47 protein-coding genes, 2 pseudogenes and 1 riboswitch (1 of these 50 running past the window's edge) are annotated in these 56,846 nt (G+C 71.3%); of the genes and pseudogenes, 15 read left to right on the forward strand and 34 right to left on the reverse strand.

From position 1 onward, the window contains the following. The 7 genes from ACGF8B_RS35735 to ACGF8B_RS35765 form a co-directional block, all read right to left on the reverse strand. On the reverse strand, positions 1-164 hold a 164-nt coding region (locus ACGF8B_RS35735; RefSeq protein WP_350985938.1), incomplete at its 3' end, for a flavodoxin-dependent (E)-4-hydroxy-3-methylbut-2-enyl-diphosphate synthase. Positions 165-344: 180 nt separating this feature from the next. Further along, complete coding sequence (locus ACGF8B_RS35740; protein WP_392746468.1) at positions 345-1,655, reverse strand: M50 family metallopeptidase; 1,311 nt, start codon at positions 1,653-1,655, stop codon at positions 345-347. Then, positions 1,652-2,905: a 1-deoxy-D-xylulose-5-phosphate reductoisomerase gene (gene dxr / locus ACGF8B_RS35745; protein WP_392746470.1), complete on the reverse strand. Its 1,254-nt coding sequence runs from the start codon at positions 2,903-2,905 to the stop codon at positions 1,652-1,654. Before dxr ends, ACGF8B_RS35740 begins: the two co-directional genes overlap by 4 nt. A 115-nt stretch (positions 2,906-3,020) precedes the next feature. Continuing rightward, positions 3,021-4,967, reverse strand: a complete 1,947-nt coding sequence (locus ACGF8B_RS35750) for an acyl-CoA dehydrogenase family protein (RefSeq protein ID WP_392746471.1) — start codon at positions 4,965-4,967, stop codon at positions 3,021-3,023. 309 nt (positions 4,968-5,276) lie between these two features. Beyond that, positions 5,277-6,722 carry an aldehyde dehydrogenase family protein gene (locus ACGF8B_RS35755; protein WP_124716090.1) on the reverse strand — a complete coding sequence of 482 codons (1,446 nt, stop codon included), beginning with the start codon at positions 6,720-6,722 and terminating at the stop codon, positions 5,277-5,279. Positions 6,723-7,072: 350 nt separating this feature from the next. Next, positions 7,073-8,650 (reverse strand): PucR family transcriptional regulator, encoded by a 1,578-nt coding sequence (locus ACGF8B_RS35760; protein WP_392746474.1) that lies wholly within the window; start codon positions 8,648-8,650, stop codon positions 7,073-7,075. A gap of 130 nt (positions 8,651-8,780) precedes the next feature. Further along, the gene (locus ACGF8B_RS35765; RefSeq protein WP_392746476.1) at positions 8,781-11,231 is read right to left on the reverse strand and encodes an ATP/GTP-binding protein; all 2,451 of its coding nucleotides are present in this window, start codon (positions 11,229-11,231) and stop codon (positions 8,781-8,783) included. 243 nt (positions 11,232-11,474) lie between these two features. Here ACGF8B_RS35765 and gabT point away from each other — a divergent pair, with 243 nt between their 5' ends. Together gabT and ACGF8B_RS35775 are read left to right on the forward strand one after the other, a co-directional pair. Beyond that, positions 11,475-12,815: a 4-aminobutyrate--2-oxoglutarate transaminase gene (gene gabT, locus ACGF8B_RS35770; RefSeq protein WP_392746477.1), complete on the forward strand. Its 1,341-nt coding sequence runs from the start codon at positions 11,475-11,477 to the stop codon at positions 12,813-12,815. A gap of 394 nt (positions 12,816-13,209) precedes the next feature. Further along, a complete protein-coding gene (locus ACGF8B_RS35775) occupies positions 13,210-13,776 on the forward strand; it encodes a phosphatase PAP2 family protein (protein WP_392746479.1) in 567 nt (188 codons plus the stop codon). Here the strand turns inward: ACGF8B_RS35775 and ACGF8B_RS35780 are convergent. The 8 genes from ACGF8B_RS35780 to ACGF8B_RS35815 form a co-directional block, all read right to left on the reverse strand. Beyond that, the gene (locus ACGF8B_RS35780) at positions 13,761-15,587 is read right to left on the reverse strand and encodes a chitinase (protein WP_392746480.1); all 1,827 of its coding nucleotides are present in this window, start codon (positions 15,585-15,587) and stop codon (positions 13,761-13,763) included. The two genes, ACGF8B_RS35775 and ACGF8B_RS35780, sit on opposite strands and share 16 nt — an antisense overlap. Positions 15,588-15,705: 118 nt before the next feature. Next, positions 15,706-16,164 (reverse strand): hypothetical protein, encoded by a 459-nt coding sequence (locus tag ACGF8B_RS35785; RefSeq protein WP_392746482.1) that lies wholly within the window; start codon positions 16,162-16,164, stop codon positions 15,706-15,708. Positions 16,165-16,339: 175 nt separating this feature from the next. Then, complete coding sequence (locus tag ACGF8B_RS35790; protein WP_392746484.1) at positions 16,340-17,755, reverse strand: NAD(P)/FAD-dependent oxidoreductase; 1,416 nt, start codon at positions 17,753-17,755, stop codon at positions 16,340-16,342. 24 nt (positions 17,756-17,779) lie between these two features. After that, positions 17,780-18,580 carry an ABC transporter permease gene (locus tag ACGF8B_RS35795; RefSeq protein ID WP_392746486.1) on the reverse strand — a complete coding sequence of 267 codons (801 nt, stop codon included), beginning with the start codon at positions 18,578-18,580 and terminating at the stop codon, positions 17,780-17,782. Continuing rightward, complete coding sequence (locus ACGF8B_RS35800) at positions 18,580-19,509, reverse strand: ABC transporter permease (protein ID WP_392746488.1); 930 nt, start codon at positions 19,507-19,509, stop codon at positions 18,580-18,582. Before ACGF8B_RS35800 ends, ACGF8B_RS35795 begins: the two co-directional genes overlap by 1 nt. After that, complete coding sequence (locus ACGF8B_RS35805) at positions 19,506-20,678, reverse strand: ABC transporter ATP-binding protein (protein WP_392746490.1); 1,173 nt, start codon at positions 20,676-20,678, stop codon at positions 19,506-19,508. The genes ACGF8B_RS35800 and ACGF8B_RS35805 overlap by 4 nt, the downstream gene beginning before the upstream one ends. 54 nt (positions 20,679-20,732) lie before the next feature. After that, on the reverse strand, positions 20,733-21,983 hold the full coding sequence (locus ACGF8B_RS35810; protein WP_392746491.1) for a PotD/PotF family extracellular solute-binding protein: 1,251 nt from the start codon (positions 21,981-21,983) through the stop codon (positions 20,733-20,735). A 42-nt stretch (positions 21,984-22,025) separates the two neighbouring features. Beyond that, positions 22,026-23,540, reverse strand: coding sequence for a gamma-aminobutyraldehyde dehydrogenase (locus ACGF8B_RS35815; RefSeq protein ID WP_392746493.1), 1,515 nt, complete (start codon positions 23,538-23,540; stop codon positions 22,026-22,028). A 214-nt stretch (positions 23,541-23,754) separates the two neighbouring features. Between ACGF8B_RS35815 and ACGF8B_RS35820 the strand changes: the two genes are divergently transcribed. Further along, a complete protein-coding gene (locus ACGF8B_RS35820; protein WP_392746495.1) occupies positions 23,755-24,294 on the forward strand; it encodes an NADAR family protein in 540 nt (179 codons plus the stop codon). A 114-nt stretch (positions 24,295-24,408) separates the two neighbouring features. Here the strand turns inward: ACGF8B_RS35820 and ACGF8B_RS35825 are convergent, their stop codons facing one another. Further along, complete coding sequence (locus ACGF8B_RS35825) at positions 24,409-25,140, reverse strand: DUF4190 domain-containing protein (RefSeq protein WP_392746496.1); 732 nt, start codon at positions 25,138-25,140, stop codon at positions 24,409-24,411. A gap of 133 nt (positions 25,141-25,273) precedes the next feature. Here ACGF8B_RS35825 and ACGF8B_RS35830 point away from each other — a divergent pair, with 133 nt between their 5' ends. The 6 genes from ACGF8B_RS35830 to ACGF8B_RS35855 all read left to right on the forward strand — a co-directional run bounded on the left by ACGF8B_RS35830 (position 25,274) and on the right by ACGF8B_RS35855 (position 31,249). Further along, the gene (locus ACGF8B_RS35830; RefSeq protein ID WP_392746498.1) at positions 25,274-26,308 is read left to right on the forward strand and encodes an adenosine deaminase; all 1,035 of its coding nucleotides are present in this window, start codon (positions 25,274-25,276) and stop codon (positions 26,306-26,308) included. A gap of 22 nt (positions 26,309-26,330) precedes the next feature. Then, positions 26,331-27,035, forward strand: coding sequence for a glycerophosphodiester phosphodiesterase (locus ACGF8B_RS35835; protein ID WP_392746500.1), 705 nt, complete (start codon positions 26,331-26,333; stop codon positions 27,033-27,035). A 65-nt stretch (positions 27,036-27,100) separates the two neighbouring features. Then, positions 27,101-27,901 (forward strand): SAM-dependent methyltransferase, encoded by an 801-nt coding sequence (locus tag ACGF8B_RS35840; RefSeq protein ID WP_392746501.1) that lies wholly within the window; start codon positions 27,101-27,103, stop codon positions 27,899-27,901. Positions 27,902-27,914: 13 nt separating this feature from the next. Continuing rightward, on the forward strand, positions 27,915-29,138 hold the full coding sequence (locus tag ACGF8B_RS35845; RefSeq protein WP_392746503.1) for a sensor histidine kinase: 1,224 nt from the start codon (positions 27,915-27,917) through the stop codon (positions 29,136-29,138). Then, positions 29,135-29,875: a response regulator gene (locus ACGF8B_RS35850; protein WP_392746504.1), complete on the forward strand. Its 741-nt coding sequence runs from the start codon at positions 29,135-29,137 to the stop codon at positions 29,873-29,875. The genes ACGF8B_RS35845 and ACGF8B_RS35850 overlap by 4 nt, the downstream gene beginning before the upstream one ends. 186 nt (positions 29,876-30,061) lie before the next feature. Then, positions 30,062-31,249 carry a serine hydrolase domain-containing protein gene (locus ACGF8B_RS35855; RefSeq protein ID WP_392746505.1) on the forward strand — a complete coding sequence of 396 codons (1,188 nt, stop codon included), beginning with the start codon at positions 30,062-30,064 and terminating at the stop codon, positions 31,247-31,249. A gap of 1 nt (position 31,250) precedes the next feature. On the opposite strand, the gene ACGF8B_RS35860 is transcribed toward ACGF8B_RS35855, so the two are convergent. The 3 genes from ACGF8B_RS35860 to ACGF8B_RS35870 all read right to left on the reverse strand — a co-directional run bounded on the left by ACGF8B_RS35860 (position 31,251) and on the right by ACGF8B_RS35870 (position 34,742). Beyond that, positions 31,251-31,796, reverse strand: coding sequence for a hypothetical protein (locus tag ACGF8B_RS35860; protein ID WP_392746507.1), 546 nt, complete (start codon positions 31,794-31,796; stop codon positions 31,251-31,253). A 75-nt stretch (positions 31,797-31,871) separates the two neighbouring features. Further along, positions 31,872-33,035, reverse strand: a complete 1,164-nt coding sequence (locus ACGF8B_RS35865; protein ID WP_392746691.1) for a PotD/PotF family extracellular solute-binding protein — start codon at positions 33,033-33,035, stop codon at positions 31,872-31,874. Positions 33,036-33,302: 267 nt separating this feature from the next. Next, complete coding sequence (locus ACGF8B_RS35870; RefSeq protein ID WP_392746509.1) at positions 33,303-34,742, reverse strand: gamma-aminobutyraldehyde dehydrogenase; 1,440 nt, start codon at positions 34,740-34,742, stop codon at positions 33,303-33,305. 178 nt (positions 34,743-34,920) lie between these two features. Here ACGF8B_RS35870 and ACGF8B_RS35875 point away from each other — a divergent pair, with 178 nt between their 5' ends. From ACGF8B_RS35875 to ACGF8B_RS35895, 5 genes and pseudogenes are all read left to right on the forward strand, one after another. Beyond that, a complete protein-coding gene (locus ACGF8B_RS35875) occupies positions 34,921-35,412 on the forward strand; it encodes an Lrp/AsnC family transcriptional regulator (protein ID WP_176729251.1) in 492 nt (163 codons plus the stop codon). After that, positions 35,397-36,776 (forward strand): aspartate aminotransferase family protein, encoded by a 1,380-nt coding sequence (locus tag ACGF8B_RS35880; RefSeq protein WP_342284750.1) that lies wholly within the window; start codon positions 35,397-35,399, stop codon positions 36,774-36,776. The genes ACGF8B_RS35875 and ACGF8B_RS35880 overlap by 16 nt, the downstream gene beginning before the upstream one ends. Positions 36,777-37,055: 279 nt before the next feature. Next, entirely contained in the window at positions 37,056-37,793 is a 738-nt protein-coding gene (locus ACGF8B_RS35885) for an ATP-binding cassette domain-containing protein (protein WP_342284751.1), read from the forward strand. Continuing rightward, positions 37,775-38,953: a hypothetical protein gene (locus tag ACGF8B_RS35890; RefSeq protein WP_392746511.1), complete on the forward strand. Its 1,179-nt coding sequence runs from the start codon at positions 37,775-37,777 to the stop codon at positions 38,951-38,953. Before ACGF8B_RS35885 ends, ACGF8B_RS35890 begins: the two co-directional genes overlap by 19 nt. 51 nt (positions 38,954-39,004) lie before the next feature. Beyond that, positions 39,005-40,130: pseudogene (locus ACGF8B_RS35895) on the forward strand (LOG family protein). 33 nt (positions 40,131-40,163) lie between these two features. Here the strand turns inward: ACGF8B_RS35895 and ACGF8B_RS35900 are convergent. From ACGF8B_RS35900 to rpsB, 10 genes are all read right to left on the reverse strand, one after another. Then, positions 40,164-40,616 carry an SRPBCC domain-containing protein gene (locus ACGF8B_RS35900; protein ID WP_392746513.1) on the reverse strand — a complete coding sequence of 151 codons (453 nt, stop codon included), beginning with the start codon at positions 40,614-40,616 and terminating at the stop codon, positions 40,164-40,166. 212 nt (positions 40,617-40,828) lie between these two features. Continuing rightward, a complete protein-coding gene (locus ACGF8B_RS35905) occupies positions 40,829-41,854 on the reverse strand; it encodes an ABC transporter ATP-binding protein (RefSeq protein WP_392746515.1) in 1,026 nt (341 codons plus the stop codon). Positions 41,855-41,856: 2 nt separating this feature from the next. Then, complete coding sequence (locus ACGF8B_RS35910; RefSeq protein WP_392746693.1) at positions 41,857-43,470, reverse strand: ABC transporter permease; 1,614 nt, start codon at positions 43,468-43,470, stop codon at positions 41,857-41,859. Between the two features lie 137 nt (positions 43,471-43,607). Next, entirely contained in the window at positions 43,608-44,717 is a 1,110-nt protein-coding gene (locus ACGF8B_RS35915) for a thiamine ABC transporter substrate binding subunit (protein ID WP_392746516.1), read from the reverse strand. A 73-nt stretch (positions 44,718-44,790) separates the two neighbouring features. Further along, positions 44,791-44,907, reverse strand: a riboswitch (TPP riboswitch). Positions 44,908-44,948: 41 nt separating this feature from the next. Next, on the reverse strand, positions 44,949-46,055 hold the full coding sequence (gene rlmN / locus ACGF8B_RS35920; RefSeq protein ID WP_392746517.1) for a 23S rRNA (adenine(2503)-C(2))-methyltransferase RlmN: 1,107 nt from the start codon (positions 46,053-46,055) through the stop codon (positions 44,949-44,951). A 93-nt stretch (positions 46,056-46,148) separates the two neighbouring features. Further along, on the reverse strand, positions 46,149-47,249 hold the full coding sequence (locus ACGF8B_RS35925; RefSeq protein WP_392746519.1) for a phosphatidate cytidylyltransferase: 1,101 nt from the start codon (positions 47,247-47,249) through the stop codon (positions 46,149-46,151). Continuing rightward, positions 47,249-47,806, reverse strand: coding sequence for a ribosome recycling factor (gene frr, locus ACGF8B_RS35930; protein ID WP_093545310.1), 558 nt, complete (start codon positions 47,804-47,806; stop codon positions 47,249-47,251). The genes ACGF8B_RS35925 and frr overlap by 1 nt, the downstream gene beginning before the upstream one ends. A gap of 177 nt (positions 47,807-47,983) precedes the next feature. Then, positions 47,984-48,760 carry a UMP kinase gene (gene pyrH, locus ACGF8B_RS35935; RefSeq protein ID WP_342286669.1) on the reverse strand — a complete coding sequence of 259 codons (777 nt, stop codon included), beginning with the start codon at positions 48,758-48,760 and terminating at the stop codon, positions 47,984-47,986. Between the two features lie 159 nt (positions 48,761-48,919). Next, the gene (gene tsf, locus ACGF8B_RS35940) at positions 48,920-49,756 is read right to left on the reverse strand and encodes a translation elongation factor Ts (RefSeq protein WP_266911582.1); all 837 of its coding nucleotides are present in this window, start codon (positions 49,754-49,756) and stop codon (positions 48,920-48,922) included. Positions 49,757-49,855: 99 nt separating this feature from the next. Further along, positions 49,856-50,773: a 30S ribosomal protein S2 gene (gene rpsB, locus ACGF8B_RS35945; protein ID WP_093545017.1), complete on the reverse strand. Its 918-nt coding sequence runs from the start codon at positions 50,771-50,773 to the stop codon at positions 49,856-49,858. Positions 50,774-51,284: 511 nt separating this feature from the next. On the opposite strand from rpsB, the pseudogene ACGF8B_RS35950 reads away from it, so the two are divergent. Then, positions 51,285-51,863, forward strand: a pseudogene (locus tag ACGF8B_RS35950) (murein hydrolase activator EnvC family protein); the annotation flags it as partial. 68 nt (positions 51,864-51,931) lie between these two features. On the opposite strand, the gene ACGF8B_RS35955 reads toward ACGF8B_RS35950, so the two are convergent. The 5 genes from ACGF8B_RS35955 to ACGF8B_RS35975 all read right to left on the reverse strand — a co-directional run. Beyond that, positions 51,932-52,498 carry a TetR/AcrR family transcriptional regulator gene (locus ACGF8B_RS35955; RefSeq protein ID WP_266499825.1) on the reverse strand — a complete coding sequence of 189 codons (567 nt, stop codon included), beginning with the start codon at positions 52,496-52,498 and terminating at the stop codon, positions 51,932-51,934. A 118-nt stretch (positions 52,499-52,616) separates the two neighbouring features. After that, the gene (gene whiG / locus ACGF8B_RS35960; RefSeq protein WP_093899085.1) at positions 52,617-53,453 is read right to left on the reverse strand and encodes an RNA polymerase sigma factor WhiG; all 837 of its coding nucleotides are present in this window, start codon (positions 53,451-53,453) and stop codon (positions 52,617-52,619) included. A gap of 240 nt (positions 53,454-53,693) precedes the next feature. Further along, positions 53,694-54,977, reverse strand: a complete 1,284-nt coding sequence (gene dprA, locus ACGF8B_RS35965; protein WP_392746521.1) for a DNA-processing protein DprA — start codon at positions 54,975-54,977, stop codon at positions 53,694-53,696. Beyond that, complete coding sequence (locus tag ACGF8B_RS35970; protein ID WP_392746523.1) at positions 54,974-56,599, reverse strand: YifB family Mg chelatase-like AAA ATPase; 1,626 nt, start codon at positions 56,597-56,599, stop codon at positions 54,974-54,976. The genes dprA and ACGF8B_RS35970 overlap by 4 nt, the downstream gene beginning before the upstream one ends. Beyond that, on the reverse strand, positions 56,599-56,846 hold the 3' portion of the coding sequence (locus ACGF8B_RS35975) for a YraN family protein (protein ID WP_392746525.1). Its footprint extends 112 nt past the window's final position; 248 of the gene's 360 nt are visible here — the last part of the coding sequence; its start codon lies off the right edge, out of view; its stop codon occupies positions 56,599-56,601. The genes ACGF8B_RS35970 and ACGF8B_RS35975 overlap by 1 nt, the downstream gene beginning before the upstream one ends.

The following is a 56,846-nucleotide window of genomic DNA, read 5'->3' on the forward strand; positions in this document are numbered from 1 at the left end:
TGCAACGTCGCACCGATGTCCGACGTACGCGTCGTGGTCATCGACTGCACCGACACCGGCGCGTCCCCGCCCACCGCAACCGACCCGACCTGGATCTTGCGGCTGACCCTACGGTCGGCGAGCTTGGTCGGAACGGACGGAATTCCGAGAGAAATCGCAGTCATGCGCTGAGCATCCCCAAGGTGTGGATCAAGGTCCCGAGATCGGCGGGCTCCGGCCTTCGAGGTTACGGCACCGGAGGCGGCGCGGAGCACACCGCGTACGGGAGTGGCACACAAATGCGACGGCCCGGACACATACTGTGTGCCGGGCCGTCACTCGTGGTGCACATGGTGCTCGGTGGGTCAGGAGATCTTGACCGGATTCACGATGTCGGCGACGAGCACCAGCAGTGTGAAGCAGATGAAGACTCCGGCGACGACATAGGCGACCGGCATCAGCTTGGCCACGTCGAAGGGGCCCGGGTCCGGGCGCCGGAAGACCCGGGCCAGATTGCGGCGCAGGGCCTCCCAGAGCGCTCCGGCGATGTGCCCGCCGTCGAGCGGCAGCAGCGGGAGCATGTTGAAGAGGAACAGCGACAGGTTGAAGCCGGCCAGCAGGAACAGCATCATCGCGATCTGGTTCTGCGCCGGTACGTCCAGCGTCATCACCTCGCCGCCGATCCTGGCCGCGCCGACCACACCGACCGGGGAGTCCGCCGCCCGTTCGCCGTCGCCGAAGGCCGCGTCCCACAGGCCCGGGATCTTGGACGGGAGGGCGATGATCGAGTCGACACCGTTCTCGATCATGTCTCCCATGCGGAGCACCGAGTCACCGAAGGAGAGCGGGACGATCTCGGTCTGGGCGGCGAAGCCGAGGTAGCCAGCCTGCACGAAGTCGCCGGGGACCACTTCGCCCTTGGAGTCCTTCTTCGCCACCAGGTTCTTCTTGAGAACGGCGTGGAGGGTCTTCTCCTGACCGTCGCGCCGGACCGTGATGGTGGCGGGGCCGATGGTGTCGCGGATCCTGTCGGAGAGCGTGGCCCAGTCGTCGACCTTCTGTCCGTCGAAGGCGACGATCGTGTCGCCCTTCTTGAGCCCCGCCGCCAGTGCGGGCGAGACCGGGTCGGACTTCTCGCACTTGTCGCGGTTCTCGCTCTGCTCGATCACGCACTTCTGGACACCGGCCACCTCGGTGGTCTGGGTCTGGAAGCCGAAGGTCATCGCCACGCCCAGGAAGATCGCGACGGCGAGGACCAGGTTCATGAACGGTCCGGCGAACATCACGATGACGCGCTTCCACGGCTTGCGCGTGTAGAACAGGCGCTTCTCGTCGCCCGGTTCGAGCTCCTCGAAGGCGGCGGACCTGGCGTCCTCGATCATGCCGCGCCACGGCGAGGTGGACCGCGCCTCCAGGCGCCCGTCCGGCCCGGGCGGGAACATGCCGATCATGCGGATGTAGCCGCCGGCCGGGATGGCCTTGATCCCGTACTCGGTGTCGCCCTTCTTCCGGGACCAGACCGTCGGCCCGAAGCCGACCATGTACTGGGGGACGCGGATGCCGAAGAGCTTCGCGGTCGACAGGTGCCCCAGCTCGTGCCAGGCGATCGAGAACAGCAGACCGATGGCGAAGACGACGATGCCCAGAATCGTCAGCAGGACCGTCGTAATACTCATGCGCGCGCCTCCGCTGTCGCTTTCGCCGAGAGTTCACGGGCCCGGGCTCGTGCCCAGGTCTCCGCTTCCAGGACGTCTGCGACCGTGAGCGAAGTTCCCGTGGCGGGGGTGCCGTGTTCGGCCACCACCGCCGTGACCGTATCCATGATTCCGTTGAACGGCAGCCGTCCCGCGAGGAATGCGTCGACACATTCCTCGTTGGCGGCGTTGAAGACGGCCGGTGCGGTGGCGCCGAGGGCGCCGACGTGCCTGGCCAGACCCACGGACGGGAAGGCCTCGTCGTCGAGCGGGAAGAACTCCCAGCTGGACGCCTTCGACCAGTCGAAGGCGGGCGCGGCGTCCGGGACGCGCCGGGGCCAGCCGATGCCGATGGCGATCGGGCCGCACATGTCCGGGGGCGTGGCCTGGGCGAGGGTGGAGCCGTCGGTGAACTCCACCATGGAGTGGACGTAGGACTGGGGGTGGACCACGACCTCGATCCGGTCGAACGGGATGTCGTAGAGCAGATGCGCCTCGATGACCTCAAGGCCCTTGTTGACCAGGGTGGCGGAGTTGACCGTGATGACCGGTCCCATGGCCCAGGTCGGGTGGGCGAGGGCCTGCTCGCGGGTGACGTCCGCCAGTTCGCTCCTGGTGCGTCCCCGGAACGGGCCGCCGGAGGCGGTGACGACGAGCTTGCGTACGTCGGCGCGGGTGCCGGCGCCGAGCGCCTGGAAGAGTGCGGCGTGCTCGGAGTCGACCGGGATGATCTGGCCGGGCTTCGCCAGCGCCTTGACCAGCGGGCCGCCGACGATCAGCGACTCCTTGTTGGCCAGGGCGAGCGTGCGGCCCGCTTCGAGCGCGGCGAGGGTGGGGGCGAGTCCGATCGAGCCGGTGATTCCGTTGAGCACGGTGTGGCAGTCGCCCGCCGCCAGCTGCGCGGCCGCGTCGGGCCCTGCCAGGATCTCGGGGAGCGGCTCGCCCGTCCCGTACTGCTCCCGCAGCGCCTCGCGCAGGGCCGGTACGGCGTCCGGCGCGGCGACGGCGACGGTACGCACCCGCAGTCGGCGCGCCTGCTCGGCGAGGAGGGCGACCCGTCCGCCCGCGGCGGAGAGCGCGGTGACCCGGAAGAGGTCGGGGTTGCGCAGCACCAGGTCGATGGCCTGGGTGCCGATGGATCCGGTCGAGCCGAGGATGACGAGATCCCGGCGGCCTTCCGCGGCGTCGAAGACGAGGTGCGGGTCGGCGAGGGGGGCAGGGCTGTCGCTCATGCCCCCCATTGTTGCCGCTTCGTCTGTGCGTGTGGACAGTGCGTCCCGCGCACCGGCCGTCCGGGCGGACGGGGCACGTCGGGCGGGGGACGTGCCCCGCCCGACGTGCCGTGGTTCAGCGGACGGTCCGGTGGACGTTTTCCCTGGTGGACGGGCCCGGGGTGGCATCGGCGATCCAGGGGCCGTCGCCGCTCGGGTCGATAACGCCTTCTTCCAGCCAGGTGTACGCGCCGGACAGGACGCCGTCGACCAGGCGCCGGTCCAGGTCGTCGGTGTTGGACCACAGCCGGGTGAAGAGCTCCTCGACGCGGAGCCGGGACTGGTGGCAGAACACGGCGGCGAGCCGGTAGGCCTCGCGTCCGTGGTCGTCCGTGGAGCGCAGCAGTTCGGCGCGGACGCAGGTGGCGCTCATCGCGAAGAGTTCGGCGCCGATGTCGACGATCCGGCCGAGGAAGCCCTGTTTGGTCTCCATCCGGCCCTGCCAGCGTGACATGGCGTAGAAGGTGGAGCGGGCCAGTCTGCGCGAGGCGCGTTCCACGTAGCGCAGGTGGGCGGACAGGTCGGGGTGGCCGGGGTGGTTGAACTCCCGGTACGTACCCGGCAGTTGTCCCGGTCCGGTGACGAGACGGGGCAGCCAGCGGGCGTAGAAGCCGGCTGCGTTCGCGCCTGCCTTCGCCTTGGCGGAGAGGGGTTTGCCGGGGTCGATGATGTCCCCGGCGACCTTCAGATGGGCGTCTACGGCCTCCCGGGCGATCAGCAGATGCATGATCTCGGTGGAGCCCTCGAAGATCCGGTTGATCCGAAGGTCGCGCAGGAGTTGTTCGGCGGGCACGGCCCGCTCGCCGCGGGCGGCGAGGGAGTCCGCGGTCTCGAAGCCGCGTCCGCCGCGGATCTGGACGAGTTCGTCGGCCATCAGGCAGCCCATCTCGGAGCCGTACAGCTTGGCGAGGGCGGCCTCGATGCGGATGTCGTTACGGTTCTCGTCGGCCATCTGGGAGGCGAGGTCGACCACCGCTTCGAGGGCGAAGGTGGTCGCGGCGATGAAGGAGATCTTGGCGCCGACGGCCTCGTGCCGGGCGACCGGCCTGCCCCACTGTTCACGTACCTCGGACCATTCGCGGGCGATCTTCAGGCACCACTTCCCGGCGCCGACGCACATGGCGGGCAGCGAGAGCCGTCCGGTGTTGAGCGTGGTGAGGGCGATCTTGAGCCCGGCGCCCTCGGGGCCGATGCGGTTCGCGGCGGGTACCCGGACCCGGTGGAAGCGGGTGACGCCATTCTCCAGGCCGCGCAGGCCCATGAAGGCGTTGCGGTTCTCGACGGTGATGCCCGGGGAGTCCGCCTCGACGACGAAGGCGGTGATGCCGCCCTTGTGGCCTTCCGACTCGGGCACCCGGGCCATCACGACGAGCAGGTCGGCGACGACGCCGTTGGTCGTCCAGAGCTTCACCCCGTCCAGGACGTAGTCGGGCCCGTCCGGGACGGCCGAGGTGGCGAGCCGGGCCGGGTCGGAGCCGACGTCCGGTTCGGTGAGGAGGAACGCCGAGATGTCGGTACGGGCCAGCCGGGGCAGGAAGGTGTCCTTCTGCTCCTGGCTGCCGAAGATCTTCAACGGCTGCGGCACACCGATGGACTGGTGGGCGGAGAGCAGCGCGCCGAGGGCCGGGCTCACGGAGCCGACCAGGGCGAGGGCCTTGTTGTAGTAGACCTGGGTGAGGCCGAGGCCGCCGTACTTGGGGTCGATCTTCATCCCGAGCGCGCCGAGTTCCTTGAGGCCGCTGATCACCTCGTCGGGGATTCTCGCCTCGCGCTCGATCAGGGCGCCGTCGATCCTCGTCCCGCAGAACTCGCGCAGCCGGGAGAGGAAGGCCTCGCCCCGCCGGACGTCGTCCGGGGGCGGCAGCGGATGCGGGTGGATCAGGTCAAGCCGGAAGCGCCCGAGGAAGAGTTCCTTGGCGAAGCTGGGCTTGTGCCAGTCCTGTTCGCGTGCGGCCTCGGCCACTTGGCGTGCTTCGCGCTCGGTGACCCGGGGCGTGTTCTTCGGTGCGGATGGTGCGGACATGAGGAGCTCACCTCGCCGCGGTGTGAGTGGGTGGACGCGGCCGGTCCGCGCGGGGGAAGCACCCACGGGTACCGACCGGCTCTACTCGTCCGTATGTACCCGATTCCCGACATGCCCGCCATCCCCGCGGCGCCGATCGGGTCGGGGGCCACTCCACCGACCCGCCCGGGGTGGCGGAGGCGGCGGAGAGACGGAGATGGCCTGAACCCCCGCACAGTGGGTTCAGGCCATCTCGCTGTCGCCTGCTGTCGTGCTGTCCAGGCGGAACACAGGCGACGTCGGTGGATCGGTCTCGATCCTGTTCGCGGACTACAGGGCGAGGCCGGTGAGGACCAGCACGCGCTCGTAGGTGTAGTCGTCCATGGCGTAGCGGACGCCCTCGCGGCCGACGCCGGACTGCTTGGCGCCGCCGTACGGCATCTGGTCCGCGCGGTAGGAGGGGACGTCGCCGATGATCACGCCGCCGACCTCAAGGGCGCGGTGGGCGCGGAAGGCGGTCTGCAGGTCGTGCGTGAACACGCCTGCCTGCAGGCCGTACTTGGAGGAGTTGACGGCCTCGAACGCCTCGGCCTCGCCGTCCACCTTCTGCACGGACAGCACCGGTCCGAAGACCTCCTCGCAGGAGAGGGTGACGTTGTCCGGGAGCTCGGCGAGCACGGTCGGCGCGTAGGTGGCGCCGTCGCGCTTGCCGCCGGTGAGCAGCTGGGCGCCGGCCCGGACGGCCTCGTCGACCCAGGACTCGACGCGCTTGGCGGCGTCCTCGCTGACCAGCGGGCCGACGTCGGTGGCGGCGTCCGACGGGTCGCCGGTGACCTGGGCCTCGACGGCGGCGACGATCTTCGGGAGCAGCCGGTCGTAGACCGAGGCGTCGGCGATGACGCGCTGCACCGAGATGCAGGACTGGCCGCCCTGGTAGTTGGAGAAGGTCGCGATCCGGGTCGCGGCCCAGTCCAGGTCCTGGTCCGAGGCGTAGTCGCCGAGGACGACCGCCGCGCCGTTGCCGCCGAGCTCCAGGGTGCAGTGCTTGCGGGGCACCGACTCCAGGATCGAGTAGCCGACCGGGCCGGAGCCGGTGAAGGAGATGACCGGGAGGCGCTCGTCCTGGACCAGGGCGGGCATGCGGTCGTTGGGGACCGTCAGCACGGACCACGAACCGGCCGGCAGGTCGGTCTCGGCCAGCAGCTCGCCGAGGATCAGCGAGGAGATCGGCGTGGCCGGGGCGGGCTTCAGGATGATCGGCGCACCGACGGCGATGGCCGGGGCCACCTTGTGGGCGCTCAGGTTCAGCGGGAAGTTGAAGGGTGCGATGCCCAGGACCGTGCCGCGCGGGAAGCGGCGGGTCAGGCCGAGCCGGCCGGTGCCGCCGGCGTCGGTGTCCAGGCGCTGGGCGTCGCCACCGTTGAAGCGGCGGGCCTCCTCCGAGGCGAACCGGAACACGGAGACGGCGCGGCCGACCTCGCCGCGGGCCCACTTGATGGGCTTGCCGTTCTCGGCGGAGATCAGCTGGGCGATCTCCTCGGTGCGCTCCACCAGACGCCGTACGACGTGGTCGAGGGCGGCGGCCCGGACGTGGGCCGGCGTCGCGGCGAACTCCTCGCGCACGGCGTGCGCGGCCGCGACGGCCTCCTCGATCTGGGCGTCGGTCGGCACGCTGACGGTGCCGACGAGACGGCCGTCCCAGGGGTTGGTGACGTCGAAGCTGTCCTCGCCGGTGGCCTGGCGGCCGGCGAGCCAGAAGGCGTGGGTGGAAGTCATGGAGGTTCCGGCCCTTCGGAGCGGTGGGGGTTTCTTGCCCCCACCGTAGGGCCGCACGGCCGTCCTGGCGTTTGTCCGGGGTGGAGCAGTGCGGGCCGAGGACGCTCCGGTTTGTCGGATGCGGCCGGAACGGACGGCTCCGGTGGACGGTTGCGCCTCCGACGCCGACGGCCCTGGTGGGGGGGCACGTCCCCGGAGCCGACGGCTCCGGCGGGTGGCTACACCTCCGGCTCCGGTGACTCCGGTGACTCCGACGGCTCCGACGGCTCCGACGGCTCCGACGGGTGGCTACACCTCCGGCTCCGGTGGCTCCGGTGACTCCGGTGACTCCGGTGACTCCGGTGGAAGGGTTACGCCTCCGGCGCCGACGGGGCGCCCGTCGCCTTGAGCGCCAGCCACAGCTCCATCCGGACGTCCGGATCGTCCAGCGAGCGGCCCAGGATCTCCTCGACCCGGCGCATCCGGTAGCGCAGGGTGTGGCGGTGCACCCCCAGGTCCGCGGCGGCGGCGTCCCACTGGCCGTGGTGGGCGAGCCAGGCCCGCAGCGAGGCGACGAGGTCGCCGCGGCCCTTGGCGTCGTGCTCGTGCAGCGCGCGGAGCATTCCGTCGGCGAAGGCCCGCACCGCGTCGTCGGCGAGCAGCGGGAGCACCGAGCCGGCCGCGAGCTCCTCGTGCTCGACCAGTGCCCTGCCCCGGCGGCGCGCCACCGACAGGGCCTGCTCGGCCTGCTTGTACGCGGCGGAGACGGCGATCGGTCCGGCCGGTGCGGAGAGGCCCACGACCACCTGGTCCTCCTCCGGCTTGGTCCCGTCGGCGGGCGCCCGCGCCTCCTGGGCCTCCGCGTGGGCCGTGCAGGCGGCGACCGCGGCGCCGCCGTCCGCGGCCAGGACGACGAGCCGGTCGCCCTCGGGGACGGTCAGCAGGGTCTCGCCGGTCCGCAGCGCCGCCGCCTCCATCGCCTCGCCGAGCGCCGCGGGGGCGGCCGGGTCGGACCCCTCCGCGATGAGCAGCCGGAACGGGGCGTCGAGCAGTCCCCCGTACAGGTCTCCGGCGACGGCCCGGGCGTGGTCCGGCTGGCCGGCGAGCAGCATCCGCAGCACCGCCGCGCCGAGCCGCTGTTCGGCGCCCTGGAGGGACCGGGAGCGGGCGGTTATCAGGGTCAGCAGGGCGACGGCCGAGTGCACGGCGTACCGGTCGGCGGTGCCGAGCGCCGCTCCGGTGCCCACGGCCAGCGCTCCCCTGCCCCGGCGGCCGGTGCCCAGGGACTGGAGTTCGACCCGGTCGTCGGTGTCGCCGACGACGATGCTGGCGGGGGCGGTACGGTCCCGCAGCCGTTCCACGTCGGGGGTGAGCCGGGCGGCGCGGCGGGCCGCCCATTCGGGGGCCGCGGCGACGACCTGGCCGGCCGCGTCGTACAGGGCGGCCCAGCCGTCGAGGTGGGCGGCGAGCCGGGTGAGCAGTTCACCGGGGCCGTCGCCCGCGAGGGCGGCCCTGGTCAGCTCCCGCTGCACCTCGAAACCTGCGGTCACGGCCCGGTACTGCTCCTCGGCGATCGCCGAGGAGACGGCCTTGGCGATGGCGATGAACGGGGTGCGGCGGGGCACTTCGAGGAGCGGCAGCTTCGCCTCCTCGGCCGCGTCGATCAGCGCCTGCGGCAGTTCGTCGTAGTTGACGCCGACGGCGAAGCCCAGGCCGACGACCCCGGCCCCGGCCAGCCGCCGCACGTACCGCCGCATCGCCTCGGGGTTCTCGGCGTCGAGGTTGGTGGCGGTGACGAGCAGGAACTCGCCGCCCTCCATGTACGGCACGGGGTCGGTCAGCTCGCTGGCGTGTGCCCAGCGCACGGGCGCGTCGAGCCGGTCCGCCCCCGCGCGCACGGTGAGTTTGAGCGCCGAGTGCTGGACGAGCGAGGCGAGAGTGAGGGGCATGGGACCGCTGGACCTCGGGGAGTCGATTTTCGCCGTCCCGTATGAACGACTCCTGCCAATTCTGCCAGAGCGGCAGGGTTCGTCATGACCACGACCAGAGGCGCGGGGTGAGCGGCGCACCCCGCGCCGCTCAGCGGTTCAGGTCCACCAGCAGCGGCGGCACGTGCGCGCCGTCGACCGTCGTCACGGAGAGCACCGCGTGACCCGCGGGCAGCTCGTAGGCCAGCGCGGAGGCGGACCAGCGTTCGCGTTCCACCTGCCGCACGGTGACCGCGTCGACGGTGACCGCCTTGCCGGTGGCGAGCTTGCGCAGCGCGTGCATGGCCCGGGTGAACGGCTGGTCGGCGAAGACGCCGTGCTGGGCCACCTCGCGCACGGAGACCCACTCCTTGCCCCAGGCCTCCGAGAACCGCTTCCCGTCCCAGGTGGTGGCGCCCGACAGGATCATGCCGCAGCCCACCGCGCCCAGCAGGGCCGAGTGCAGCCCCTCGGGAACGTCGTCGAGGGTGCGCAGCGCGAGTACGGCGCCGGCGTTCACCGACCTGAGCCGCCGGAGCCCCTGGACGGTCTCGGCGGTGACGGTGTGCGTCGCGTCGTCCAGCACCAGGCAGGTGAAGACCGACCGGTCGGGGCGGGCCGCGGCGATCGCGTTGAACTGGGTGAGGACGAGCCTGGTCAGCACCCGGCAGGCCCCGGCGTGGGCGCGTTCCGGGAGGTCGATCCGGACCCTGAGCGGGTGCTGCCCGAGGGAGCGGAGCGAGAAGGGCCGGGCCTCCTCGCCGGTGGCGAAGAACCCGGCGAACGCGGGCCGGTCGAGAAGGGCGACGCGGTCGGCCAGCACCGCCGCGGGGTCTCCCGCACCGCCGGTCTGCCGGGTCCGGGCATCCAGCTCGCGGAGCATGGCCGAGTGGCCGCCGTCCTCCAGGGCGCGTCGCAGCCCGCCGACGGCTGACTCGTCCCCGGAGAGCAGTTCCCGCAGCTCCGGCACCGCCGGGAAGCAGCCGTGGACGGCCCGGTAGGGGCCGAGCAGCTGCCCGAGGGCCAGGGCCGCGCGCCGCCCGTCCAGGCCGGGCACGTCCCCGGCGAGTCCTTCCGCGAGGGTGGCCGCGGCCTCGTCCGGGTCGGTCGATCCCCCGTACAGGTCGAAGTCGTGGACGGACGAGGGGTCGCCGATCTTCACCACGACGTCGTACGCGTCGTCGGGGCCGAGGGCCGCGCCCGCGGCGCCCACCGCGAGCACCGCCGTCTTGCCGGTCAGGGCCTGGAGGGCCAGCGTCTCGACGACCGGGCGCACCAGCCGGGCCGTCTTGCCCGCACCGGGCGGCCCGACCGCCAGCAGGGAGGTGCCGAGGAGGGCGGGGTCCAGGGCCATGCCCGAACCCCTGCGGGCGTACGGGTTGCGTTCGTCGTCGGCGCAGTCCCCGATCCGGACCTGGCCGGCCAGCAGATCGTGGCGCGCGGTCCGCAGCGGAAGGTCCCGGCTGCCCGAGGGGTGCAGGAAGGCGTCGGCCCCCTGGCGCAGGACCGCCTCGTCGAAGGAGGCCGGTCCGTCGTGGCGGGTCCGCGCCCGCTCCCAGGCGTGGGTGAGGCGGACGCAGTCCACGTCGTTCAGGCGCCCGGCCCGGACGGCTGCGGCGAGCACGTCCGCCGCCTCCGCGCGTCCCGCGGCGCGCAGCTGCGGCCAGTGCGCCGCCTCCGTCCCGGTCCCGGGGGCTGCGGCGGGCGACGGGGCGGTGTCCTCCCCCGGGGACGTGGCGGCCCGGCCGGCCGCGCGCTCCCGCAGGGCGGTGCGCCAGCGCCCGGTCCGGGCGAACGGCCACACGACCCCGGCGACGACCAGCGCGTACGCCCCGTAGGCGACCACGGCCGCCAGGTACTCGTTGCCGCCGCCCTGCAGCCAGCTCTGCGGGATCAGGTACAGCACCACGTCCAGCAGCGGCACCTTGCCGCTCCAGACCAGCCACAGCGCGAGCAGCGCCCCGATGCCCGAGAGCGTCAGCCGGGCGCGCTCCGGGCGGGGCCCCGCCCAGTAGTGGAAGAGCCCGGCCCAGTGTCCGACGCGGGCCGCCCACAGCCCCGCGATCAGCACCAGCAGCTGGTTGTACAGCGTCTCGATGCTGTATGCGGCGGCCGGGACCGACCCGGCCCGCAGAGTGTCGAAGAACCACCAGCTCCCCGGCGTGACCGCCTCCAGGGGCACCTTCACGTACGGGATACGGAAGTCCGCCAGCAGCGCCCAGATCACCAGCCAGAGCACCAGGGCGAGCAGCGGCCCGAGCAGGGAGGGGCGTGGTGGCCGTTCGGCGGCGCGCGGCACATGTCCGTACCGCCAGACGCCGGGCTCGGCTGCGGGGCGCGGGGCGTTCAGCCACTGCGCGGTCGACGGGCCGGCCCCGGGGAGCCCGGCCGGCCTCGGCGGGGCGGCCGGCTGCCCGCTCCGGGGGGCGCCGACGGGCATCGGCGGGGCGGCGGGCGGCGGCCCGGCCGGGCGTGGCACCGGAGGGCGGGGCACATCGGGCCGGCCGCGGTCCCTCTCGGTACCGCTGGTGCCCCGCGCACCGCGCGCGTCGTCGCTCTTCATGAACCGTTGCCCCCTGACCGGCCGGGTCCGTCCGTCTGCCCCGGTCAATCTAGTGGGCGCGCAGGGCGAGTTCAGCAAGGCACCGGCACCGGACCGCGCCGTTTCGCCGCCCGCCGCCCCCGTCGCTATGTCCGTGGCGGACAACGGCGCGCGACCACCACTCCCGAACGGAACATGCCGCACCCCCCGCCTCGCCCATAGCCTGGGCCGGAAGCGTCCGAAACATCCCCCCAGGAGCCCCTCATGACCGAAATCCCGCAGGAGCGCCGCGTCGTCACTGCCATTCCCGGCCCGAAGTCGGTGGAGCTGCAGGCCCGCCGTCTGGAGACGGTCGCCGCAGGTGTGGGCTCCACCCTGCCGGTGTTCACCGCCCGCGCCGGTGGCGGGATCATCGAGGACGTGGACGGCAACCGGCTGATCGACCTCGGCTCCGGTATCGCCGTGACGTCGGTCGGCGCCTCCGCCGAGGCCGTCGTGCGCCGCGCGTCCGCGCAGCTGGCCGACTTCACCCACACCTGTTTCATGGTCACGCCGTACGAGGGGTACGTCGAGGTCTGCGAGCAGCTCGCCGAGCTGACGCCGGGCGACCACGCCAAGAAGTCCGCGCTGTTCAACTCGGGCGCCGAGGCCGTCGAGAACGCGGTGAAGATCGCCCGCATCCACACCAAGCGCACCGCGGTCGTCGTCTTCGACCACGGCTACCACGGCCGCACCAACCTCACGATGGCGCTGACCGCCAAGAATATGCCGTACAAGCAGGGCTTCGGCCCGTTCGCGCCCGAGGTCTACCGGGTGCCGGTGGCGTACGGCTACCGCTGGCCGACCGGTGCCGAGAACGCCGGTGCCGAGGCGTCCGCCCAGGCCATCGACCAGATCAACAAGCAGATCGGCGCGGAGAACGTCGCCGCGATCATCATCGAGCCGGTGCTCGGCGAGGGCGGCTTCATCGAGCCGGCCAAGGGCTTCCTCCCGGCGATCGCCCAGTTCGCCAAGGACAACGGCATCGTCTTCGTCGCCGACGAGATCCAGTCCGGCTTCTGCCGTACCGGCCAGTGGTTCGCCTGCGAGGACGAGGGCATCGTCCCGGACCTGATCACCACCGCCAAGGGCATCGCGGGCGGTCTGCCGCTCTCCGCCGTGACCGGCCGCGCCGAGATCATGGACTCCGCCCACTCCGGTGGCCTCGGCGGCACCTACGGCGGCAACCCGGTCGCCTGCGCGGGTGCGCTCGGTGCCATCGAGACGATGCGTGAGCTGGACCTGAACGGGAAGGCCAGGCGCATCGAGGAGGTCATGAAGGGCCGCCTCGCCGAGATGCAGTCGAAGCTCGGCAACGGCGACATCATCGGTGACATCCGCGGCCGCGGCGCGATGATCGCGATCGAGCTGGTGAAGTCCGGCACGAAGGACCCGAACCCGCAGGCCGCCGCGGACCTCGCCAAGGCCTGCCACGCGGAGGGTGTGCTGGTCCTCACCTGCGGCACGTACGGCAACGTCCTGCGCTTCCTCCCGCCGCTGGTGATCGGCGAGGACCTGCTGAACGAGGCGCTCGACGTCATCGAGCAGGCGTTCGGCCGGATCTGACCTGTGCGAACCCCGGCGGCCGCGAACCGCGTTCTCGCAGGGGTTACGAGGGGCCCGCGTGAGGGCCTGTGAAGAACGTGTGCGGGGCCGATGGCGGGATCTGTTTCCCGCTGTCGGTCCCCCATCGGCTGCCGTACGGTTCCTGCAGATGAGAGAAACACCCCGTCCGCAGGGGACTGCGGGCGATGCCGGGCCGGAGCTTCCCCAGCGCCGTCCTGGCCGTGCCTTCGCGCACGCCGCTGGAGCCTCCGGCTCCGGAACTCCTCACCGATCGGATGGCCGCCCGCCCCAGACCCCCCGGGGCGTGCGGCAGACCGGTCCGACCGGCCGCCCCGGAACCACCCCCCCTGTTCCCGGGCGGCCGGCTCATTTCCTCTTCCCGGCCCTGTCGGCCGTGTTTCTCCTGGTGCTCTTCGCGCTCACGGCCCGGCAGGTCGCCGTCGGCGGTCCGCTGCGCGGACTGGACGAACGGACCGGACGGGCCGTCGTCGGCCACGGACCCGCCCGGCTGACCGAATTCCTCGCCGATCTCGGCAATATGCAGATCGCGCTCCCGGTGCTGGGCTGCGCGATCGTGTGGGCCCTGGTGCGCGGTGCTCGCCGCGCACCGCTGTACGCGGTGCTCGCGATGGGCGCGGTGCCCGCGCTCGTCGTCCCGCTGAAGGCGTGGATCGCCCGTCCGGGACCGCTGACGGAGGCCACCGGCTACTTCCCGTCCGGTCACGCGGCGACGGCCGTGGTGGCGTACGGGGCGGCGGCCCTGCTGGTCACGCCGTACGTGGGGCGGGCGTGGTCGTGGATGATGCCCGTCGCCGCTGTCCTGCTGACCACGGCGACGGGCATCGGTCTGGTGCTGCGCGGCTATCACTGGCCGCTGGACGTGCTGGGCAGCTGGTTCCTCTGCGGCGGAGCGGTGCTGCTGCCGCTATGGACCGTCCGTCACCCTCAGCCGCCGAAGTAGGCGTCGAAGTTCTTCGAGAACTCCCCGTTGTTGAACCGGTCCCAGTTGATCGACCACGTCATCAGTCCGCGCAGCGCGGGCCAGGTCCCGTGGGTGGTGTAGGAGCCGCAGTCGGTCTTCTTCGTCAGGCAGTTCAGCGCCTTGGTGACCTCGGCGGGCGAGGTGTGGCCGTTGCCCGCCTGGGTGGAGGCCGGCAGTCCGATGGCGACCTGGTCGGGGCGGAGCGCCGGGAAGACCTTGGTCTGGTCGCCCGCCACCGGGAAGCCGGTGAGCAGCATGTCCGTCATGGCGATGTGGAAGTCCGCGCCGCCCATCGAGTGGTACTGGTTGTCCAGGCCCATGATCGAGCCCGAGTTGTAGTCCTGGACGTGCAGCAGGGTCAGGTCGTCGCGCAGCGCGTGGATGACCGGGAGGTAGGCGCCGGCCCGGGGGTCCTGGCCGCCCCAGGGGCCGGAGCCGTAGTACTGGTAGCCGAGCTGGACGAAGAAGGTCTCGGGGGCCATCGTCAGGACGAACCTGTCGCCGTACTTGGCCTTGAGGGACTTCACCGCGGAGATCAGGTTGACCACGACCGGGGTGGTGGGGTTGCGGAAGTCGGTGTCCCCGGTGTTCAGCGAGAGCGAGTGGCCCTCGAAGTCGATGTCGAGGCCGTCCAGACCGTACTCGTCGATGATCCTGCCGACCGAGGAGACGAACATGTCGCGGGCGGCGGCGGTGGCGAGCTGGACCTGGCCGTTCTGGCCGCCGATGGAGATCAGTACCTTCTTGCCCTTGGCCTGCTTGGCCTTGATGGCCGCTTTGAACTCGGCCTCGGACTCGACGTTCGGGCACTCGGTGACCGGGCAGAGCGAGAATCGGATGTCGCCGGAGGTGACCGAGGTCGGTTCGCCGAAGGCCAGGTCGATGACGTCCCAGGAGTCGGGCACGTCCGCCATCCGGGTGTAGCCGGAGCCGTTGGCGAAGCTGGAGTGCAGATAGCCGACGAGCGCGTGGGCCGGCAGGCCGCCTCCCTCGCTTCCCCCGCCGCCCGCCGTGGTGGTGGCCTGGACGGCCGCGGACCTGGCGGACTCCCCCGCGGAGTTGGTCGCGGCGACCTGGAAGCCGTACGAGGTCGACGCGGTGAGGCCGGACACGGTGGCGGAGGTGCCGGTGACCGAGAGGACCTTGGTGCCGCCCCGGTAGACGTTGTAGCCGGTGGCCCCGGAGGAACCGGTCCACGAGAGGTCGACGGAGGACGCGGTGACCGTACCCGCCCTGAGCCCGGTGGGGGCGGCCGGGAGCTCCGCGGGGGCTCCGCCCGGACCGACGAGGGTGAGGTCGTCGGCGTAGTAGGCGGGGGTGCCGAACCAGCCATGGGTGTAGACGGTGACCCTGGTGGTGGACGGGCCGGTCCTGAAGGTCGTGGTGAGCTGCTTCCAGTCGGCCGACGACTGGGTCCAGGTGGACACGTCGGTGGTGCCGGTGCCCTCCGCGCCGAGGTAGACGTAGGAGCCCTGTACCCAGGCGCTCAGCGTGTAGGCGGAGTCCGGCTGGACCGCCACCTGCTGGGAGCACTTGGCGTTGTCGGCGCCGGCCGGGGTGGCCTTCAGCGCCGAAGTGCCGTTGTGCGCCGGGGCGCTGACCACTGCTCCGCTGCTGCCGGTGCAGTTCCAGCCGTCCAGGCCGGACTCGAAGCCGCCGTTGCGCGCCAGATCGGTGTCGGCGGCGACGGCGGACGGTGCGAGGGCGGTCAGACCGCCGGCGGCGAGCAGGGCCGCCGCGAAGGCGGCCACGACTCCGGTAAATCGGGCGGGGGGTCCCGTGCGTTCCACAACGGCCTCCGTGCATGGGGGAATTGAGTGCGGCCGCCACAACATGGTCCAGACCAATCGGGTTGTCAAGACCTCTGACGGTCCCGGCCCGCCCGCTGCCGTACCCGCGCTCGGCCCGTCAGTCCCCGCGCTCGGCCCGCTCGGCAGCCGCCTCGTGCATCGCCAGTTCCAGGAGTGTCGCGTCGGTGAGGGTTCCCGACCCGTCGGGCGGGACCAGCCAGCGCACCCCGCTGCCGGCCGCCCGGCCCGGATGGGGCACCACGATCCAGGTCCCCTGCCCCGCGCCGCGTACGCCGGTGCCGACCCAGCGGGCGGCGGTGCCCGGGGCCACGAAGAAGCCCGTGCGGGCATCGCCGAAGTCGCCGAGTACGGGCCCGGGCCGGTCGATGAGCCGGGTCAGTACGTCGAGGGTGGGACGCCCCAGCTCCCCCGGAAGAATCAGCACGTCCCAGCGCCGGCCGGCGGGAAGGAGCGTCACCCCCCGGGGATTGCGCTCCCATTCCCACCGGCACGCGTCCGGATCCGGCGCCACCGATGCCAGCCATTCGACTGCTGCCTTGACCCCCGCGCCAGCCATGACCTGTCTCCATTCCGTGTGCACCGGCCATGCGGTGCCGGTGCGTGCACACGGGAGAGAGAGATGGCGCCGATCGATTACGCGGGTTCGGCCGACGAATTCACGACGAACGGGCCGGTCACCCCCAGGGGTGACCGGCCCGTTCGGATTCAGCTGTCGAGGACGGGGCCCGGCCTCAGCTGTCGAAGCCGAGGCCCAGCCGGTCCATTGTCCGCAGCCAGAGATTGCGCCGGCCGCCGTTGTCGTCCGCCCTGGCCAGGGACCGCTTGGTCAGCTCGATCCCGGCCCAGGCGAAGGGCTCCGGCGGGAACGGCATCGGCTTGCTGCGGACCATTTCCAGCGCGGTGATTTCGTTCTGCTCGCCCGCCAGCAGATCGAGCATCACATCGGCCCCGAAACGGGTGGCGCCGACGCCGAGTCCGGTGAATCCGGCGGCATAGGCGACCCGTCCCCGATGGGCCGTGCCGAAGAACGCGGAAAAGCGCGAACAGGTGTCGATCGCCCCGCCCCAGGCATGGCTGAAACGCACCCCGGCCAATTGCGGGAAACAGTCGAAGAACTGGCCCGCGAGTTTGAGGAAGGTCTCCGGACGCTGGTCGAGATCGGCGTTCAGCCGGCCGCCGTACGGATAGATCGCGTCATAGCCGCCCCACAGGATCCGGTTGTCCGCCGACAGCCGGAAATAGTGGAACTGGTTTGCGCTGTCGCCCAGCCCCTGCCGGTTCTTCCAGCCGATGGAGGCGAGCTGCTCCGCGGTGAGCGGCTCGGTCATCAGCGCGTAGTCGTAGACCGGCACGGTGTACGGGCGCACCCGCTTGACCAGAGACGGGAAGATGTTCGTGCCGAGGGCCACCCGGCGCGCGAAGACCCTTCCGTACGGGGTGCGGACCGCCATTCCCGTGCTGGTCCCGGCCAGTTCGAGGCCCCGGGTGTGCTCGTACACCCGCACGCCCAGGTCGACGCAGGCCCGCTTCAGGCCCCAGGCCAGCTTGGCCGGGTGCAGCATGGCGACCCCGCGCCGGTCCCACAGGCCGCCCAGGAACGTCGGGGAGTCGACCTCGGCGCGCAGCGCGTCCCGGTCCAGGAACTCCAGCCCGGTGAAGCCGAGCTTCTGGGCCTCCTGGTGCCATTCGCGCAGCTCTTCGAGCTGGTGGGGCTCGGTGGCGACGTCGATCTCGCCGGTGCGCTCGAATTCGCAGTCGATGGCGTAGCGGGCGACGGCGGCCTCGATGGCGTCGAGGTTCCGTTCGCCGAGCTCCTCCAGCTTGTGGATCTCCTCGGGCCAGCGCTCCAGCCCGTTGGGCAGGCCATGGGTGAGGGAGGCGGCGCAGAATCCGCCGTTGCGGCCCGAGGCGGCCCAGCCCACCTCGTGCCCCTCGATCAGTACGACGTCCCGCCCGGGTTCGCGTTCCTTGGCGATCAGCGCGGTCCACAGTCCGCTGTAGCCGCCGCCGACGACCAGCAGGTCGCAGTGCTCGTCACCGGTGAGCGCGGGCAGTGCGGCGGGCTTGCCGGGGTCGTCCAGCCAGAACGGGACCGGCTTCGCGTCGGAGAGTGATTGTGCGGCAGTACGCATGGCAGCTGGGGCCATGGTTTCCAACTCCTTCAGGGCTTTCTATCGTGCGCTGTTCTTCCGCCGGTTCGCGATGAGCTGGCCGACGACCACCACCATCACGGCAATGATGAACATCGCCGTTCCGATGACGTTGATCTGCACGGGTGTGCCGCGCTGCGCCGATCCCCAGACGAACATGGGGAAGGTCACGGTCGAGCCCGCGTTGAAATTGGTGATGATGAAATCGTCGAACGAGAGCGCGAAGGCGAGCAGCGCTCCCGCCGCGATTCCCGGGGCGGCGATCGGCAGCGTCACCCGCAGGAAGGTCTGCACGGGGCCGGCGTACAGATCGCGGGCCGCCTCCTCCAGCCTCGGGTCCATCGACATCACGCGCGCCTTGACGGCCGTCACGACGAAGCTCAGGCAGAACATGATGTGCGCGATGAGGATGGTCCAGAAGCCCAGCTGTGCGCCCATGTTGAGGAAGAGGGTGAGCAGCGAGGCGGCCATGACGACCTCGGGCATCGCCATCGGCAGGAAGATCAGCGAGTTGATCGCGCCGCGCGCCCGGAAGCGGTAGCGGACCAGCGCGAAGGAGATCATCGTGCCGAGGACGGTGGCGCCGATGGTGGCCCAGAGGGCGATCTGCAGGGACAGCGAGAGCGAGCCGCACATGTCGGCGACGCCGCAGGGGTCCTTCCAGGCGTCCAGCGAGAAGCGCTGCCAGGAGTAGTTGAAGCGCCCGTTCGGCTTGTTGAACGAGAACACCATGACGACGACGTTCGGAAGGATCATGTACGCGAGGGTCAGCAGACCCGCGATGACGATCAGGTTCCGGCGTATCCAGCGCAGTACGGGCATCAGACCAGGTCCTCCGTCCCGGAGCGGCGGATGTAGACGGTGACCATGATCAGGACGACCGCCATGAGGATGAAGGAGAGCGCGGCCGCCGTCGGGTAGTCCAGGACCCGCAGGAACTGGGTCTGGATGACGCTGCCGACCATCTTCGTGTCGGTGGAGCCCAGCAGTTCCGCGTTGACGTAATCGCCGCTGGCCGGGATGAAGGTGAGCAGCGTTCCGGAGACGACGCCCGGCATGGAGAGCGGGAAGGTCACCTTGCGGAAGGTGGTGGCGGGGGTGGCGTAGAGGTCACCGGCCGCCTCGTGCAGCCTGCCGTCGATCCGCTCCAGCGAGGTGTAGAGCGGCAGGATCATGAACGGCAGGAAGTTGTACGTGAGACCGCAGACCACCGCCATCGGGGTGGCCAGCACCCGGTTGGACTCGGTCCAGCCGAGCCAGCTGGTGACGTCCAGGACGTGCAGGGTGTTCAGTACGTCGACGACCGCGCCGCCGTCCGCGAGGATCGTCTTCCAGGCGAGCGTGCGGATCAGGAAGCTGGTGAAGAACGGCGCGATGACCAGCACCAGGACGACGTTGCGCCAGCGGCCCGCCTTGAACGCGATGAGGTAGGCGAGCGGGTAGCCGAGCAGCAGGCACAGGAGGGTGGCGGTACCGGCGTACAGCAGGGACCTGATGAACTGCGGGTAGTAGTCGGTCAGCGCGTCCCAGTAGGTCTGGAAGTGCCAGGTGACCTCGAACCCCTTCTCCAGGGATCCGGTCTGCACGGAGGTCGACGCCTGGTAGACCAGCGGCAGCGCGAAGAAGACGATCAGCCACAGGATGCCGGGGAGCAACAGCCAGTACGGGACGAGGCGCTTGCGGGTGGAGGGCTTGCGTATCGCCGGCTCCGCCGTGACGGGCGCCGGTGGCGCCTCCTTGGTGAGGCTCACGCCGCGTCCTCCACCGTCTCCACACCGGCGTCGCCCATCGTCCCCGCAAGCATGGACTGGGCGGCGTCCAGACCGAAAGTGTGCGCCGGGTTCCAGTGCAGGACGACCTCTGCCCCGGCCGTGAGACGCGCGTCACGCTCGATGTTCTGCTCATACACCTGGAGCGCCTTGCCCGCAGGGCTCTCCACGACGTACTGGGTGGAGACGCCGATGAAGCTGGAGTCGACGATCCGGCCGGTGACCCGGTTGCGGCCGTCGGCGATCACGTCCGCGTCGTCGGCGTGCGCGAGCGAGATCTTCTCCGGGCGGATACCGAGGAGCAGCCTGCCGCCGCTCGTGGTCGGGGCCGTACACCGGTCGGTGGGCAGCCGCAGCCTGCCGCCGCCCGCCGCCACCACGATGCCGGTGCCGGTGCCGGCGGAGACGATCTCGCCCTCGATGAGATTGGAGGTGCCGAGGAAGTTGGCGACGAAGGTCGTCCTCGGGTTCTCGTACAGGTCGGCGGGGGCACCGAGTTGCTCGACCCGGCCCCCGTTCATCACCGCGACGGTGTCGGCCATGGTCATGGCCTCCTCCTGGTCGTGGGTGACGTGGATGAAGGTGATGCCGACCTCGGTCTGGATGCGCTTGAGCTCCAGCTGCATCTGGCGGCGCAGCTTGAGGTCGAGGGCGCCGAGCGGTTCGTCGAGCAGGAGCACCTGCGGGTGGTTGATCAGGGCGCGGGCGACGGCGACGCGCTGCTGCTGGCCGCCGGAGAGCTGGTGCGGCCTGCGCTTGGCGAAGTCGCCGAGCTGGACGAGCTCCAGCATCTCGTCGACCTGCTTCTTCACCGACTTGATGCCGCGCCGGCGCAGGCCGAAGGCGACGTTCTCGGTGATGTCGAGGTGCGGGAAGAGCGCGTAGCTCTGGAAGACCGTGTTGACGGGCCGTTTGTACGGGGGAAGCCCGGTGATGTCGCGGCCGCCCAGCGAGACCGTGCCGGTGGTCGCCTCCTCCAGGCCCGCGATCATCCGCAGAGTGGTGGTCTTGCCGCAGCCGGACGCGCCGAGCAGCGCGAAGAAGGAGCCCTGCGGGACGGTCAGATCGAGCGGCTTGACGGCTTCGAAGGAGCCGTACGTCTTGCTGATCCCGGTGAGGCGGACGTCGCCGCCGGTCTGCTGCTGTGTCATGGATCGCGGTCCCAGTGGTGTCAGAGGGGGATCGGGGCTGGAGAGGAGCGCCGGTCAGGCGCCGATGAGCTTGGCGAACTTCTCTTCGTACGCCGTCTCTTCCTTGGCGGTCAGCGAGCGGAAGGCGTGCGACCGGGACGCCATCTCCTTGTCCGGGAGGATCAGGACGTTGTCGGCCATCGCCTGATCGATCTTCGCCAGTTCGTCGCGGACCCCGTCGACCGGGCAGACGAAGTTGATGTACGCGGCGAGCTCCGCGGCGGCCGACGGCTCGTAGTAGTAGTCGATGAGCTTCTCGGCGTTGGTCTTGTGCCGTGCCTTCACCGGGACCAGCAGGTTGTCGCTGGATATGACGTATCCCGCGGCCGGAATCGCGTACTTGATGTCCGGGTTCCCGGCCTGGAGCTGGATGACGTCGCCGGCCCATCCGACGCAGGCGGCGATGTCGCCCTTGTCGAGGTCGGCGGTGTAGTCGTTGCCGGTGAAGCGGCGGATCTGGTTCTTGTCGACGCCCTTCTGGAGCCGGCCGATCGCGGCGTCGTAGTCGGCGTCGGTGAAGTTGCCGGGGTCCTTGCCCATGTCGAGCAGGGTCATGCCGACGGTGTCGCGCATCTCCGAGAGGAAGCTGACCCGTCCCTTGAGCTTCGGGTCGTCGAGGAGCTGTGTGACGGAGTCGACCTTGCGGCCGCCGGTCGCCTTGGAGTTGTAGGCGATGACGGCGGGAATGCCCGCCCAGGGGTAGGAGTAGGCACGGCCCGGGTCCCAGTCCGGGGAGCGGAACTGGGCCGACAGGTTGGCGTAGGCGTGCGGCAGGTTCGACGCGTCGAGCTTCTGCGCCCAGCCGAGGCGGACGACGCGGGCGGCCAGCCAGTCGGTGACGCAGATGATGTCGCGGCCGGTGTCCTGGCCGGCCGCGAGCTGCGGCTTGATCTTCCCGAAGAACTCGACGTTGTCGTTGATGTCCTCGGTGTACTTGACCTGGATCCCGGTGCGTTTCGTGAACGCCTCCAGGGTGGGCCGGTGCTTGCCGTCGTCGGTGACGTCCATGTACTCGGTCCAGTTGGAGAAGTTGATCTGCTTCTCCTCGGCCGAGTGGTCGTCGGACGCCGCGGCGGCATCCCCCTCCCGCTTGGCGGGCGGGATGCCGCACGCGCTCAGCGTGCCCAGCCCGCCGATCGCCAGTGCCCCCATGCCGGAGGCGCGGATCAGCGATCGGCGGGTCAGGGCGCCCCGGCCGCTGGTGAGGCTGCGTCGCATCGCGGCGAGTTGGGCCGCGGAGAGACGCTCGGGCTCGTACTGCTCCATGCGCGTTGCCCTTTCGGGTGTGTGTGGCCGGGGTCGGCCGGGTTATCGGTCCCCGAAGATCGTGCGGTGCCAGTCCTTGCGGGCGACCGCGGTGTTGTCGTACATGACGTGCTTGACCTGCGTGTACTCCTCGAAGGAGTACGAGGACATGTCCTTGCCGAAGCCGCTGGCCTTGTATCCGCCGTGCGGCATCTCGCTGATGATCGGGATGTGGTCGTTGACCCAGACGCAGCCCGCCTTGATCTCGCGGGTGGCGCGGTTGGCGCGGTACAGGTCCCGGCTCCAGGCGGAGGCGGCGAGTCCGTACGGGGTGTCGTTGGCGAGCCGGATGCCCTCGTCGTCGCTGTCGAAGGGCAGCACGACCAGGACCGGGCCGAAGATCTCCGACTGGACGATCTCGCTGTCCTGGGCCGCTCCGGCGACCAGCGTCGGCCGGTAGTAGGCGCCGGCCGCCAGTTCGCCGCCGGGGGCCTCGCCGCCAGTGACGACGGTGGCGTACGCGCGGGCCCGCTCGACGAATCCGGCGACCCGGTCCCGCTGGGCGTGGCTGATCAGCGGGCCGAGGTCGGTGGACGGGTCGAAGGGGTCGCCGAGCCGGACGGTCTCCATCAGCGCCGCGACGCCCTGCACGAAGGCGTCGTACAGCGGGCGCTGGACGTAGGCGCGGGTGGCGGCGGTGCAGTCCTGGCCGGTGTTGATGAGCGCCCCGGCGACCGCGCCGTTGACCGCGGCTTCGAGGTCGGCGTCGTCGAAGACCACGAAGGGGGCCTTGCCGCCGAGTTCGAGGTGGAGTCGCTTGACGGTGGAGGTGGCGATCTCCGCGACCCGCTTGCCGACGGCGGTGGAGCCGGTGAAGGAGGTCATCACCACGTCCGGGTGGCCGACGAGGTGCTCACCGGCGTCCTTGCCGGCGCCGGTGACGATGTTGACCACACCGTCCGGGATGCCCGCCTCGGTGGCCGCCTGGGCGAACATCAGCGAGGTCAGCGGGGTGATCTCGGCGGGCTTCAGGACGATCGTGTTGCCCGCCGCGATGGCCGGGAGGATCTTCCAGGCGGCCATCTGGAGCGGGTAGTTCCAGGGGGCGATGGAACCGACGACGCCGATCGCCTCCCGGCGTACGTACGAGGTGTGGTCGCCGTCGTACTCGGCGGCCGACTTGCCCTCCAGGTGGCGGGCGGCCCCGGCGAAGAAGGAGGTGTTGTCCACGGTGCCGGGCACGTCGAACTCGGTGGAGAGCTTGATCGGCTTGCCGCACTGGAGGGACTCCACGTACGCGAAGTCGTCGGCCTGCTCGGCGAGGACGGCCGCGAAGCGGTGCATCGCCTCGGCCCGCTCGGCGGGCGTCGCGCCCGACCAGCCGGGGAACGCCGCGCGGGCGGCCGCCACGGCGGCGTCCACGTCGGCGGTGCCCGCCAGTTCGTAGCTGTGGACGGTCTCTCCCGTGGCCGGGTTCACCACGTCGTGGTGACGTCCCGATGTTCCGGACCGCAGCTTTCCGCCGATGTACTGTGCGCCGTCCGCGAAGCGGTCCCGCACCTGGATGCCGTTGCCCATGACGATCTCCTCCGCCGCACCCCGGAATGCGGGGACGGCGTAGCCTCTGCTCGATTTGAGTGCCGATCCTGGCAGAGGGGGGCAACCCCAACAAGTGATTCCGTTGTTGCCTTTTGGTTACGCGACGGAATCTGTCGACCATGTGTCGCGTCGGTGCGGAAATCCCCGTACGTAGTGTCAGTGGCGAATGCCAGAATCGCGTGTCATGGAACACATGAACGATCTCCTGGCGAAGGCCGCACGTGGCGAGAAGGTGAAGTACCTGCACTTCTGGGGACACCGCCCCCGGCCCGACGGCCGGATCGGCACGAGCTGCCTCAGTCAGTGGTGGCCCACGCGCTTCACGGTCGACGGTGTGACGTACGCGTCGGCGGAGCACTGGATGATGGCCGGCAAGGCGCGGCTGTTCGGCGACGCGGAGTCGGAGGCCGCGGCGGTGGCGGCGAAGAGCCCGGCGGTGGCGAAGAAGGTGGGCCGGCTGGTCCGCGGTTTCGACGACGCGGTGTGGCAGCGCGAGCGGTACCCGCTGGTGGTGGCCGGCAGTGTGCACAAGTTCGGCGGTGACCCGGAGCTGCGGGAGTTCCTGCTGAACACCGGGGACCGGGTGCTGGTCGAGGCGAGCCCGATGGACCGCATATGGGGCATCGGACTGGCCGCGGACGACCCGCGGGCGGAGAACCCGGCGAGCTGGCGGGGGCTGAATCTGCTGGGGTTCGCGCTGATGGACGCGCGGGCGGAGCTGCGCGCCTCATGAGAGGACCGGGACGCCCGGTGGCCCGGCGGACCGATGGCCCGGCCGTGCGCGGCCGGGCCATCGGGAGCGGACGGACCGCGGGAGCGGCCGGGGCCCGTCCGGCGGGCTCAAAACCTAACGCGTGACCTCGACGACCAGGGATGTCGAGTACGGGTCGTCGTTGTAGCCGCTGTCCTCGAATTCATCGGCGTGGGAGACGAACAGCCAGATGAAGAAGCTGATGATCGCCACACCGAAGGCGATGCCGATGGACCCGGTGATGATCCCGGCGAGCGCCTGACCACTGTTGGTCGCCTCGCCGCGCTGCACCCGCTTGCGTCCCAGGATGCCGAAGATCAGCGCCAGCGCGCCCAGGACCAGGCTGGGTATCCCGTATACGCAGAACAGGCAGACGGCCAGGATGCCCAGCACCATGGACGCGGTACCCATGCCGTTGGAGGGCGGCGGACCGCCCCAGGGCGCCTGCGGGTAGCCGGGGTATCCCGGGTAGCCGCCGTACTGCGCGGGGGGCGCGGCCGGGTAGCCGTACTGGCCCGCGACCGGCGGTACCGGCTGGCCCGGTCCGTTGGGTCCGACCGGCGGCGGCGGGACCTCACCGGGACCGGGGCCGAATCCGGCGCCGGGCAGTGGCCCGTTCTGCGCAGGCGCACCGAAGGCCGGCGGCGGTGTGTCGGCCGGCTCGGGGCCGTCCCCGACGCCCGGCATCGAGGTGACCGTGGGCTGGCTGTGCACAGCGGGCGGGCGGGTGTCGCCGGCCTGCTTCTCCAGCGGCACCCTGCTGTCCGGCGGAGCCCACGGATCGCGCGGCGCGGCCCCGCCCTCTGGCTGCTCTGTGTTGTCTGACATGGGCCTCCCCCATCGTGGTCCCGTCATGCTACGGCCCCGCTGCGCACCGGCGGGCCCGGCCTACGATGATCCCCGTCCCCTGCCCGGCCGACCGTGCCCGGCACCCGAACCGTCCCACGCGCCGGAGAGTCCGATGACCGATCTGAACCCCTTCATCGCGGGGCTGCCCAAGGCGGAACTGCATGTCCACCATGTCGGATCCGCCTCCCCCCGCATCGTCGCCGAGCTGGCCGCGCACCACCCCGACTCCAGGGTCCCCACCGACCCGGAGGCGCTCGCCGACTACTTCACCTTCACGGACTTCGGGCACTTCATCGAGGTGTACCTCTCCGTCGTGGACCTGATCCGCACCCCGGAGGACGTCCGCCTGCTGACCTTCGAGGTCGCCCGCGACATGGCGCGGCAGAACATCCGTTACGCGGAGCTGACGGTGACGCCGTACTCCTCGACCCGGCGCGGCATCCCCGAGCAGGCGTTCATGGAGGCGATAGAGGACGCCCGCAAGGCCGCCGAGGCCGAGCTGGGTGTCGTGCTGCGCTGGTGCTTCGACATTCCCGGCGAGGCCGGGCTGGTGTCCGCCGAGGAGACCGCCCGGCTCGCCGTGGACCTGCGGCCCGAGGGACTCGTCTCGTTCGGTCTCGGCGGACCGGAGGTCGGGGTGGAACGCCCTCAGTTCAAGCCCTACTTCGACCGGGCGATCGCCGCGGGCCTGCACTCCGTGCCGCACGCCGGGGAGACCACCGGGCCGCAGACCGTCTGGGACGCCCTGACCCACCTGCGCGCCGAGCGCATCGGCCACGGCACCAGCTCCGTCCAGGACCCGAAGCTGCTCGCCCACCTCGCCGAGCACCGCATCCCGCTGGAGGTCTGCCCGACCTCGAACATCGCGACCCGGGCCGTGGTGGACATCGAGCAGCACCCGGTCAGGGAGATGGTGGACGCCGGCGTCCTGGTCACCATCAACAGCGACGACCCGCCGATGTTCGGCACTGACCTCAACAACGAGTACGCGGTGGCCGCCCGCCTCCTCGCTCTGGACGAGCGGGGTCTCGCCGCGCTGGCGAAGAACGCCGTCGAGGCGTCGTACCTCGACGCGGCCGGCAAGCGGAGGCTGGCCGCCGAGATCGACACGTACACGGCCGACTGGCTGGGGCGCTCGGGCCGGTGACCCCGGTGGCCACAATGGCCCCATGGTCTCTTCAGTCACCGCCGTGGCCCACCGGGGCGATCCCTACCGTGTCCGCGAGAACACCCTGCCCTCGATCCGCTCCGCGCTCGGACGAGGGGCGGACGCGGTCGAGATCGATGTGCGGCTCACCCGCGACGGTGTGCCGGTCCTGCTGCACGACGCCACGCTGAAGCGGCTGTGGGGTCATGAGATGCGGCTGGACCGGCTGACCCACGCCGAGCTCACCGAACTGACCCGGGGCGGTGTCCCCACCCTGCGCGAGGCGCTGCTCGCCGCCGGGGCACACCGTGTGATGGTCGATCTGCCGGGCTCCACCGACGGTTCCGTGCCGAGGATCGTCGGGGCGGTGCGCGAGTGCGGGGCCGGTGAGCGGGTGTACTACTGCGCCGGTCCCGGGGCGATGCTCCGGGTACGGGCCGCCGACCCCGGCGCCGAGATCGCCATGACCTGGACGACTCTCGCACCGCCGCGCGCCGCGCTGCTCGACGCGGTGCGGCCGCGCTGGCTGAACTACCGGTTCGGTCTGGTGGGCCCGGAACTGACGGACCGGCTGCACCGCGACGGGCTGCTGGTCTCCGCCTGGACGGCCGACACCAGGCGGACCATGCGCCGCCTGGTCCGGCACGGCGTCGACTCGATCACCACCAACCGGGTCGACGTCCTGCACGACCTCATCGCCAACTCCCCGGCGCACAGAGATCGTTGACCGGTCCGGCATCATGGGCCACCCCGTCGTCCGTGACCCGGACCCGGCGCAGGAGGAGCAGCGACATGACCGATCCCCGCACCACCCCCGTCCCCGGGGGCGTACGTACCGACGTCGCCCACAACGCGCGGGTCTGGGACCACTGGCTGGGCGGCACGGACAACCACCCCGTGGACCGGGCGGTCGGCGACCGGATCACCGCCATGTACCCGAGCATCGGCGAAGTGGCCCGCGCCGACCGGGCGTTCCTGGGGCGGGCGGTGCGGTATCTGGCCGGTGAGGCGGGGATCCGGCAGTTCCTGGACATCGGCACCGGCCTGCCGAGCGCCGGCAACACCCACGAGGTCGCCGGGCGCACCGCGCCCGGCTGCCGCGTCGTGTACGTCGACAACGACCCCGCGGTGCTCGCGCTCTCCCGGACGCTGCTGGCCGGATCTCCGCGGGGCACGACCGAGTACGTCGACGCGGACGCCCGCGATCCCGAGCGGATCCTGCGGGCGTCCGCGTCCACGCTCGACCCGGAGCGGCCGGTCGCGGTCATGCTCCTGGGCATCCTGAACTTCGTCCTCGACACCGACGAGGCCCGGCGGATCGTGCGCACGCTGATGGACGCGCTGCCCTCCGGCAGCCATCTGGTGCTCACCCATCCCACACTGGAGCTGGGCGGCGAGGGCAACGAGGCGGCGATGCTGTTCTGGAACGAGAACGCCACCCCGCCGATCACCGCCCGCACCCGTGCCGAGTTCGCCGCGTTCCTGACCGGGCTCGATCCGGTGGCCCCGGGCATCGTGTCGTGCGCGCACTGGCGCGGCGAGCCCGGCGCGGTGCGGGTCGCGCAGTTCGGCGCAGTGGCGCGGAAGCCCTGAGGGCGCCGGTCCGATGCGCATACGGGACATCACCGCGAGAGTGCCGGGACTCGCCCCGGCGGTCGGCCCCCTCGGCGTGGACCTGCTCGTCGCTCTGCTGGTCCAGGCCGCCATGACCATGCCGTTCGTCGTCCCGCGCGCCCCGGAGCTGCCGGAGGCGACATGGACGTCGTACGGGCTGACCACCCTGACGGTGCTGCCGCTGGTGGCCCGCCGCCGGGCGCCGGTCACGGTCCTCATCGCGGTGCTGGCCGCCGGTGCCCTGTACACGTTCGCCGTCGACGGGCCGGGACAGCCGCTCCCGTACACCGGTCTCGTGGCGTTCTGCACGGTGGCGGAGCTCTCCCCGCCGCCGAAACGGATCGGGATCGCGGCGCTCACGGTGGCGGCGGTGCTGGTCTCGGTCGGGCTCGACGGCGAGGACATGCGGGAGCTGTTCTTCTCCCTGTTCGTGTTCGCGGCGGCGTACGCCTTCGGCCGGTTCACGGTGACGCGCAGGGCCTATCTGCGCGCGGTGGAGGACCGGGCCCGTCAGCTGGAGCTGACGCACCGGATCGAGGCCGAACAGGCGGCGGCCCGCGAGCGGGCCCGGATCGCCCGGGAGATGCACGACATCCTGTCCCACGCGGTGAGCCTGATGATCGTGCAGGCCGAGGCGGGGCCGGTGGCGGTCCGCACGGCGCCGGAGCGGGCCGAGGCGGCCTTCGACGCGATCTCCGAGGCGGGCCGGGACGCGATGGCGCAGCTGCGCCGGATGCTCGGCGTGCTGCGCGAGAACGAGGACGCGCCCCACGCGCCGCGGGAACCCCAGCCCTCGCTGGCCGGACTGCCGGGCCTCGTGGAGCGGGTGCGCGGCAGCGGTCCGGCGGTCTCGTACGAGGTCGTGGGCAGCCCCGGCCCGCCGGGTCCGGCGGTCGAGGCGACCGTCTACCGGATCGTGCAGGAAGCGCTGACGAACGTGGTCAGGCACGCGGACGCGAGCACGGTGGCCGTGCGGCTGGAGCACGGTCCCGAGGCGCTGACGCTCACCGTCACGGACGACGGGCGCGGGCCCGGGGGCGGCTCGGGGCTGGGGCTGATCGGCATCCGGGAGCGTGCCGCCGCGCACGGCGGCACGGCCGGGACCGGTGCCGGTCCGGGCGGACGGGGGTTCCGGGTCCGGGTGACGATCCCGCGGGCCCGGCCGGGGACGGAAGCAGCGACGGAGACGGGGCACAGGACAGAGGTGGGAAGTTGACGATCCGTGTGGTGGTGGCCGACGACCAGGAGCTGGTACGCAGCGGCTTCGCGATGATCCTGGACGCGCAGCCGGACATCGAGGTGGTGGCCGAGGCGGGTGACGGCCGGGCCGCGGTCGAAGCGGTACGGCGGCTGGCACCCGACGTGGCACTGCTCGACATCCGGATGCCCGGCACGGACGGCATCGAGGCCTGCCGCGCCATCAGCGCCGGGAGTGGCTGCCGGACGGTCATGCTGACCACCTTCGACTCCGACGAGTACGTCTACGAGGCGCTGCACGCGGGCGCGAGCGGCTTCCTACTCAAGGACGTCCGCCGCGACGACCTGGTGCACGCGGTACGGGTGGTGACCGCCGGGGACTCGTTGCTGGCTCCTTCGGTGGCGCGGCGGCTGATCGCCGAGTACACCTCGCGCCCGCCGGCCGCGGCCGTGGCACCGTCGGCGCGCCTGGACGTACTGACCGCGCGGGAGCGCGAAACGCTGCTGCACCTGGCCCGCGGGCTGTCGAACGCGGAGATAGCGGCGGCGCTGGTCGTCAGCGAGCACACGGTGAAGACCCATGTCGGCAATGTGCTGTCCAAGCTGGGGCTGCGCGACCGTATCCAGGCGGTGATCTGCGCGTACGAGTGCGGTGTCGTGACTCCCTCGCCGGCCGTGGCTCCTTCACCGGCCCCCGGCGTCGTAGCGGGCCCGGCCGCGGCTCCTTCTTCGGCCGCGGCGCGTGGCCGGCCGTGACTCCCCCGAGGGCCGTGGCTCCCTCGCCGGAGGGAGGTCCGGCGCCCGGCTCCCCCGCGCGGGGGAGCCGGTCTCCCTCCGGCAAACCCCCGGACGGGGGATCCGTCCTGGCGGTCCGGTCAACAGGATGGAGTCCGTAAGCAGTTGAGGATTCCACGCCGGGAGGCACCCGTCATGAACGTCCGCATGTCCAGCACCGCCCTCGCAGCCGCGCTCGTCCTCGGCCTCGTCACGGGCCCCGCCTCACCGGCCCTGGCGGCGGCCGGTACCGATGCCCCGGCGGCCGCAGGCCGGTTCACCCAGCGGGAAGCCACCGGGCAGGCCCCGGACGCCGAGGCCCTGCGCGCCGCGATCCGGGGGCTCCCGAGGGACGACGCCACGGCCGCGCTGGTGCGGGTCTCGGGCTCCGGGGGCGACTGGCGGGGCACCTCCGGCGTCCACGACCTGGCCTCCGGCCGGCCGGCGGACCCGGGCGGCCGCTTCCGGGCCGGCTCGGTGACCAAGGTCTTCACGGCGGCCGTCGTGCTGCAACTGGCCGGGGAGGGCAGGCTCGGCCTGGACCGCCCGGTCCGCCACTACCTGCCGGATCTGGTCCCGGCCGCGTACGAGGACGTCACGGTGCGCCAGTTGCTGAACCACACGAGCGGCATCCCGTCCGTCGGCTCCGGCGGCGGCCCGGACGACGCGTACGCGCACCGTTTCGACCTGCACGACCCGGTGCGGACCGTGCGCGACGCCACCTCCCGGAAGCCGGACTTCGTGCCCGGCACCCAGCAGCACTACGCCAACATCGGCTACACCGTGGCGGGCCTGCTGATCGAGCGGGTCACGGGCGACACGTACGCCTCGCAGGTCTCCCGGCGCGTCCTGGAGCCCCTGCACCTGAGGGACACGTACTTCCCCGGCACCGACCCGGCGATCCGCGGACCTCACAACCGCGGTTACCAGCTCTTCGGCACGGGCGAACTGCGTGATGTGACGGTGTGGGGGGCGACGGACGCCTGGGCCGCGGGAGACCTGATCTCGACCACCGCCGACCTGGAGCGTTTCACCCGGGCGCTGTTCGGCGGGCGGGTGGTGCGCGGTCCGCTGCTCCGGGAGATGTTCACGCTGCCCGACTCCTCGGTGCGTGAGTACGGCACGGGCGAGCCCGCCGCGTACAGCGCGGGTCTCTCGGTGATGCGGCTGGGCGGACGCGAGGTCTGGGGCAAGACGGGCGGCCGCTGGGGCTACAACACGGCCGTCGCGGCCACCCGTGATCTCTCCCGGACCCTCGTCTACAGCGTCAACTCGACGGACGCGAAGGGGGAAGGCATGAATCCCACGGCGCTGGACATAGTCGTGGCCGCCTTCGGCGCCCCGTCGGCCGGATGACTCAGAGCGCCGGCGCGGCCGTCGCGGCGGGCTCCGGCAGCGGTGTCCGCTCCAGCGCCTCCAGCCGCTTGATCATGCGGCGCACCACGAACAGCGGGAGCACCCCGAAGACCCCGAACGACATGTCGATGACGGACCACCAGAAGGGGATGCCGCGGACGGGCCCGCAGATCAGCGCGAGCGGGATGATCCCGGCGCAGGCGATCATGCCGAATTCGATGACCCAGATGTTGCGGACCGGGTCGCGGTAGGGGCCGTAGAAGGCGACCGCGATGACCAGGTGCGCGAAGGCCAGCCAGTCGGTGCCGTACAGCACGAAGGGGTACTTCGCGTCGGCCTCGTCGAGGCCGGTGCGGACCTTGGTGATCCACTCCATCAGTGCCGGGAAGTGCTCCGGAACGGGAGAGGCCGAGGACCTCAGCAGGTCCTCGGCCCAGTGGAGTTCGTGGACGAGTGGAAAGGCGGTCAGCCCGCTCAGCACCAGACAGACGATAAACACGACCAACCACACGCGTATGCGCCTCAGCACGGCTCTTCGCTCGCTCATGTCCGCAGCGTACGCCCGGGTTTACCGGCCCTTTACGCCACCCCTGGCTGCCCCTCGGCACGTCTCCGGCACGGCTCACATCCCGACGATGGCGTTCCACTTCTTCGCGAACTCGGTGCGCTCCTCGGAGGTGACGTCGCGGGCGATCGCGAGCCGCTTGCGCATCGCGTCGTCGGGGAAGATCAGCGGGTCCTCTGCGAGTGCCGCGGTCTCCTCGTCCTTGGACGAGGCCAGCACCTCGCGGGCGGCCGGGACGGGGCAGACGTAGTTGACCCAGGTCGCCAGCTCGGCGGCGACCTCCGGCTCGTAGTAGTAGTCGATGAGCCGCTCCGCGTTGCGCTTGTGGCGTGCGAGGTTGGGGATCATCATCGATTCCGACCAGAGCTCGGCTCCCTCCTCGGGGACCACGAACTCGATCTCCGGGTTGTCGGCCTGGAGCTGGATGACGTCGCCGGAGTAGGCCTGGCAGGCGAGCACATCGCCGGTGGACAGGTCCTTGATGTAGTCGTTGCCGGTGAAGCGGCGGATGTGCCGTTTCTTCACCAGCTTCTCGACCTGGTCGCACACCCGGTGGAAGTCGTCCGCCCGCCAGCGGGTGACGTCGACGCCGTTGCCCTGCATCAGCAGGGCGAAGGACTCGTCGAGCCCGGACATCAGTGTCACCTTGCCGCGCAGGTCGTCCGCCCACAGATCGCTCAGGTGCTTGATCTCGCGGCCGAGCTTCTTGCGGTTGTAGGCGATGCCGGTGATCCCGGACTGCCAGGGAACGCTGTGCAGCCGGCCCTTGTCGAAGGCGGGCGAGCGCAGCTGCGGATCCAGGTACTTGGCGACGTTCGGCTGCTTGGCCCGGTCCATCTCCTGTACCCAGCCCAGCCGTACGAACCGGGCGGACATCCAGTCGCTGATGACGATCAGGTCCCGGCCGGTCTGCTGGTGGTTCATCAGCGCCGGGCTGATCTTCCCGAAGAACTCGTCGTTGTCGTTGATCTCCTCGGTGTACGTGACGGAGATCCCGGTCCGCCGCCCGAAGGCGTCGAGGGTGGGCCGCTTCGACTCGTCCTCGTCGTCGGTGTCGATGTACAGGGGCCAGTTCGCGAAGTGCAGGGCGTGATCGTTCGCCGAGGTGTCGCGCCCGGCGCGGTCACCGGGCTCCACGTAGGCGGCGGGCACTCCACAGCCGGCCAGCGTGACACCGGCCGCCGTGGCTCCGAAGGCGCGCAGCAGGGACCGGCGGGACATGGGGTTCTTCGGGGTTGCTCGCACCTGCGCAGGATGCCGGTCGCCCGGCGGCGCGGACAATGGACCAACCGTCCAGCGGCACCCGTTCCGTCCGCACACCCTGTCGATACCGGGAACGGGCCGGCACCCGGGCGGGCCGGCACCAGGGCGTCTTCGCCCGGCCGCGCAAGGGGTGGTGCGCGGAGTCCGGGGAACGGGCCGGCGCCCGGGAACGGGCACGGCCCCGGGCGGGGAGCCCGGGGCCGTGGCCTGCCTGCTGACGGGATATCAGCCGTCGAGCGAGGTCATGACGTGCTTGATGCGGGTGTAGTCCTCGAAGCCGTAGGCGGAGAGGTCCTTGCCGTAGCCGGACTTCTTGAAGCCGCCGTGCGGCATCTCGGCGACGAGCGGGATGTGGGTGTTGATCCACACACAGCCGAAGTCGAGGTTCTTGGACATCCGCATGGCGCGGGAGTGGTCCTTGGTCCACACCGAGGAGGCCAGAGCGTACTCGACGCCGTTGGCGTACTCCACGGCCTGGGCCTCGTCGGTGAACTTCTGGACGGTGATGACCGGGCCGAAGACCTCGTTCTGGACGATCTCGTCGTCCTGCTTGAGGCCGGAGACGACGGTCGGGGCGTAGAAGTAGCCCTTGTCGCCGACCCGGTGGCCGCCCGCCTCGACCTTGGCGTGGGCGGGGAGCCGCTCGATGAAGCCGCTGACCTGCTTCAGCTGGTTGGCGTTGTTGAGCGGGCCGTAGAGCACGTCCTCGTCGTCCGGCTGCCCCGTCTTGGTGTCGGCGGCTGCCTTGGCGAGCGCGGTGACGAACTCGTCGTGGATGGACTCGTGGACCAGGACGCGGGTCGCGGCGGTGCAGTCCTGGCCGGCGTTGAAGTAGCCCGCGACGGAGATGCCCTCGACGGCCTTGGCGATGTCGGTGTCCTCGAACACGACGACCGGGGCCTTGCCGCCGAGCTCCAGGTGGACCCGCTTGACGTCCTTGGAGGCGGACTCGGCGACCTGCATGCCGGCCCGGACCGAGCCGGTGATGGAGGCCATCGCCGGGGTCGGGTGCTCTACCATCGCGCGGCCGGTGTCGCGGTCGCCGCAGATGACGTTGAAGACGCCCTTGGGCAGGATCTGGCCGATGATCTCGGCGATCAGCACGGTCGACGCCGGGGTGGTGTCGGACGGCTTGATGACGACGGTGTTGCCCGCGGCGAGCGCCGGGGCGAACTTCCAGACGGCCATCATCATTGGGTAGTTCCACGGCGCGACCTGCGCGCAGACGCCGACCGGCTCACGCCGGACGATGGAGGTCAGGCCCTCCATGTACTCGCCTGCCGAGCGGCCTTCGAGCAGCCGTGCCGCACCCGCGAAGAAGCGGATCTGGTCCACCATCGGCGGGACCTCTTCGGTACGGGTCAGTTCGAGCGGCTTGCCCGTGTTCTCCGACTCGGCGGCGATGAGGTCCTCGGCGCGCTCCTCGAAGGCGTCCGCGATCTTCAGCAGGGCCTTCTGGCGCTCGGCGGGCGTGGCGTCGCGCCAGGCGGGGAAAGCGGCCGCGGCGGCGTCCATCGCGGCATCGACATCGGCCTGCCCGGAGAGCGGCGAGGTCGCGTAGACCTCTTCCGTGACCGGGTTGATCACATCGATGGTCCGCCCGTCAGCGGCGTCCCGGAATTCTCCGTTGATGTAGTTGCGCAGACGGCGCACCTCGGTGGTCACAACCACCCCTCCTGTCGACACGTCCAATGGGTGAGATGCCCAGGGTAGTCGCTCGGGTGTCGCTTTCGACATGCCCAACCGCCGTGAACTTCGGATTCAGTTAGATCTGCACCCTCAAACAACGAATTTCATTGATCTGGGGTTGCCAGACAGACGAGTCCCGGTGCAGAGTGGATGCGTGGCCAGTCGCAGCGCAGACTCCAGGACCGGGAACGGATCGTCACCAGCGGTCGATGCCGTCTCCCTCGCAATCATCGAGCAGCTCCAGGAGGACGGACGCCGTCCGTACGCCGCGATCGGCAAGGCCGTCGGCCTCTCCGAGGCGGCCGTGCGACAGCGCGTCCAGAAGCTTCTCGATCAGGGCGTGATGCAGATCGTCGCCGTCACCGATCCCCTCACCGTGGGGTTCAGGCGGCAGGCGATGGTGGGGATCAACGTCGAGGGCGACCTCGACCCCGTCGCCGAGGCGCTGTCGGCCATGGCCGAGTGCGAGTACGTGGTGATGACCGCGGGCTCCTTCGACCTGATGGTGGAGATCGTCTGCGAGGACGACGACCACCTGCTGGAAACGATCAACAAACGCATCCGGGCCCTCCCCGGCGTGCGCTCCACCGAGAGCTTCGTGTACCTGAAGCTCAAGAAGCAGACCTACATGTGGGGAACCCGATAGCCGTGAGCAAGGACCTCAGCCGAACCGCGTACGACCACCTGTGGATGCACTTCACCCGCATGTCGGACTACGAGACCGCGCCCGTTCCCACCATCGTGCGTGGCGAGGGCACCTACATCTTCGACGACCAGGGCAAGCGTTACCTGGACGGCCTGTCCGGCCTGTTCGTGGTCAACGCCGGTCACGGCCGTCACGAGCTCGCCGAGGCGGCGTACAAGCAGGGCCAGGAGCTGGGCTTCTTCCCGGTGTGGTCCTACGCCCACCCGAAGGCCGTCGAGCTGGCCGAGCGCCTCGCCGACTACGCGCCGGGCGACCTCAACAAGGTCTTCTTCACCACCGGTGGCGGCGAGGCCGTCGAGACCGCCTGGAAGCTGGCCAAGCAGTACTTCAAGCTCCAGGGCAAGCCGACCAAGTACAAGGTCATCTCGCGTGCGGTCGCCTACCACGGCACCCCGCAGGGCGCCCTGTCCATCACCGGCCTGCCGGCCCTGAAGGCCCCCTTCGAGCCGCTGGTCCCCGGCGCGCACAAGGTGCCGAACACCAACATCTACCGCGCCCCGATCCACGGTGACGACCCCGAGGCCTTCGGCCGCTGGGCCGCCGACCAGATCGAGCAGGAGATCCTCTTCGAGGGCCCGGAGACCGTCGCCGCGGTCTTCCTGGAGCCGGTTCAGAACGCCGGTGGCTGCTTCCCGCCGCCGCCCGGCTACTTCCAGCGCGTGCGCGAGATCTGCGACAAGTACGACGTGCTGCTCGTCTCCGACGAGGTCATCTGCGCCTTCGGCCGTCTCGGCACGATGTTCGCCTGCGACAAGTTCGGCTACGTGCCGGACATGATCACCTGCGCCAAGGGCATGACCTCGGGCTACTCCCCGATCGGTGCCTGCATCGTCTCGGACCGCATCGCCGCGCCGTTCTACGAGGGTGACAACACCTTCCTGCACGGCTACACCTTCGGTGGCCACCCGGTCTCCGCGGCGGTCGGCCTCGCCAACCTCGACATCTTCGAGCGCGAGGGCCTCAACCAGCACGTCCTGGACAACGAGAACGCCTTCTTCACGACGCTGCAGAAGCTGCTCGACCTGCCGATCGTCGGCGACGTCCGCGGCAACGGCTTCTTCTACGGCATCGAGCTGGTGAAGGACAAGGCCACCAAGGAGACCTTCACCGACGAGGAGACCGAGCGCGTCCTGTACGGCTTCCTCTCCAAGGCGCTGTACGACAACGGCCTGTACTGCCGGGCCGACGACCGCGGCGACCCGGTCGTCCAGCTCGCGCCGCCGCTGGTCTCCGACCAGTCGACGTTCGACGAGATCGAGGGCATCCTGCGCACCGTCCTCACGGAGGCGTGGACCAAGCTCTGACCGGCGTGACGGCCGGCCGGCCGACCACGGACCGGCCGCCGGCCGGACGGCCCCGTCGCTTGACCATCGCTTGACCACTGTTCGACCGGCTTCCAGCCGTCATCCTCATACGGTCCACACGGCCCGGATGCGCCCATTCGAGTGGGAAGGGGCGCATCCGGGCCGTGTGCTGTGCGCTCACCGCGGTTCGAATCCCTACGGTGCCGAGTGACCGATCGGCCCTGGCTTCGTTCCCCCGTGCAGGGGACGGGAATTACGATCTGAACCGAGGTGTACGCCATGGTGGCCCCGCCGGACAACGACGTGATCTGGGCGCGCTCCCTGCACCATTCCCACAACGGCTCCCCCGCGCTCGGCGGCGTCTCCCTGGGCGTCCGCGACGGAGAGATCCTCGCCGTGACCGGCCCCCGGGGCTGCGGCAAGACCACCCTGCTGCACTGCCTGTCCGGCCAGTTGGTGCCCGAGCAGGGCGAGGTGTGGTTCAACAGCGTCCCCGTCCACACCATGGGCCCCCGGCTGCGTGAACGGCTGCGCCGCGACCGGTTCGGCTGGATCGCACCCGAGCCCCAGCTGGTACCCGAGCTGAACACCTGGGAGAACACCGCCCTTCCGCTGCTGCTGCGCGGCGCCTCGCACCGGGAGGCGAAGAAGACCGCCCTGGAGTGGCTGGAGCGGCTCGACATCGGCACCTGCGCCAGGCAGCGACCGCACACCCTGCTCCAGGGACAGCGCCAGCGGATCGCCGTGGCCCGCGCCCTGGCGGGCGCCCCCACGGTGATCTTCGCCGACGAGCCGACCGCGACCCTGCACCGCAGCGACCGGACGCATGTGCTGCGCACCCTCACCAGCGCGGCCCGTTCGCACGGCATCACGATCGTGCTCGCCACCCACGACGCGGAGATCGCCGCCCTGGCCGACCGCACGGTCCCGCTGCTGGACGGCCGCCGCGTCGCCACCGTCGCCCTGCCCGCCGTGTCCGATACGGAGGGCCGCGCGGCGTGCTCGCTCTCCGTCTAGCCCGGGGTTCCCATCCGCTGGTCCTGCTGCGGCGGCTGCTGGTCGCCGCCGCCTCCGCCGGCGTCGGCTTCCTGCTGCTGTGCGCCCTCGGTTACGCCTCGGGGCATCCGGCGCACTCCGCCGGGGCCGTGCTGCGCCTGCTGTGGTGCATCGTGCCGTTCGCCGCCACCGTCCAGTTCGCGGTCGCGGTCGCGCGCACCGACCCGAGCACCCGGCCACGCTCCGGGCTGTCCGCCGTGGGCCTCGGGCCGGTCCGGCTCGCGGTGCTCGCCGCGGTCTCCACCGCCGTCTCCTGCACCCTCGGCTCGATGGTGGCGCTGCTGTTCTACCTGCATCTGCGCGGTGACCTGTCCGGGCTGCCGTTCGACGGCGCGGCCGCCGGACTGCTCGACGCCGAGGCCCCGCTGCCGCTCGCCGCCGCGATGGTGCTGCTGGCCCTGGTCCCGGTGGCCGCGGCGACGGCGAGCGCGCTCGCGCTGCGCGCCGAGCCGGCGGCCACGGCGGCCCCGGCGGACTCGGAGGTCCTGACGGAGCCGGAGGCGCCCGGTCCCGCGGCACCGCCCACGGGACTGCCGTGGGGCGTGGCACTGACCGCGGCTGGCCTCGCCATCGAGGCGTACATGAGCCGGGGCGACGGCCGCAGCCTGCTCCCGCTGCCCGGCAGGCTCGACGCCACCCCGGCCGGAGTGCTGGCGGGATGGACGCTGACCGCGGCCGGGCTGGCCGTGGCGGGCCCGGGGCTGGCCCATCTGTGCGGGCGGCTGCTCCAGGCGGCGCGCCCCGGCGCCGTACGGCTGCTGGCCGGCCGGGTGCTGATGGACGAGTCGCGGCGGATCGGCCGCCCGCTCGGTGTGGTCTGCGCGGTACTGGCCGCGGCGGTCGCCGCCTACGCCCTGTACGGGACGGCGACCCGCCCGCTCGGCCCGCTGACGGTGCTGGGCGCAGTCCTCGTGCTCGGCTGCACGACGGCGACGCTGCTGACCTCGGCGCTGGAGGCCAGGCAGGCCCGTGAGCAGACGGCGCAGGCCCTGCTGCGGCTCGGCGCCCCGGTGTCGGCGCTGCGGGCCGCGACGGCCCTGCGCGCCGCCGCGCTGCTGATCGTCTTCGCCCCGCTGACCTGGCTGATCGCGGAGCTGGCCGCGCTGCCGCTGACGGTCTGAGGCCGCGCGCCGCGGGCCGGGCACCCGCACCCGGCTACGTAGCATGACAGCGTGGACAATCCGGACGAAACCAGTCCCCCGCCCGGCCCCGAGATCGACTCGCTCCCCGCATTCGACGCGGCGGTCGTCTCGGGGGGCGCTGGCCGGGCACCGGGTGCAGTCCGTCGACCTGACGGACCGCGGCGCCGCGCTGCTGGCCGCCGACACGGCCGGCGCCGTCTTCCTCGGTTGCCGGATGGAGCCGCGGGCGGCGGCGAAGGTGCGGGCCGACGGCGCGTTCGTCTTCCCGCCGGTGCCGGGGCTCCCCTTCGATCCGTACCGCGGCCTGCTCTACACCCCCGACGCTCTCTACGAGGGGCTGGCGGACGGCGGCTACGCGGCGACGCCCGACGCCCGCGCGTACCGCTGGTTCCGGCGGACCCGGGCGAACGGCGACAACTTCGCCTCGATGCTCCGGGCGCTGCACGACGACGCGGTCTCCGACGCGCTGGACGAGTACCTCGCCGGCGCCGCCGTGGTCGGGGTGATGGGCGGCCACGCGACGGCCCGCGGCAGCGCCCCGTACACGGCCGCGGCCCGGCTGGGACGGACCCTGGCCAGGAACGGTCTGACGGTGGCCACCGGTGGCGGGCCGGGCGCGATGGAGGCCGCGAACCTCGGGGCGTACCTGGCGCCGCATCCCGATGCCGTGCTGGACGAGGCCTGCGCGCTGCTGGCCGCGGCCCCCTCGTTCACCCCGTCGGTCACCGACTGGGCACTGGCCGCCTTCGACGTGCGCCGGCGCCGGCCGGGCGGTGGCGGCTCCGTCTCGATCCCCACCTGGTTCTACGGGCACGAGCCGCCGAACCCCTTCGCGGAACGCATCGCCAAGTACTTCGCCAACGCGCTGCGCGAGGACGGACTGCTCAGCCGCTCCACGGCGGGCGTGATCTTCCTGCCCGGCGCGGCCGGCACCGTACAGGAGATCTTCGACAACGCGACGCCGAACTACTACGGCTCGCTCGGCGCTCCGACCCCGATGGTGCTGGTGGGCCGCGCCCACTGGACGCGCGCCCTGCCCGCCTGGCCGCTGCTGCGCGCGCTGGCCGCAGGCCGGGCGATGGAGCCCCGGATCGCGCTCGTGGACACGGTGGACGAGGCCCCGGGGGCGCTGGCCCGGCTGTCGGCGAGGCCGTAGGCCGGGCTGTCGGCGAGGCGCCGTAGGCCGGGCTCAGAAGGACGCGAGCCGGGTCACGAGCGCGTCGAAGAAGGCCTCCCAGCCGTCCTCGGCGGCCGCGTACTGCTCGGCCGTGAGGTTGCCGCCGCGCTGCTGGAAGACCATCTCGGTGGTCCCGCCGCGGCGCTCGGTGAAGGTGGCGGTGACGGTCTCGCCCTCGGCGCCGGCGGGCGCGGAGGCGTCCTTCAGGCTGAACACCAGCTTCTCGGGGGCCACCACCTCCCGGTAGACCCCGTGGAACGGCATCTCGGTGCCCGGCACCACGATGACCAGACTCCAGGCTCCGCCCGGCCTGACGTCCATCGACACCCGGTCCAGCGGCACCTCGGCGTCGCCGCCGTACCAGGCCGCGAAGTGCTCGGGCGTCGTCCAGGCCGCGAAGACCTTCTCCGGCGGGGCGTCGAGGATGCGGGTGATGTCGATGCCCTCGCGTGCTGACTCGGTCATGTCCCTGTCCTTCCCGGAGTCTTCCGGATCCGCTGCACGGCCCCGGGGCCGTCCGCGAGGACGTTCCAGGGGGTCCCCAGGGGCGGTCGGCGCCGCGCTCCGGGGCCATCCGGCAATCCTCCGGCCGATGGGCGGCTCCCGCGACCGGTGGGCGCCGGCCCCGGACCGCTCACCCGGGGCGGAGGTCGGGGCGGACGGTCAGGGACAGGCAGTCAGGGGCGGGCGGGCAGAACCACGGTCTCGGCCGCGTCGAAGCCGGCCCCGACCGTCGCACCCTCCTCGGGGACGTCCCGCAGCGCGCACTCCGCCTCCAGCTCCGGGCCGTCCCGAGGCACCAGCCGCACGGCGACGTGATCGCCCCGGAACGTACGCGTCCCCACCACACAGCGCAGCCCCTGGTCCGGGGCGCCGATCCGGACCCCGGCAGGGCGCACCAGCAGATCGCACGCCCCCTGCGGTGAGCCCCCGGGCACCGGCACCTCGCCCCACACCGTGTCGGCGACGGTGCCGCTCACCGTCGCCCCGACCACGTTGTCGAAGCCGAGGAACCGTGCGACGAAGGCGGAGGCGGGCCGCTGCCAGACCTCCAGCGGGGTGCCGACCTGGGCGATCCGGCCGTCCCGCATCACCACCACCCGGTCGGCCAGCGCGAACGCCTCGCCCTGGTCGTGGGTGACGGCGAGCACCGTGGTGCCCAGGCGGCCGAAGAGCGTGCGCAGTTCGACGACGAGCCGCTCGCGCAGCCCGCGGTCGAGCTGACCGAGCGGCTCGTCCAGCATCAGCAGCTTGGGGCTCGGGGCGAGGGCCCGGGCGAGGGCGACGCGCTGCTGCTCACCGCCGGACAGGGCGGCGACGGCGCGGCGTTCGGCGCCGGGCAGGCCCACCAGGTCGAGGAGTTCGCCGACCCTGTGCTCCTGGTCGCGGCGCGACACCCCGCGCATCCGCAGCCCGAAGGCCACGTTGGCGCCGACATCGCGGTGCGGGAAGAGCTGGTGGTCCTGGAACATCAGGCCGAGTCCGCGCCGGTGCACCGGCACGCCGGCCTGGTCCGCGCCGTCCAGCAGCACCCGGCCGCCGTCCGGCGGGTGCAGTCCGGCGACCACCCGCAGCAGGGTGGACTTGCCGCTTCCGCTCGGTCCGAGCACACACACGATCTCGTGCTCGGCGACCTTCAGGTCCACCGCGTCGAGCGCCGCCCGCTCGCCGAAGCGAACCGTGGCCGATTCCAGTGTCAGCATTTCTAGAACTCCCCGGACCGGTCCGTGCGGATACGTTCGAGCAGCAGCAGCGAGACGGCACAGACCACCATCAGGATGGTGCTCAGGGCCATCGCCTGGCCGTAGTTGAGCTCCCCGGCCCGCCCCAGCAGCCGGGCCACGGCGACCGGCAGCGTCGGGCGGTCGGGCCGGGCGATGAACACCGTCGCGCCGAACTCACCGAGCGAGACGGCGAACGCGAAACCGGCCGCGACCAGCAACGCCCGCCGCACCAGCGGCAGATCGACCTCCCGCCAGGCCCGCAGCGGCGAGGCGCCGAGCACCGCGGCCGCTTCCCTGAGCCGCCCGTCCACCGCGCGCAGGACGGGCAGCATGGTCCGTACGACGAAGGGCACACCGACCAGCGCCTGGGCGAGCGGCACCAGGATCCAGGAGGTCCGCAGGTCCAGCGGCGGCTTGTCCAGGGTGATCAGGAAGCCGAAGCCGACGGTGACCGCGGACACCCCGAGCGGCAGCATCAGCAGCACGTCGAAACCGCGCACCAGCCGGCCGGCGCGCCGGGTCAGCGCCGCGGCGGCGAGCCCGCCGATGACCAGTGCGATGACCGTCGCGACCAGCGCGTACTGCAGGGAGTTCCAGATCGCTTCGAGCGGCGCGACCAGGAACGTACCGCCGCCCGCGTCCACGGATCCCAGCGCACGGTAGAAGTCGAGGCCGTGGCCGCCGGTGGTGTCCAGGGAGCGCTCGACCAGTACCCCGAGCGGCAGCAGGATCAGCAGCAGCACCGTCAGCAGCACCCCGCCGAGCAGCGCCCACTGCCCGGCGCCGCGCGGCCTGCGGGCGGTCTGCGCGGGATCGACCAGCTTCAGCGCGGTCTCCCTGCGCCGTACGGTCCAGGCGTGCACGGCGAGGATCGCGCCGACTGCCGCGAACTGCACCAGCGTCAGCACGGCGGCCGTCGGCAGGGCGAGCAACTGCGCGGTCTGCCGGTAGATCTCCACTTCGAGGGTGGCGTAACCGGGACCGCCGAGGATCTGCACGACCCCGAAGGAGGTGAAGGTGAAGAGGAAGACCATCAGCGCGGCAGCGGCCACAGCGGGTGCCAGGGCCGGCAGGGTGACCCGCCGCCAGGCGGCGAACCGTCCCGCGCCGAGCACCCTGGCGGCCTCCTCCTGCCGGGGGTCGAGCTGGGACCACAGGCCGCCGACCGTCCGGACGACCACCGCGTAGTTGAAGAAGACATGGGCGAGCAGGATCGCCCAGACCGTGGTGTCGAGCCGTACGCCCCAGAGTTCGTCGAGGAAGCCACCGCGTCCCAGCAGCGCCAGGAAGGCCGTCCCGACGACCACGGTCGGCAGGACGAACGGCACCGTGACGACCGCCCGCAGCAGTTGCTTGCCGGGGAAGTCGAAGCGGGCGAAGACATACGCTCCGGGCAGCGCGATCAGCAGGGTCAGCGCGGTCGAGGCGAGCGCCTGCCAGGTGGTGAACCAGAGGACCTCGCGGATGTCCGGCCGGGCCAGCACCTCGCCGATCCGGCCGAACTGCCAGACGCCGTCCACCTTCAGGCCGCGGCCGACGATCGCGGCGACCGGGTAGGCGAAGAACAGCGCGAAGAACGCGACGGGCACGGCCATCAGGCCGAGCCGCACCGCGCTCCCGCGCCGGGCCTTCGCACGGGCGGGCCCCGCCGCGCGGGTGCGCCTTCCCGGGCCATCCGTCCCGCCGGTCCCGCCCGTCCCGCCCGCGTCCGTTCCGCGTACGGGGCTCTTGGCTACTTCACTACGAGCGAGGACCACGACTGGACCCACTGCTCACGGTTCTTGGCGATCTTCTCCGGGGCCACGGTCGCCGGCCCGTCCACCGTCGCACCGAACTTGGTGAAGAGCTCCGGCAGCGCCGCGTCCTTGACGACCGGGTTGACGAACATGTTGAGCGGCATGTCCTCCTGGAACTTCTTGCTGATCAGGAAGTCCAGCAGGGCCTTGCCACCCGCCTCGTTCTTCGCGCCGTTCAGCAGACCGGCGAACTCGATCTGCCGGAAGCAGGTCCCGGTGGCGACGCCGGTCGGGGCCTGCGCCGGCTGCGGCTTCGCGTACAGCACCTCGACGGGCGGGCTGGAGGCGTACGAGACGACGAGCGGCCGGTCCGCCTTGGCCTTCTTCCCGCCGGCCGATCCGGAGAACTCCTCGTTGTACGCCTGCTCCCAGCCGTCGACGACCTTGACGCCGTTGCGCTCCAGCTTCTTCCAGTAGTCCTGATAGCCGTTCTCGCCGTAAGTGGCGACGGTGCCGAGGAGGAAGCCGAGGCCGGGCGACGAGGTCCCGGCGTTCTCGGTGACGAGCAGGTCCTTGTACGCGGGCTTCGCCAGGTCGTCGAAGGACTGCGGCGGCGCGAGCTTCTTGTCCGCGAAGTACTTCTTGTCGTAGTTCACGCAGATGTCGCCGGTGTCGACCGGGGTGACCCGGTGCTTGTCGGCGTCCAGCCGGGTGTCCGCCGCGACCCGGTCGATGCCCTTCGCCCGGTACGGCGTGAAGAGCCCGCTGTCGAGGGCACGGGAGAGCAGGGTGTTGTCGACGCCGAAGAACACGTCGCCGCGGGGGGAGCCCTTGGTCAGGATCTCCTGGTTGAGCGCGACCCCCGCGTCGCCGCTCTTGAGCACCTTGACGGTGTAGCCGGTCTCCTCGGTGAACTCCTTCAGCACGTCCTTGGAGGCATTGAAGGAGTCGTGGCTGACGAGGGTCACGGTCTTGGAGCCCGAGCCCTTCGTGCCGCCGGAACCGGCCGAGTCGTCGGAGCTTCCGCAGCCGGCGAGTGCGGTGACGCCGAGCGCGGCGGCGACGGCCGACGCCGCGAGCTGCCTGGTCCTGCGCGTGGTGGTCATTGTGGATTCCTCCTGGGTTTTGGCCAGGAAGAGACGCGGCCCTGCCCGCGGAAAGCGGGCAGGGCGCAACAGCATGAGTTGATGACCGAACTTCCTACCCGGAATGACCCGGGCGAGGTTCAGAGGGTCTGCGGCCGACCTGTCCTCGGTGCCGCACTCTCAGCGCTGTGGCGCTCCCCTGTCGGAATATGAAGTTGATTTCAGGCCCAGATTACACGGGCCACTTCCGGCTCAGCGCTCGGCTGCCGCCAGCTGCCCGCAGGCCCCGTCGATCTCCTGACCGCGGGTGTCCCGCACGGTGACCGGCACCCCGTGGGCGGCGATCGCCTCGACGAACGCCTTCTCGTCCTCGGGCCGCGAGGCGGTCCACTTGGAACCGGGTGTGGGGTTCAGCGGGATCAGGTTGACGTGCACCCGCTTGCCCTTGAGGAGCCGGCCGAGCCGGTCGCCGCGCCACGCCTGGTCGTTGATGTCGCGGATCAGCGCGTACTCGATGGAGATGCGACGGCCGGACTTCTCCGCGTACTCCCACGCGGCGTCCAGCACCTCGCCGACCTTCCAGCGCGTGTTCACGGGTACGAGGGTGTCGCGCAGCTCGTCGTCCGGCGCGTGCAGCGAGACGGCGAGGCGGCACTTGAAGCCCTCGTCCGCGAAGCGGAGCATCGCCGGCACCAGACCCACGGTGGAGACGGTGATCCCGCGCTGCGAGAGCCCCAGCCCGTCCGGCTCCGGGTCGGTCAGCCGGCGGATCGCGCCGACCACCCGGTTGTAGTTGGCGAGCGGCTCGCCCATGCCCATGAAGACGATGTTGGAGAGCCGCGCCGGACCGCCGGGGACCTCTCCGTCGCGCAGCGCCCGCATGCCGTCCACGATCTGGTGGACGATCTCGGCGGTCGACAGATTGCGGTCGAGTCCGGCCTGTCCCGTGGCGCAGAACGGGCAGTTCATCCCGCAGCCGGCCTGCGAGGAGATGCACATCGTGACCCGCTCCGGGTAGCGCATCAGGACGGACTCGACGAGCGTCCCGTCGTGCAGCTTCCACAGGGTCTTGCGGGTGGTGTCGTCGTCGCAGCTGATGTGGCGGACCACCGACATCAGGTCGGGGAACATCGCCTCGGCGAGCTTGGCCCGCGATCCGGCCGGGATGTTGGTCCACTCCGCCGGGTCGGGCGCGTACCGCGCGAAGTAGTGCTGCGAGAGCTGCTGGGCGCGGAACGGCTTCTCGCCGATCGCGGCGACGGCTTCCTTGCGCTCGGCGGGCGTGAGGTCGGCGAGATGCCGCGGCGGCTTCTTGGCTCCGCGGGGCGCGACGAAAGTGAGTTCTCCGGGCTTAGGCATGGTTCTTCCAGTGTCGCAGACAGAACAGTGAGGGCCCGCCGTCCTGTGGACAGCGGGCCCTCACTCGTAAAGTCCCAGCTCAGGACCCTGTTCTCAGGTGGAGCCGACGAACAGCACCAGCAGCAGCCAGACCACCGGGGCGGTCGGCAGCAGCGAGTCGAGCCGGTCCATGATGCCGCCGTGCCCCGGCAGCAGCGTGCCCATGTCCTTGATCCCGAGGTCCCGCTTGATCATCGACTCGCCCAGGTCCCCGAGGGTGGCGCTGGCCGCGACCGCGAGCCCGAGCAGCAGCCCCTGCCACCAGGAGCCGCCGTCGATCAGGAACTGCATGCACAGCGCGCCGGCGACCATCGCGAAGGCGACGGCCCCGAACAGGCCCTCCCGGGTCTTTCCGGGACTGATGCGCGGTGCCAGCTTGTGCTTCCCGAACCGCCAGCCGACGGCGTACGCACCCGTGTCGCTGACCACGGTCAGCAGCAGGAAGGTGAGCACCCGCTGCGGCCCGTCGTCGGCGGTCAGGAGCATGGCGACGAACGTGGCGAGGAACGGCACGTAGAACACCGCGAACACACCGGCCGTGACGTCCTTGAGGTAGCCCTCGGGCGGTTCGGTCATCCGCCAGACGAGCACCGCCAGCGCGGTCAGCGCCGTCGCCGCCCAGGCGCCTTCGGCACCCCGGACGTAACCGGCGACGACCATCGCCGCGCCGCCCACCGCCAGCGGGACGAGCGGTGCCTTGATGCCCTTGCGCTCCTGGAGCCGCGAGGTGAGCTCCCAGAGGCCCACGACGACGGCCACGACGATCACGCCGACGAAGACGGCCTTGACGATGAACAGCGAGGCGACGATGACGGCGCCGAGCCCCACACCGACCCCTATGGCGGCTCGCAGATCACGGCCCGCACGTTTCTTCTGCGGGGGCGGCGGCGCGGTGGACATGGGCTCCTGCGGCTTCTCGTCACGGAACAGGGGGCCGCCGCTCAGGCGTCCGGCCCCCTGGTCCCGGTCATCACGGTCGTCAGCGTCTCTGCCTGCGTCGTCTCTACCTGCGTCGGGAACGTCCGGCACGATGGGCATGGGCCGAGTCTGCTGGGCGTCATACACATCGTATGCAGGACCCGCCGGGGCCGCCTGCATCTCGGGCGCACCCCAGCGACCGGCTCCCTGCGGGGCGCCCCAGGAAGAGTCGTTCATCAGACTTCGAGCAGCTCGGCTTCCTTGTGCTTCAGCAGCTCGTCGACCTGCGCGACGTACTTCGCGGTGGTGTCGTCGAGCTCCTTCTCGGCGCGGCGCACCTCGTCCTCGCCCGACTCCTTGTCCTTGACCAGCTTGTCGAGGGTCTCCTTGGCCTTGCGGCGCACCGCGCGGATGGAGATCTTGGAGTCCTCGGCCTTGCTCTTGGCCACCTTGATGTAGTCGCGGCGGCGCTCCTCGGTGAGCTCCGGGAAGGTCACCCGGATGATATTGCCGTCGTTGCTCGGGTTGACGCCGAGGTCCGAGTCGCGGATGGCCTGCTCGATGTTGCGCAGCGCGGTCTTGTCGAACGGCGTCACGACGGCCATGCGCGGCTCGGGCACCGAGAACGAGGCGAGCTGGTTGATCGGGGTCAGCGCGCCGTAGTAGTCGGCGACGATCTTGTTGAACATCGCCGGGTGCGCACGGCCGGTACGGATCGCGGCGAAGTCCTCTTTCGCGACGACTACGGCCTTCTCCATCTTCTCCTCGGCCTCGAGGAGGGTTTCTTCGATCACCACGTGCTCCTGCGTGTCTTGAGTGGCCCGTCGTGCCGGGGCCCGGCGGGTCCTGCGTCGCGTCCTCACCTGCACGGTGTCCGACCGGCAGGCCGTTGTCCATCCTTCGGGGCCGGTCCCGGGGTTCCCCCGGGGGCCCGGACCTCCCCGTCGTACTCCGGGAAGGTCCCCCGGTTCTCAGGCCCGGGTGCTCCGGTCACTCACGAGCGTGCCGATCTTCTCACCCTTGACCGCGCGGGCGATATTGCCGGTCGCGGTCAGCTCGAAGACGAGGATCGGAAGGTCGTTGTCGCGGCAGAGCGTGATGGCGGTGGCGTCGGCGACCTTGAGATCGCGGGCGAGAACCTCGCTGTACTCGAGCGCGTCGAACTTCACCGCGTCGGGGTTGCTCTTCGGGTCGGAGTCGTAGACCCCGTCCACCCCGTTCTTGCCCATCAGGAGAGCTTCGGCGTCGATCTCCAGGGCGCGCTGGGCGGCAGTGGTGTCGGTGGAGAAGTACGGCATCCCCATGCCGGCGCCGAAGATGACGACGCGGCCCTTCTCCAGGTGGCGCACGGCGCGCAGCGGGATGTACGGCTCCGCGACCTGCCCCATGGTGATGGCGGTCTGGACGCGGGAGTCGATGCCTTCCTTCTCCAGGAAGTCCTGGAGCGCCAGGCAGTTCATGACCGTGCCGAGCATGCCCATGTAGTCGGACCGGGCCCGGTCCATGCCGCGCTGCTGGAGCTCGGCGCCGCGGAAGAAATTGCCGCCGCCGATGACGATCGCGATTTCCGCGCCGTCACGGACGACCGCCGCGATTTCGCGGGCGATGGCGTGTACGACGTCGGGGTCGACACCGAGACCCCCGCCGCCGGCGAACGCCTCTCCGGACAGCTTCAGCATGAAGCGTCCGGCCACCTTGCCGTCGTCGCGCTTGTGGTCACCTTTTGCGGCGTCCGCGCCCTTGTTCATGGAGATTCTCCTCGTGCACATACGAAGAAGGCCATTGCCGGTGGGTCTGGTGTCCCTCAGCGGCAATGGCCTCCTCGTCAGATCTGCGGTCGTACGGCGTGAGTGCGGCCGACGACTGCACTAGACCCTATCGGGGTCCACCGTGTTTCGCGGACGGACTCAGATGCCGACCTTGATGCGCGAGAAGCGCTTCAGGGTGACACCGGCCTCGTCCAGGACCTTCTGGACGGACTTCTTGTTGTCCAGCGCGTACGGCTGGCCGAGGAGGGTGGCCTCCTTGAAGAAGCCGTTGACGCGACCCTCGACGATCTTCGGGAGAGCGGCCTCGGGCTTGCCCTCGGCGCGCGTGGTCTCCTCGGCGACGCGGCGCTCGGCCTCGACGACCTCGGCCGGGACGTCCTCGCGGGACAGGTACTTCGGGGCGAACGCGGCGATGTGCTGCGCGATGCCCTTGGCCAGCTCGGCGTCGGCCTTGTCCAGCTCGACCAGGACACCGATCTGCGGCGGCAGGTCGGGCATGGTGCGGTGCATGTACGCGGAGACGAACGCGCCGGAGAACTGCGCGAAGCGGTCCAGGACGATCTTCTCGCCGAGGTTGGCGTTGGCCTCGTCGACGTACGCCTGGACGGTCTTGCCGGCCTCGATCTCGGAGGCGAGCAGCGCCTGGATGTCGGCCGGGGAGGTGGCGGCGACGTGGGCGGCGAGGGTGTTCGCGACGTCCTGGAACTTCTCGCCCTTGGCGACGAAGTCCGTCTCGCACTTCAGCTCCAGCAGAACGCCGGACGTCTGGTCCTCGGAGATGACGGAGACGACGGCACCGTTCTCGGCAGAGCGGCCCTCGCGCTTGGCGACGCCCTTCTGACCCTTGATACGGAGCGCCTCGACGGCCTTGTCGACGTTGCCGTCGGCCTCGTCGAGGGCCTTCTTGCAGTCCATCATGCCGGCGCCGGTCAGCTCGCGGAGCTTCTTGACGTCAGCGGCGGTGTAGTTCGCCATGAGTCTGTATTTCTCTCTCGAAGTCTGAAAGATCTACGGGTGAACGGCGGGGGCGGTGCTTGTGGCACCGGCCCCCGCCGTCGTCAGCCGTGACGGGTGTCAGGCCTGCTCGGCGTCCGCGGCCGGGGCCTCGGCAGCGGGGGCCTCGGCAGCGGCCTCGGCGGCGGGGGCCTCGGCAGCCTCGGCGTCCGCGACCTTCTCGGTCTCGGCGGAGGTCTGGACCTCGGCGTCGGCCTTCTTGTCGCCCTCGAGCAGGTCGCGCTCCCACTCGGCGAGCGGCTCGCCGGCGGCCTTCTCGCCCGGCTTCGAGTCACCGGTGGCGGCACCGGAACGGGCGATGAGGCCCTCGGCGACGGCGTCGGCGATCACACGGGTGAGCAGGGTGACGGAGCGGATCGCGTCGTCGTTGCCCGGAATCTTGTAGTCGACCTCGTCGGGGTCGCAGTTGGTGTCGAGGATCGCGACGACCGGGATGTGGAGCTTGCGCGCCTCACCGACGGCGATGTGCTCCTTCTTGGTGTCGACGATCCAGACGGCGCTCGGCACCTTCTGCATCTCGCGGATACCACCGAGGGTCTTCTCCAGCTTGGCCTTCTCGCGGGAGAGAACCAGGAGCTCCTTCTTGGTGAGGCCGGAGGCGGCCACGTCCTCGAAGTCGATGAGCTCAAGCTCCTTCAGACGCTGAAGGCGCTTGTAGACGGTGGAGAAGTTGGTGAGCATGCCGCCGAGCCAACGCTGGTTGACGTACGGCATGCCGACGCGCGTCGCCTGCTCGGCGATGGCCTCCTGGGCCTGCTTCTTCGTACCCACGAACATGATGGAGCCGCCGTGGGCGACGGTCTCCTTGACGAACTCGTAGGCGCGGTCGATGTACGACAGCGACTGGAGCAGGTCGATGATGTAGATGCCGTTGCGCTCGGTGAAGATGAAGCGCTTCATCTTCGGGTTCCAGCGACGGGTCTGGTGACCGAAGTGGACGCCGCTTTCCAGCAGCTCCCGCATCGTGACGACGGCCATGGCCGTACTCCTTGAGGTGCTCGGTTGTCGCGACCGCAGGATTGCTGTCGCGCCTGACGCCCCGACGCGCCGTGCCACGAGGGACCGAGGAGCGCGGCCACCGTCCGCGAAGAGGGAGGTGGCGGGGCGTGCGAAGTCGACCCGGTGACCCGGATCGCCATAGGAAGTGTACGGGACGGCCCGGGTGCCGGGTGACGGCGCTGTCCACAACCGGCTGGTTGTCCACAGTTCCGGTTCATGATCCCCGCGGATCGGGGCGCTGCGGGACGGTTCTGCCATGCGACGCACCCCTGATCCGACCGTCCCGACCGACCTGCTGATTCCGGGCGCGGGCACCTGCCGCCGGAGGTCCGTGCCCCGGGTGCGGGAGGCGCTCGTGGTGGTGCTGGCGGCCCTGCTGGCGGTGGTGTGCGGCACAGCGGTCGGCTCGGTAGCCGCGGCCGGCACTCCGATGCCCACTCCCACGACAGTTCCCACGCCAACCCCCACACCCGTTCCCACGTCAACTCCCATGCCCGTTCCCTCCCCGGGTGCGCAGGCAGAGACGGAGCCGGGCCCAGCGCCGGGTGCGGAGACAAGGACGGAGCCGGGCCCCGGAAAGCCGCCCGGGGAAGGCGGTTCGGGCCCCGGGCCGGAAGGCGACCGGAGCTGGCCGCTTGCCGGGCGGCCCGCGGTCCTGCGGAACTGGGAGCCCCCGGCCGGTCCCTACGCGCGCGGCCACCGCGGGGTCGACCTGGCCGCTGAGCCGGGTGCGGCGGTGCTCGCCGCCGCCTCGGGCCGGGTCTCGTTCGCGGGGCGGGTGGCGGGACGCGGGGTGCTGGCGATCGAGCTGGCCGGCAGCGGTGATCCGCCGCTTCGGACCACGTACGAACCGGTCCGCGCGCTCGTGGCGAAGGGCGAGGAGGTGACGGCGGGGCAGGTGGTGGCGGTCGTGGAGACGGGGCCCTTCCACTGCACGGCGGGCTGTCTGCACTGGGGCCTGCGGCGCGGTGACGCGTATCTGAATCCGTTGTCGCTGCTGCCGCCGTCGCTGCTGCGACGGGGCCCGTCCCGGCTGCTCCCGGTGTTCGGAGTACCCGAACCCGCGCGCTCCGCCGGAAGGACCGGGGACGGGCTCGCCGCCCCCAGCGTTCTGCTCGCCGCCGCGATGCGGCGGCGTCAGCCCCGTGCGCCCTGGACGCCTCGAAGGATCATGGCGACGGCGGTGTCCGCGATCACGGCCGGCTCCTCGGCGACGGCCAGTTCGATACGCCGCACCGCGGCGTCCACCGACCCCTGGAGCAACATCGCCGCCAGCCTCGGCTGCGCGTGGCCGAGGTCGCCGAGCGCCTCGACGATCATGGCGATCAGCCCGCCGTGGGCGGCCCTGATCTTCTCGCGCGCCCCGGCGTCCAGCTCGCTCGCCGAAATGGCGACGACCGCCCGGTGGCGGCGGTCCCCGACCAGGTCGAGCTGCCGGCGCACATAGGCCTCGATCTTGCCCTCGGGCGTCGTGGCCTGCTCCATCGCGTTCTCGACCTCGGCCGCCCAGACGGGGAAGTCGACGGCGCACAGCTCTTCGACGACGGCCGCCCGGGAGCGGAAGTACTCATACACGGAGGACCTGGCGAGGCCCGTGCGTTCGGCGAGGGCGGGGAAGGTCAATGCTTCCGTACCTCCCTCGGACAGCAGGGAGCGTGCGGCGTCCAGGAGGGCGCCGCGCTGCATGGTCCGGTGCTCGGCCACCGAGGCCGCTCGAATCCTGGGCACGCGTCCACTCTACGGCGACCGGTGTTCGAGAGCGCGGGTGCGGCCCGGATCGATGTCCGAAGCAGCCACGGCCGGCGCCGGCCGCGAGCGGGGCTCAGCGTCCGGCGTCGGCCAGCTTGGCGCGCAGTTGCAGCACCGATTTGGTGTGGATCTGGCTGACCCGGCTCTCGGTGACCCCGAGGACATTGCCGATCTCGGCGAGGGTGAGGCCCTCGTAGTAGTAGAGCGTGACGACCGTCTTCTCACGCTCCGGGAGCGTGTTGATGGCTCGGGCCAGCAACCGTCTGAGCTCGCGGTCCTCGGCGACCTCCACCGGATTGTCGGCGGCGGTGTCCTCAAGGGTGTCCATCAGGCTGAGCCGGTCGCCGCCCTCGCCGCCGACATGCAGCAGCTCCTCCAGCGCGACCACGTTGGCCAGCGACAACTGGCTGAAAACGGCGTGGAGTTCCTCCAGCGCGATGCCCATCTCCGCCGCGACCTCCGGCTCGGAGGGGGTGCGTCGCAACTGCGCCTCCAGCGTGGCGTAGGCGCGTTCCACCGCCCGCGCCTTCTGACGCACCGAGCGCGGGATCCAGTCCAGTGCCCGGAGTTCGTCGATCATCGCGCCCCGGATGCGGGTGATCGCGTAGGTCTCGAACTTGATCGCGCGCTCGATGTCGAACTTCTCGATCGCGTCGATCAGTCCGAAGACCCCGGAGGAGACGAAGTCCGCCTGCTCGACATTGGAAGGCAGGCCCACGCTCACCCGGCCCGCGACGTACTTCACCAGCGGCGAGTAGTGCAGGATCAGCTGCTCCCGCAGCCGCTCGTCGCCGGTGGACTTGTACGAACGCCACAACTCGTCGAGCGAGGAAGGGGCGGGGGGCCGCACAGTGCCACGCGCAGCCGGTGGTACTGCCGCGCGGTCAGACCCGGAGGTGTGCTGGGGCATGTGGTGCCTTGAGCCGTTCTGCTGTGAAGTGCTGGGACGTTTGTCTGAGTCGGAACCCTTGTGAGCGTAGCGTGACCACGATGTCGCGGTCCGCGCAGGATAGAGGATCGGCGCTGTACGAATCCGGCCGATCCGACATGGTTGAGGTCCGGGGCCGTCGCTGTGCGCGTCGGCCCCGGAGGCGTCACCGAAGGATCCGCCGAGGTCATCGGCATCACCTTTTCACCCGAATGCCCCAGGTCAAGTACCGCCTCGCCGCGCGTCGCCATTGCAAGTCGGTCGCGGCGTCAACCGCCATCCATCGCCATCCCGTTCGACGAACCCCAGTGAGTGCAGTTCGTACAGCCTGCCGAGTGCTTCGTCGGTGCCGGTTCCGGCGGAACGGGCCACATCGCGCCCGCTCAGGGCACCCCGGTACGGCAGGGCGTCGAGGACTCTGGCGGAGACCTCGTCGAGCAGGTCCCTGGGGTGCACGGGGCCTCGTCTGGCCGGGGCCAGTTCACCGATGTCCCCCACCAGTTCGGCCACTTCGGCGGCATCGGTCACCAGCACGCCCTCTCCGCGCAGGAGTTCGTGGACCCCTGCCGACAGCCCGCTGGTGGCGGGCCCCGGCACACCCATGGTGAAGCGGCCGAGCCGCTGTGCGCAGCGCGCGGTGACGAGCGAGCCGCTGCGGTGTTCGGCCTCCACGACGACCGTCCCGCGCGTCAACGCGGCGATGACCCGGTTCCGGAGGATGAATCTGCTGCGGGTGGGATGATCGGACGGTGGTAATTCGCCGATGACGAGCCCCTGTTGCGCGATCCGTCCGATCAGCTCGGCGTGTCCCCGGGGGTAGGGGACGTCCACCCCGCAGGCCAGGACCGCCATCGTCGCCCCGCCGGCGGCGAGTGCGCCGCGGTGCGCCGCCCCGTCGACCCCGAACGCGGCTCCGGACACCACCACCCACCCCAGCTCCGCGAGTCCCGAACCGAGTCCGGCCGCCATGTGCGATCCGTACGGGGTGCAGGCGCGCGCTCCGACCACGGCGACCGAGCGCAGCGCCCAGAGCCGCAGATCGCGGGGGCCCCGCACCCACAGGCCGGTCGGTCTGGCGTCCGCGAGGTCGTCGAGCTGGCTGGGCCACTCCAGGTCCCCGGGGCAGATGAACCGCCCGCCGAGCGCGGCGACCGCCGAGAGGTCCCGTCCGGGATCGACGCTCTCGACGCGCAGCCGGTACCCGGCCAGCCGCTTCGGGGTCATTCCGGTCAGCTGCTCGGCGGTGCCGTCCCCCGCGGTGATCCGCCGTATCAGCTCGACCGCGCCGCACTCGCGCAGCCAGCGGCCGCCGCACTCGTCCCCCGGCTCGATGACGCGGGTCAGCGCGGCCCGCGCCAGCCGCTCCTGCCCGCTCACCACCGCCCCGGGCCCCGTTCCGTTCCCCTCCCCCGGGCCGTGTTCCGGGTCGGGTTCCGGGCTCTGCCCCTGCACGTCCCCCACCCGGTCCTGCCCCCTCCCCGGCCCGTCGTCCGCCCGCGGCTTCATGACGGCGTCCCGGCGTTCGTCAGGGCACCCCGTGGAATCCCGGTGCGCAGTTCCAGCGCCACCGCGATGTCGGAGGCGTCCGGGCGGTCGGCGCCGCGCAGATCGGCGACCGTCCACGCCACTCTGAGCACCCGGTCCAGGCCCCGCGCGGTGAGCAGGCCGCGTTCCATGTCCCGTTCGGCCTCCATGAGCGCGCCCGGGGCCGCGACCAGCCTGGTCCGCAGCTCATGGCCGGGCACTTCGCTGTTGGTGGACCACACGGTGCCCGCGAGCCGCTCCGCGGACCGCGCCCTGGCCTGCCGGACCCGGGCCGCCACCACGGCCGTCGACTCGCCCCGGCCGCCCTGCCCCATCAGGTCCTCACGCCTGACCGGGTCGACGAGCACCCGCAGGTCCACCCGGTCGAGCAGTGGCCCGGAGAGCCTCGCCTGGTATCGCCTGACCGCGGACGGCGGGCATTCGCAGCCGGCGCCGCTGAGGCTGTGCCGGCCGCACGGGCACGGATTGGCGGCCAGCATCATCAGAAACCTGGCGGGCAGCCGCACCACCCCGGCGCTCCGTGCCACCACCACATGCCCCGACTCCAGCGGCTGGCGCAGCGCGTCCAACGCCCGCACGGAGAATTCGGGCGCCTCGTCCAGAAAGAGAATTCCCCGGTGAGCCAGCGAGACCGCACCGGGCCTCGGCAGTCCGTTGCCCCCGCCGATCAGTGACTGCATCGTCGCCGAGTGGTGCGGTGCGCAGTAGGGCGGCCGGCTGACCAGCGGCTCCCCCGGCGGCAGGATGCCCGCCACCGAGTGCACCGCGGTCACCTCCAGGGATTCCTTCCTGGTCAGCTCCGGCAGGATGGCCGGCAGCCGCTCGGCCAGCATGGTCTTGCCTGCTCCCGGCGGCCCCGAGAGCAGGAGGTGGTGACCGCCCGCCGCGGCGACCTCCAGAGCCATGCGGGGCCGCTCCTGCCCCGCCACGTCCGCCAGATCCGGCAGATGTCCGTCGGCCTGCCCGGCGCGGGCGAGGCCGGTGCCGATGCCCGCGCCGGGCACCATCAGCCCGGCCAGCATGGTGTCGGGGCGCCCCTCGTCGTGTGCCTGCCGTTCGTCGGGCACCGGCTCGTCGCAGAGCACCGCGATCAGTTGCCGCAGGCTCCGAACCCCGAGGACGGAGACTCCGGGGACCAGCGCCGCCTCCCCCGCGGTCTGTTCCGGCACGACCACCTGCCGGTATCCGGCCTCCGCCGCGGCGAGCACGGCCGGCAGCACCCCGCGCACCGGCCGCACCCGGCCGTCGAGCCCCAGCTCACCGATCATCACCACATCGGCGACGGAAGCCGGATCGATCCGCTCGGCCGCCCCCAGCACCGCACAGGCGACGGCGAGATCGAACCCCGATCCGCCCTTCGGCACCGAGGCCGGCGACAGGCCGACCGTGAGCTTCTTCTGCGGCCACTCGGCCCCCGAGTTCACCACCGCGGCCCTGACCCGGTCACGGCTCTCCACCAGACTCTTGTCCGGCAGCCCCACCAGGGTGAACGCGGCCACCCCCGCCTCCAGGTCCGCCTGGACCTCCACCACCACACCCTCGACGCCGACCAGCGCCACCGAACACGCCCGCGCGAACCCCATCAGGCCACCCCCCGCGCATGCTCGGCGACCGGCGCTCCGCGCCTGGGCAGCACCACGCCGACCAGGTCGATCCGGACGCCGCCGGGCGGCGGTCCGCCGTGCCGGTCGGTCCAGATGCCGGCCAGCCGCCGCAGCCGCTCCGCCTTGACCGGCGTGACGCCCGCCATCGGATGCTCGAACGCGCCCGCCCTGCGGGTCTTCACCTCGCAGACCACGAGCGCGTCGCCGTCCATCGCGACGATGTCGA

Source organism: Streptomyces sp. NPDC047917 (assembly GCF_043204345.1).
In the GTDB taxonomy this organism is placed as follows: domain Bacteria; phylum Actinomycetota; class Actinomycetes; order Streptomycetales; family Streptomycetaceae; genus Streptomyces; species Streptomyces sanglieri.

Bases quoted from the DNA above. Each gene is read 5' to 3' on its own strand.
- ACGF8B_RS35910 (WP_392746693.1), bottom strand. From the start codon at position 43,470: ATGGCCGTGCCCGTCGCGTTCTTCGCGCTGTTCTTCGCCTACCCGGTC.
- ACGF8B_RS35865 (WP_392746691.1), bottom strand. From the start codon at position 33,035: ATGTCCCGCCGGTCCCTGCTGCGCGCCTTCGGAGCCACGGCGGCCGGT.
- ACGF8B_RS35905 (WP_392746515.1), bottom strand. From the start codon at position 41,854: ATGCTGACACTGGAATCGGCCACGGTTCGCTTCGGCGAGCGGGCGGCG.
- ACGF8B_RS35825 (WP_392746496.1), bottom strand. From the start codon at position 25,140: ATGTCAGACAACACAGAGCAGCCAGAGGGCGGGGCCGCGCCGCGCGAT.
- ACGF8B_RS35925 (WP_392746519.1), bottom strand. From the start codon at position 47,249: ATGAACGACTCTTCCTGGGGCGCCCCGCAGGGAGCCGGTCGCTGGGGT.
- ACGF8B_RS35860 (WP_392746507.1), bottom strand. From the start codon at position 31,796: ATGAGCGAGCGAAGAGCCGTGCTGAGGCGCATACGCGTGTGGTTGGTC.
- pyrH (WP_342286669.1), bottom strand. From the start codon at position 48,760: ATGAACAAGGGCGCGGACGCCGCAAAAGGTGACCACAAGCGCGACGAC.
- rlmN (WP_392746517.1), bottom strand. From the start codon at position 46,055: ATGCCTAAGCCCGGAGAACTCACTTTCGTCGCGCCCCGCGGAGCCAAG.
- ACGF8B_RS35915 (WP_392746516.1), bottom strand. From the start codon at position 44,717: ATGACCACCACGCGCAGGACCAGGCAGCTCGCGGCGTCGGCCGTCGCC.
- ACGF8B_RS35795 (WP_392746486.1), bottom strand. From the start codon at position 18,580: ATGCCCGTACTGCGCTGGATACGCCGGAACCTGATCGTCATCGCGGGT.
- gabT (WP_392746477.1), top strand. From the start codon at position 11,475: ATGACCGAAATCCCGCAGGAGCGCCGCGTCGTCACTGCCATTCCCGGC.
- whiG (WP_093899085.1), bottom strand. From the start codon at position 53,453: ATGCCCCAGCACACCTCCGGGTCTGACCGCGCGGCAGTACCACCGGCT.
- ACGF8B_RS35835 (WP_392746500.1), top strand. From the start codon at position 26,331: ATGGTCTCTTCAGTCACCGCCGTGGCCCACCGGGGCGATCCCTACCGT.
- ACGF8B_RS35845 (WP_392746503.1), top strand. From the start codon at position 27,915: ATGCGCATACGGGACATCACCGCGAGAGTGCCGGGACTCGCCCCGGCG.
- dxr (WP_392746470.1), bottom strand. From the start codon at position 2,905: ATGAGCGACAGCCCTGCCCCCCTCGCCGACCCGCACCTCGTCTTCGAC.
- ACGF8B_RS35970 (WP_392746523.1), bottom strand. From the start codon at position 56,599: ATGGGGTTCGCGCGGGCGTGTTCGGTGGCGCTGGTCGGCGTCGAGGGT.
- ACGF8B_RS35830 (WP_392746498.1), top strand. From the start codon at position 25,274: ATGACCGATCTGAACCCCTTCATCGCGGGGCTGCCCAAGGCGGAACTG.
- ACGF8B_RS35900 (WP_392746513.1), bottom strand. From the start codon at position 40,616: ATGACCGAGTCAGCACGCGAGGGCATCGACATCACCCGCATCCTCGAC.
- ACGF8B_RS35750 (WP_392746471.1), bottom strand. From the start codon at position 4,967: ATGTCCGCACCATCCGCACCGAAGAACACGCCCCGGGTCACCGAGCGC.
- ACGF8B_RS35785 (WP_392746482.1), bottom strand. From the start codon at position 16,164: ATGGCTGGCGCGGGGGTCAAGGCAGCAGTCGAATGGCTGGCATCGGTG.
- ACGF8B_RS35885 (WP_342284751.1), top strand. From the start codon at position 37,056: ATGGTGGCCCCGCCGGACAACGACGTGATCTGGGCGCGCTCCCTGCAC.
- ACGF8B_RS35840 (WP_392746501.1), top strand. From the start codon at position 27,101: ATGACCGATCCCCGCACCACCCCCGTCCCCGGGGGCGTACGTACCGAC.
- ACGF8B_RS35790 (WP_392746484.1), bottom strand. From the start codon at position 17,755: ATGGCCCCAGCTGCCATGCGTACTGCCGCACAATCACTCTCCGACGCG.
- ACGF8B_RS35805 (WP_392746490.1), bottom strand. From the start codon at position 20,678: ATGACACAGCAGCAGACCGGCGGCGACGTCCGCCTCACCGGGATCAGC.
- tsf (WP_266911582.1), bottom strand. From the start codon at position 49,756: ATGGCGAACTACACCGCCGCTGACGTCAAGAAGCTCCGCGAGCTGACC.
- ACGF8B_RS35740 (WP_392746468.1), bottom strand. From the start codon at position 1,655: ATGAGTATTACGACGGTCCTGCTGACGATTCTGGGCATCGTCGTCTTC.
- ACGF8B_RS35760 (WP_392746474.1), bottom strand. From the start codon at position 8,650: ATGCCCCTCACTCTCGCCTCGCTCGTCCAGCACTCGGCGCTCAAACTC.
- ACGF8B_RS35755 (WP_124716090.1), bottom strand. From the start codon at position 6,722: ATGACTTCCACCCACGCCTTCTGGCTCGCCGGCCGCCAGGCCACCGGC.
- ACGF8B_RS35820 (WP_392746495.1), top strand. From the start codon at position 23,755: ATGAACGATCTCCTGGCGAAGGCCGCACGTGGCGAGAAGGTGAAGTAC.
- rpsB (WP_093545017.1), bottom strand. From the start codon at position 50,773: ATGGCCGTCGTCACGATGCGGGAGCTGCTGGAAAGCGGCGTCCACTTC.
- ACGF8B_RS35765 (WP_392746476.1), bottom strand. From the start codon at position 11,231: ATGAAGAGCGACGACGCGCGCGGTGCGCGGGGCACCAGCGGTACCGAG.
- ACGF8B_RS35815 (WP_392746493.1), bottom strand. From the start codon at position 23,540: ATGGGCAACGGCATCCAGGTGCGGGACCGCTTCGCGGACGGCGCACAG.
- ACGF8B_RS35810 (WP_392746491.1), bottom strand. From the start codon at position 21,983: ATGGAGCAGTACGAGCCCGAGCGTCTCTCCGCGGCCCAACTCGCCGCG.
- dprA (WP_392746521.1), bottom strand. From the start codon at position 54,977: ATGAAGCCGCGGGCGGACGACGGGCCGGGGAGGGGGCAGGACCGGGTG.
- ACGF8B_RS35855 (WP_392746505.1), top strand. From the start codon at position 30,062: ATGTCCAGCACCGCCCTCGCAGCCGCGCTCGTCCTCGGCCTCGTCACG.